Annotated in this window: 49 protein-coding genes and 3 pseudogenes (2 of these 52 running past the window's edge); 23 read left to right on the top strand and 29 right to left on the bottom strand. The window is 61.7% G+C overall.

Going from position 1 to position 57,671, the window contains the following annotated elements:
* A protein-coding gene (locus tag KOR34_RS26345) for a DUF1593 domain-containing protein (protein ID WP_197531016.1) crosses the window boundary here: on the bottom strand, positions 1–668 show its 5' end (the start). The gene continues 3,583 nt to the left of window position 1, outside the view; the window shows 668 of its 4,251 coding nt (coding positions 1–668); its start codon is at positions 666–668; the stop codon falls past the left edge of the window.
* 67 nt (positions 669–735) lie between these two features.
* Positions 736–2,403, bottom strand: coding sequence for a DUF1593 domain-containing protein (locus KOR34_RS00695; RefSeq protein WP_228714450.1), 1,668 nt, complete (start codon positions 2,401–2,403; stop codon positions 736–738).
* 707 nt (positions 2,404–3,110) lie between these two features.
* On the opposite strand from KOR34_RS00695, the pseudogene KOR34_RS00690 reads away from it, so the two are divergent.
* Together KOR34_RS00690 and tnpC are read left to right on the top strand one after the other, a co-directional pair.
* Positions 3,111–3,467: pseudogene (locus KOR34_RS00690) on the top strand (transposase); the annotation flags it as partial.
* Positions 3,468–3,560: 93 nt separating this feature from the next.
* Positions 3,561–4,409, top strand: a complete 849-nt coding sequence (gene tnpC, locus KOR34_RS00685; RefSeq protein WP_146561277.1) for an IS66 family transposase — start codon at positions 3,561–3,563, stop codon at positions 4,407–4,409.
* Between the two features lie 125 nt (positions 4,410–4,534).
* On the opposite strand, the gene KOR34_RS00680 is transcribed toward tnpC, so the two are convergent.
* From KOR34_RS00680 to KOR34_RS00625, 11 genes and pseudogenes are all read right to left on the bottom strand, one after another.
* Positions 4,535–5,518: an ABC transporter permease gene (locus KOR34_RS00680; RefSeq protein ID WP_146561275.1), complete on the bottom strand. Its 984-nt coding sequence runs from the start codon at positions 5,516–5,518 to the stop codon at positions 4,535–4,537.
* A 90-nt stretch (positions 5,519–5,608) separates the two neighbouring features.
* Positions 5,609–7,162 (bottom strand): sugar ABC transporter ATP-binding protein, encoded by a 1,554-nt coding sequence (locus KOR34_RS00675; protein ID WP_146561274.1) that lies wholly within the window; start codon positions 7,160–7,162, stop codon positions 5,609–5,611.
* Positions 7,159–7,767: a DUF2291 family protein gene (locus KOR34_RS00670; protein ID WP_146561272.1), complete on the bottom strand. Its 609-nt coding sequence runs from the start codon at positions 7,765–7,767 to the stop codon at positions 7,159–7,161. The genes KOR34_RS00675 and KOR34_RS00670 overlap by 4 nt, the downstream gene beginning before the upstream one ends.
* A 101-nt stretch (positions 7,768–7,868) precedes the next feature.
* Complete coding sequence (locus tag KOR34_RS00665; RefSeq protein ID WP_146561270.1) at positions 7,869–8,864, bottom strand: D-ribose ABC transporter substrate-binding protein; 996 nt, start codon at positions 8,862–8,864, stop codon at positions 7,869–7,871.
* Between the two features lie 20 nt (positions 8,865–8,884).
* A complete protein-coding gene (locus KOR34_RS00660) occupies positions 8,885–10,357 on the bottom strand; it encodes an FGGY-family carbohydrate kinase (protein WP_146561269.1) in 1,473 nt (490 codons plus the stop codon).
* Positions 10,358–10,383: 26 nt separating this feature from the next.
* On the bottom strand, positions 10,384–11,391 hold the full coding sequence (locus KOR34_RS00655; protein ID WP_146561267.1) for a transketolase family protein: 1,008 nt from the start codon (positions 11,389–11,391) through the stop codon (positions 10,384–10,386).
* On the bottom strand, positions 11,388–12,224 hold the full coding sequence (locus KOR34_RS00650) for a transketolase (protein ID WP_146561265.1): 837 nt from the start codon (positions 12,222–12,224) through the stop codon (positions 11,388–11,390). Before KOR34_RS00650 ends, KOR34_RS00655 begins: the two co-directional genes overlap by 4 nt.
* Positions 12,217–13,635 carry an L-fucose/L-arabinose isomerase family protein gene (locus KOR34_RS00645; protein ID WP_146561263.1) on the bottom strand — a complete coding sequence of 473 codons (1,419 nt, stop codon included), beginning with the start codon at positions 13,633–13,635 and terminating at the stop codon, positions 12,217–12,219. The genes KOR34_RS00650 and KOR34_RS00645 overlap by 8 nt, the downstream gene beginning before the upstream one ends.
* Positions 13,636–14,851: 1,216 nt before the next feature.
* Positions 14,852–17,671, bottom strand: a complete 2,820-nt coding sequence (locus tag KOR34_RS27015; protein ID WP_228714448.1) for a DUF1593 domain-containing protein — start codon at positions 17,669–17,671, stop codon at positions 14,852–14,854.
* Between the two features lie 321 nt (positions 17,672–17,992).
* Positions 17,993–18,232 carry an IS66 family transposase gene (locus KOR34_RS00630; RefSeq protein WP_146561260.1) on the bottom strand — a complete coding sequence of 80 codons (240 nt, stop codon included), beginning with the start codon at positions 18,230–18,232 and terminating at the stop codon, positions 17,993–17,995.
* Positions 18,233–18,389: 157 nt separating this feature from the next.
* Positions 18,390–19,527: pseudogene (locus KOR34_RS00625) on the bottom strand (ISAs1 family transposase).
* 120 nt (positions 19,528–19,647) lie between these two features.
* Between KOR34_RS00625 and KOR34_RS00620 the strand changes: the two are divergent.
* The 5 genes and pseudogenes from KOR34_RS00620 to KOR34_RS00605 all read left to right on the top strand — a co-directional run bounded on the left by KOR34_RS00620 (position 19,648) and on the right by KOR34_RS00605 (position 23,356).
* A complete protein-coding gene (locus KOR34_RS00620) occupies positions 19,648–20,139 on the top strand; it encodes a winged helix-turn-helix domain-containing protein (RefSeq protein WP_197531014.1) in 492 nt (163 codons plus the stop codon).
* A gap of 1 nt (position 20,140) precedes the next feature.
* Positions 20,141–20,401: pseudogene (locus KOR34_RS27405) on the top strand (transposase); the annotation flags it as partial.
* The gene (locus tag KOR34_RS27400) at positions 20,347–20,670 is read left to right on the top strand and encodes a transposase (protein WP_390620778.1); all 324 of its coding nucleotides are present in this window, start codon (positions 20,347–20,349) and stop codon (positions 20,668–20,670) included. The pseudogene KOR34_RS27405 and the gene KOR34_RS27400, both read left to right, overlap by 55 nt.
* 242 nt (positions 20,671–20,912) lie before the next feature.
* The gene (locus KOR34_RS00610) at positions 20,913–21,746 is read left to right on the top strand and encodes a fumarylacetoacetate hydrolase family protein (RefSeq protein WP_146561255.1); all 834 of its coding nucleotides are present in this window, start codon (positions 20,913–20,915) and stop codon (positions 21,744–21,746) included.
* A gap of 17 nt (positions 21,747–21,763) precedes the next feature.
* On the top strand, positions 21,764–23,356 hold the full coding sequence (locus tag KOR34_RS00605; protein WP_146561253.1) for an aldehyde dehydrogenase (NADP(+)): 1,593 nt from the start codon (positions 21,764–21,766) through the stop codon (positions 23,354–23,356).
* Between the two features lie 42 nt (positions 23,357–23,398).
* Here KOR34_RS00605 and KOR34_RS00600 read toward each other — a convergent pair whose 3' ends face one another.
* Together KOR34_RS00600 and KOR34_RS00595 are read right to left on the bottom strand one after the other, a co-directional pair.
* Positions 23,399–25,765 carry a glycoside hydrolase family 3 N-terminal domain-containing protein gene (locus KOR34_RS00600; RefSeq protein WP_197531013.1) on the bottom strand — a complete coding sequence of 789 codons (2,367 nt, stop codon included), beginning with the start codon at positions 25,763–25,765 and terminating at the stop codon, positions 23,399–23,401.
* A 114-nt stretch (positions 25,766–25,879) separates the two neighbouring features.
* Positions 25,880–26,620, bottom strand: a complete 741-nt coding sequence (locus tag KOR34_RS00595; protein WP_197531012.1) for an IS5 family transposase — start codon at positions 26,618–26,620, stop codon at positions 25,880–25,882.
* A 155-nt stretch (positions 26,621–26,775) separates the two neighbouring features.
* On the opposite strand from KOR34_RS00595, the gene KOR34_RS00590 reads away from it, so the two are divergent.
* Together KOR34_RS00590 and KOR34_RS00585 are read left to right on the top strand one after the other, a co-directional pair.
* A complete protein-coding gene (locus KOR34_RS00590; protein ID WP_146561249.1) occupies positions 26,776–27,834 on the top strand; it encodes a glycoside hydrolase family 43 protein in 1,059 nt (352 codons plus the stop codon).
* A 52-nt stretch (positions 27,835–27,886) separates the two neighbouring features.
* Entirely contained in the window at positions 27,887–30,292 is a 2,406-nt protein-coding gene (locus KOR34_RS00585; protein ID WP_146561247.1) for a family 43 glycosylhydrolase, read from the top strand.
* 642 nt (positions 30,293–30,934) lie between these two features.
* Here KOR34_RS00585 and KOR34_RS00580 read toward each other — a convergent pair.
* The 4 genes from KOR34_RS00580 to KOR34_RS00565 all read right to left on the bottom strand — a co-directional run bounded on the left by KOR34_RS00580 (position 30,935) and on the right by KOR34_RS00565 (position 33,598).
* Complete coding sequence (locus KOR34_RS00580) at positions 30,935–31,258, bottom strand: hypothetical protein (RefSeq protein ID WP_146561245.1); 324 nt, start codon at positions 31,256–31,258, stop codon at positions 30,935–30,937.
* An 11-nt stretch (positions 31,259–31,269) separates the two neighbouring features.
* A complete protein-coding gene (locus KOR34_RS00575; protein WP_228714444.1) occupies positions 31,270–31,926 on the bottom strand; it encodes a ParA family protein in 657 nt (218 codons plus the stop codon).
* A gap of 483 nt (positions 31,927–32,409) precedes the next feature.
* Positions 32,410–32,907, bottom strand: a complete 498-nt coding sequence (locus KOR34_RS00570; RefSeq protein ID WP_146561241.1) for a hypothetical protein — start codon at positions 32,905–32,907, stop codon at positions 32,410–32,412.
* Between the two features lie 223 nt (positions 32,908–33,130).
* Entirely contained in the window at positions 33,131–33,598 is a 468-nt protein-coding gene (locus KOR34_RS00565) for a DUF2726 domain-containing protein (protein ID WP_146561239.1), read from the bottom strand.
* A 586-nt stretch (positions 33,599–34,184) separates the two neighbouring features.
* Between KOR34_RS00565 and KOR34_RS00560 the strand changes: the two genes are divergently transcribed.
* On the top strand, positions 34,185–35,240 hold the full coding sequence (locus KOR34_RS00560) for a replication initiator protein A (RefSeq protein ID WP_146561237.1): 1,056 nt from the start codon (positions 34,185–34,187) through the stop codon (positions 35,238–35,240).
* 19 nt (positions 35,241–35,259) lie between these two features.
* Here KOR34_RS00560 and KOR34_RS00555 read toward each other — a convergent pair whose 3' ends face one another.
* From KOR34_RS00555 to KOR34_RS00525, 6 genes are all read right to left on the bottom strand, one after another.
* Positions 35,260–35,571: a hypothetical protein gene (locus KOR34_RS00555; protein WP_146561235.1), complete on the bottom strand. Its 312-nt coding sequence runs from the start codon at positions 35,569–35,571 to the stop codon at positions 35,260–35,262.
* A 281-nt stretch (positions 35,572–35,852) separates the two neighbouring features.
* Complete coding sequence (locus KOR34_RS00550) at positions 35,853–36,212, bottom strand: helix-turn-helix domain-containing protein (RefSeq protein WP_197531011.1); 360 nt, start codon at positions 36,210–36,212, stop codon at positions 35,853–35,855.
* A 101-nt stretch (positions 36,213–36,313) separates the two neighbouring features.
* A complete protein-coding gene (locus KOR34_RS00545; RefSeq protein WP_146561232.1) occupies positions 36,314–37,213 on the bottom strand; it encodes an ArdC family protein in 900 nt (299 codons plus the stop codon).
* A 272-nt stretch (positions 37,214–37,485) separates the two neighbouring features.
* The gene (locus tag KOR34_RS00540; protein ID WP_197531010.1) at positions 37,486–37,932 is read right to left on the bottom strand and encodes a type II toxin-antitoxin system VapC family toxin; all 447 of its coding nucleotides are present in this window, start codon (positions 37,930–37,932) and stop codon (positions 37,486–37,488) included.
* Positions 37,929–38,186 carry a hypothetical protein gene (locus tag KOR34_RS00535; RefSeq protein WP_146561228.1) on the bottom strand — a complete coding sequence of 86 codons (258 nt, stop codon included), beginning with the start codon at positions 38,184–38,186 and terminating at the stop codon, positions 37,929–37,931. The genes KOR34_RS00540 and KOR34_RS00535 overlap by 4 nt, the downstream gene beginning before the upstream one ends.
* A gap of 129 nt (positions 38,187–38,315) precedes the next feature.
* Positions 38,316–38,606 (bottom strand): hypothetical protein, encoded by a 291-nt coding sequence (locus KOR34_RS00525; RefSeq protein WP_197531009.1) that lies wholly within the window; start codon positions 38,604–38,606, stop codon positions 38,316–38,318.
* Between the two features lie 461 nt (positions 38,607–39,067).
* Here KOR34_RS00525 and mobF point away from each other — a divergent pair, with 461 nt between their 5' ends.
* From mobF to KOR34_RS00510, 3 genes are all read left to right on the top strand, one after another.
* Positions 39,068–41,725, top strand: a complete 2,658-nt coding sequence (mobF, locus tag KOR34_RS00520) for a MobF family relaxase (RefSeq protein WP_146561227.1) — start codon at positions 39,068–39,070, stop codon at positions 41,723–41,725.
* Positions 41,715–42,143, top strand: coding sequence for a hypothetical protein (locus KOR34_RS00515; RefSeq protein WP_146561225.1), 429 nt, complete (start codon positions 41,715–41,717; stop codon positions 42,141–42,143). Before mobF ends, KOR34_RS00515 begins: the two co-directional genes overlap by 11 nt.
* A gap of 123 nt (positions 42,144–42,266) precedes the next feature.
* On the top strand, positions 42,267–42,941 hold the full coding sequence (locus KOR34_RS00510; protein ID WP_146561223.1) for a hypothetical protein: 675 nt from the start codon (positions 42,267–42,269) through the stop codon (positions 42,939–42,941).
* A 48-nt stretch (positions 42,942–42,989) separates the two neighbouring features.
* Here the strand turns inward: KOR34_RS00510 and KOR34_RS00505 are convergent, their stop codons facing one another.
* Complete coding sequence (locus KOR34_RS00505; RefSeq protein WP_146561221.1) at positions 42,990–44,291, bottom strand: hypothetical protein; 1,302 nt, start codon at positions 44,289–44,291, stop codon at positions 42,990–42,992.
* Positions 44,292–44,829: 538 nt separating this feature from the next.
* Here KOR34_RS00505 and KOR34_RS00500 point away from each other — a divergent pair.
* The 9 genes from KOR34_RS00500 (at position 44,830) to KOR34_RS27395 (ending at position 52,164) form a co-directional block, all read left to right on the top strand.
* Positions 44,830–45,585 (top strand): hypothetical protein, encoded by a 756-nt coding sequence (locus KOR34_RS00500; protein ID WP_146561219.1) that lies wholly within the window; start codon positions 44,830–44,832, stop codon positions 45,583–45,585.
* A gap of 104 nt (positions 45,586–45,689) precedes the next feature.
* Positions 45,690–46,106, top strand: a complete 417-nt coding sequence (locus KOR34_RS00495) for a hypothetical protein (protein ID WP_146561217.1) — start codon at positions 45,690–45,692, stop codon at positions 46,104–46,106.
* 326 nt (positions 46,107–46,432) lie between these two features.
* On the top strand, positions 46,433–47,275 hold the full coding sequence (locus KOR34_RS00490) for a hypothetical protein (RefSeq protein ID WP_146561215.1): 843 nt from the start codon (positions 46,433–46,435) through the stop codon (positions 47,273–47,275).
* A 2-nt stretch (positions 47,276–47,277) separates the two neighbouring features.
* Positions 47,278–47,931 carry a hypothetical protein gene (locus KOR34_RS00485; protein ID WP_146561214.1) on the top strand — a complete coding sequence of 218 codons (654 nt, stop codon included), beginning with the start codon at positions 47,278–47,280 and terminating at the stop codon, positions 47,929–47,931.
* Between the two features lie 414 nt (positions 47,932–48,345).
* Positions 48,346–49,866, top strand: coding sequence for a type IV secretory system conjugative DNA transfer family protein (locus KOR34_RS00480; protein ID WP_197531008.1), 1,521 nt, complete (start codon positions 48,346–48,348; stop codon positions 49,864–49,866).
* Positions 49,867–49,977: 111 nt separating this feature from the next.
* Positions 49,978–50,784, top strand: a complete 807-nt coding sequence (locus tag KOR34_RS00475; RefSeq protein WP_146561210.1) for a ParB/RepB/Spo0J family partition protein — start codon at positions 49,978–49,980, stop codon at positions 50,782–50,784.
* Between the two features lie 45 nt (positions 50,785–50,829).
* Positions 50,830–51,129: a hypothetical protein gene (locus tag KOR34_RS00470; protein WP_146561208.1), complete on the top strand. Its 300-nt coding sequence runs from the start codon at positions 50,830–50,832 to the stop codon at positions 51,127–51,129.
* Between the two features lie 463 nt (positions 51,130–51,592).
* Complete coding sequence (locus KOR34_RS00465) at positions 51,593–51,778, top strand: hypothetical protein (RefSeq protein ID WP_146561206.1); 186 nt, start codon at positions 51,593–51,595, stop codon at positions 51,776–51,778.
* Between the two features lie 77 nt (positions 51,779–51,855).
* Positions 51,856–52,164, top strand: a complete 309-nt coding sequence (locus tag KOR34_RS27395) for a DUF1580 domain-containing protein (RefSeq protein ID WP_197531007.1) — start codon at positions 51,856–51,858, stop codon at positions 52,162–52,164.
* Here the strand turns inward: KOR34_RS27395 and KOR34_RS00455 are convergent.
* Positions 52,156–53,259, bottom strand: coding sequence for a tyrosine-type recombinase/integrase (locus KOR34_RS00455; protein ID WP_146561204.1), 1,104 nt, complete (start codon positions 53,257–53,259; stop codon positions 52,156–52,158). The two genes, KOR34_RS27395 and KOR34_RS00455, sit on opposite strands and share 9 nt — an antisense overlap.
* Before the next feature lie 438 nt (positions 53,260–53,697).
* Between KOR34_RS00455 and KOR34_RS00450 the strand changes: the two genes are divergently transcribed.
* Complete coding sequence (locus tag KOR34_RS00450) at positions 53,698–54,765, top strand: integrase core domain-containing protein (RefSeq protein ID WP_146561202.1); 1,068 nt, start codon at positions 53,698–53,700, stop codon at positions 54,763–54,765.
* Between the two features lie 506 nt (positions 54,766–55,271).
* Here the strand turns inward: KOR34_RS00450 and KOR34_RS00445 are convergent.
* Both KOR34_RS00445 and KOR34_RS00440 read right to left on the bottom strand, forming a co-directional pair.
* Positions 55,272–55,754, bottom strand: coding sequence for a hypothetical protein (locus tag KOR34_RS00445; protein ID WP_146561200.1), 483 nt, complete (start codon positions 55,752–55,754; stop codon positions 55,272–55,274).
* Between the two features lie 40 nt (positions 55,755–55,794).
* Positions 55,795–57,671: the final stretch of an RHS repeat domain-containing protein gene (locus KOR34_RS00440; protein WP_146561198.1), read on the bottom strand. Its footprint extends 3,562 nt past the window's final position; the window shows 1,877 of its 5,439 coding nt (coding positions 3,563–5,439); its start codon lies off the right edge, out of view — the gene reads right to left on this strand; the stop codon is at positions 55,795–55,797.

Here is a 57,671-nt window from a genome sequence, read left to right as displayed (position 1 = left end):
CCTTCTCCGCGATAGCTGCGATCCTGATCCGTGATAGCGTAGACGCGTAGCTTGTTCAGTAACTTCTCGTACTCCAGGGGAGTTCGATCCTTCTTTATTTGATAAATTGCCTGCGCGAGTGTATTCCCGCCGCCCCATATTCCGATCCACAAGGGACGATCGTCCGGTTCGTCAGCGAGCCTGGCGATCAACTCACTGCCCGGTGAGCCATTGTCGTCGCCGATAAATTTCTTGCCGCGATTCATGCTGCCAAACATGATGCGTTCTCGAAGGTATTCCGCACTTGGCCAGTACCCGATCTCTTGCTTGTCGTTATCGTGAGCGTGGCCGGTTTGGCCAGATCGTTTCATTAGGTTGGGCAGGTCGTTCTCGTAAGCATCGACGACCCCACGCGCGATGCCAATAAACCCTCTTTCAGGATTTTTGTTGAGCGTACTGATGCTATAACCGGTCGAAACAACGATGCCTTCGATTTCGAAGAGATCAGCATGAGCCATCAGGCGAATCAATGATTCGTGGTCATCCGTTTCCCAGGTGGACACGTCCGTAAGGACGAGCATTCGAGGCTTCAGCGTTTGGGCAAACAGGTGGTTGGATGTCGCAAACGCAATCAGGACAACAACAAGCCACCTGGTGTGGAGTTGCAACTGGAGTGAATTGCTCTTCATTCTTGGTCTCGTAGGTGGAAATGGTCTTTGGGTGGATTCAATTACACCCCACTTGCCCGATTGACACTTACTGCCCGGTTTCGACTACAACTCGTTGGTACCTGGTTAGCGGCGGGGACCCTGCGTCCGTCACCTCGCAAACAGCGTGTATGGTGCTTCCCTTCGCATCTTCTGGCACTACAAACGACGCATCGCGTTCTTTCGCGGCGAGAATCTCAACCACCCCGCCGTACGTGTCAGCTTCTTCGTACTGCCACCAGTGATACGCCAGCTTATCGCCGTCAGGATCACTAGTTCCTTGTGCGCTCAACTGAACCTTGGAGCCTGGGCTAGCCTTCAGATCGACGCTGTGCTTGAGTTTCACCACGGGAGGATGATTTGCTTCTGCGTATGGCTTAACACACCAATCGGCTCGGCCGGCCCAGTCGTTCTGCTGAGCTACCGACCATCGCCAAGCGGGCTTGAAGAACTTCAGCATGCGCGGGTCATTGTGCGAAGTGATCCCGCTGTTGATGCTCAGCCTGCCCCAGCACGTTTCGCGGAAGTATCGCCCCTTCGGATGCTCGTAGCCATCGTACGGCGCCGGATCCATCCAAGTGTTGTCACGAACCCGAACAAATCGACCTCCCCAGCCGCCCCAGTCGGGCGACTCCATGCCGCGTAGCCCTGTCATAACATTGTGCAAGAACGCAGGCGAGTCGCCTTCGGAGCGAAAGTCACCCTTGTCGAACCCGTCGTCGTCCGTTGCGTGCGACTTGTACAATGCACAGAGAGGCCCATGGCTGTTCAGGATGTTTTCCTTCATCCAGGGAGCGGCGAAGTACTTGTGGTGCTCCTTGGGTTGGATCTTCTTCCATCGATATGCAATCGCTTCGAACTGATCGGAAATAATTGCCGTGATGTTATGCTTGCCCCAGTGAGGCAGAATGTAATCCTGGAATGTCGAGTCCTGCTCGAAGATGCAGTAGAGCCTGATCTTGGCGGCGACTTCGGCCATCCGCTCCGGGTGCTCGTCTTCGATAGTCTTGAGAGACCGCGCAATCGTGTTGGTGCCGCCCCACGCCTGCAACCAGACAGGCCTATCATCAGAATCATCTAGCAAGATCTTGACGATCAGCTTTGACCCCTCCGTGACTTCCTCCATCTCGCCTTCGGCTTTGACGTTCCCCATCTTAGTGCGTTCCAGCAGGTAGGCTGGCGTGGGATACGCCGGGTCATGCTTCACAAGATTCGAATAGACCTCCGCGTACCCTTCTAAGTACGGATCCAGCCAGTTATCTCCTGCCCACTCGTGGCCTTGCCAATGGTACTGCGAACTCGACGTCACGATGGCTTCTATGTCCCACTCGTTGGCGTACAACAAGAAGCGGACCATGGAGCACTCATCATCGATCTCGCCATCTGTCGTAACGACAATGCGCGGCCGGCCGTTAGCTCTTCCTTTGCCGCTTGACCTTTGCGTGGCCGACACGGCGATTGCCGGCTGCACTCCTGTCACATCACTGTGGCTGACAGACGGACCCTGGCTCGCAGCCGTTGACCAGTACGCTCCGGTGTTCGCACCCTGCCTGACGTTGCGGTAAGCTTGTTGGGCTAGCTGATAGTTGCTGGAGTCACCATTCCTGACCAGTCCTGCGTCGCCACGATAGGTGGACGCGCCGGGCTCTGATGCGAGCGTTTGGGAAGCTCCCATGAGTATCAACACCATGGGTATCGTAAGTAGGAATCCGCTCATGCCTAGGCCTCCATTATTGCAGACTCTGGCTGTAAGCCGTGACGAAGGGCACGACAATCTGCGGTTGGCTGCGGTCATAAGATTTAGTGCCGGCTTCGGCACTTGTGCGTTAGGCTGACTGCGGGAAAGACAGAAGGCAGGCCAATGTTGGTGCTATGTCTAAGCTACCAGTCAGTTGACCGATGTTCTCCCGGCATTGCGAGCCCAACTCACGGTATGCTAACCTCGGCTTAGCTTTGCCGAGAAAGTCTTGCCTCGATGCGCAGGAGCCGCCTAAACAGACTTTTCTACTCTCGCGTCGGTGCGGCGGCCGCCGCCGAGTGTGCGGGTCGGCTACAGGGAACTGCGTCGATGACGCTCAGCGGATCGCGTCGGTCACTATAGCTTGGTCTCATTAGCACCGCACCGTGTTGCATACAGGTGTGTCAGCTCTAAAGCCCATTTCGTCGAAGAAGGAGATAAGTAACGCCTCACCCACGTGAACTCGACTTGCGCCCTTTGGCGCCATCGGCTATGCCATAGGGATGGCAGTTTCACAAAGCGAACCGAGCGAGTTGTCGACGGTCGTTGAGTCGATCCGTCGGGGTGAGTTCTCTGAGGCGGACGCGGAGCGGCTGCTCGACCGAAGCCGAGACGAGGTGAAGTTCGTGCTGCTGGCGTTGGCGGCCCGGGCGGCCTCGCCGCACGCGCCGTCGTCGTCGACGCCGGTGTACGAGAAGCTGCGGGCGATGAGGCTCGCCAAGGCGGCCCGCTGCGTCGAGGAGGGCGTCGGCGAGACGCTCAGCTACATGGCGTACCCCCGCGAGCACTGGACGCGTCTGCGGACCAACAACGGCCTGGAGCGGCTGATGCGGGAGATCCGCCGCCGGACCCGCGTCGTCGGGGCGTTCCCCGACGGCAACAGCGCCCTGATGCTGGTGGCCGCCCGGCTGCGGCACGTGGCCGGCGGCAAGTGGGGCGCCCGCAAGTACCTCGACATGAGCCGCCTGGTGGAGCACGACCGAGAATCATCTCAAAATCGCGCGCAAAATAGCGGAGACCCAACCCGTACCTCGAGTGAGTGAACCAACGGAGGCGTCCGCGCAACACCTGTGGGGGTGTTGCGGGACGCTCCCCCACTACCAAGCCAGGGGAACGCCAAAAACTATGTGCGCATCTTGACGGACACTACCAGGCTCTCCGAGGGCGGCCTGTGCGAGATGTGGAAGCGGCTCGCGTCACTACTGCTCGGGTGGTACGAGCAACTCCAGCAGGAAGCCCTGCTGTCGGCCGTGCTGCACGCGGACGAGACCGGCTGGCGGGTCAACGGCCAGACGCACTGGCTGTGGTGCTTCACGAACAACCAGTTGACCTTCTACCAGATCGACAAGTCCCGCGGCTCGCCGGCGCTGCAGAAGTTCTTTACCGAGGAGTTCACCGGCACGCTGATCACCGACTTCTTCTCGGCCTACCACGCGGTCGACGCGGGCGACAAGCAGAAGTGCTGGGCGCACCTGCTGCGCGAGCTCGACGCGCCGAAGGCGCCGACCAAGGACGACTGGCAGCGCTTCGGCCGCCGCGTGCGGCGGCTGTTCAAGGACGCCTGCACGCTGCGTGTCGAGCGGGACGCGCTCGACGAGCCCGCGTACGAGGACCGCATCTTCCGGCTGGAGGGCCGCGCGCTGCGTCTGGCCCAGGAAGACTGGGAGTCGCCCGACGCCCGGCGGCTCGCCAAGCGGATCGGCAAGCACGCCGGCGAGCTGTTCACCTTCCTCTGGCACGACGACGTCGACCCCACCAACAACCACGCCGAACGCGAGGTCCGGCCCGCCGTGCAGATACGCAAGAACTCCTACCAGAACGCCAGCCCCTCCGGTGCCCACACCCAGGCCGTCCTCATGACCGTCCTGCGGACCCTCAAGCGACGCGGAAGCAACCCGCTCCACGCCCTCACCGAAGCCGTCAAGAACTACGCCGCGATCGGACGATTGCCAGAAATCCCAGCCGCCGTCGCTTCAGGTGGGTGAGGGGTTACGGAGATAATGGCGCCACGTTGGTTCGTGTCTTGACCCGCGATAGTGGCCTGGTAGCGACTTGGGGAGCAAGCTCTTCACCTCGATGGGCCCATCAAGCACGTTCTGCAACATTCGCCTCAGTCACTTGTATCACGCAACCGATCAATTGCGACCGCGAGCAGGATTACTCCGCCTTTGACAACTTGCTGCCAGAAGGGGGACACGCCCAACAGGACCAGCCCGCTATTAAGTACGCCAATGATTAGACAGCCAATCACGGTGCCGATGATGGTGCCTCGCCCGCCGGAGAGAGACGTGCCGCCGATGACAACCGCGGCGATACTGTCCAGCTCGTATCCTTCGCCGGCCTTGGGTTGGGCCGAGTCCAAACGCGACGTCACGATCAGGCCTGCAATCGCGGAGAGGATTCCCGCTAGCGTGTAGACAATAACTTTAATACGATTGACGTTTAGGCCCGAGAGTTGTGCGGTTTTTTCATTCCCGCCGACAGCGTAGATATAGCGACCCAGGCGAGTTTTCTTCGTGATAATCGCGAACGCCGCTACAAGAATCCCGACGATCCACACGGGGGTCGGCACTCCCATCACGTACCCTGTGCCGATGCGTGACAGGCCATTGCCCAGGCTTGTAATGGGGAAGCCTTTGGTCCACAGCATGGTCAGCCCACGGGCAATACTAAGCATGCCCAGCGTTGCTACGAAGGGCGGGATCTTGAGCCGCGTGATCATCTGGCCATTGAAGCAGCCGAGCGCCAACCCAACGACCATCCCGGCCACGACGGCGCCGAAGGTTGTGAACTGAAGTTCGACGCCCAACGCCTGGAAAGGAACTGGGTACTTGATCAGCCCCGCGGTGATCGCGCCGGACAAGCCAAGGATTGACCCCACTGAGAGATCGATGCCGCCGGACAGTATCACTAACGTCATACCGATCGATAGGCAGACGTTCACCGAAATCTGCCGCATGATGTTCCATCCGTTTGCGGCGGTTAGGAACCGGTCGGACAAGAGGCTCATAGCCACAATCATTAAGACCAAGACGAGCAGCGATTGAAAGCGGCTGGCAATGGACCATAATTTCGATTCTTCGCGCATATTCATGGTCGGCAGTGCAGGTACTTGCCGTTTCCAGCATGTTACAACAATTTTAAAGGTTTACGAATCTAAAGGCCGTCGGCCGACTAGGGCCCATCACAGCAACGCAGCGGTTTGGGCCTCGCAAGGCACCGCCGCGCGCAGCAGATCCACTTCATTCGCTTCGTCACGGTCGAACTGACCTGTCTTTCGCCCTTCGCACAGCACCATGATGCGATCTGCAATGCCGAGCAATTCTGGCAACTCCGAGGAAACGACTAAGACCGCCATCCCCCCACGTTTGGCTTGATCTATCAGGGCGTAAATCTCACGCTTGGCGTTGACGTCGATGCCGCGGGTCGGCTCGTCGAGCATAAGCACTTGGGGGCGAGTCGACAGCACCTTCGATAGAACGACCTTCTGTTGATTGCCGCCGCTCAGGGAACCGACACGCTGCGCGATGGTTGGAGTGCGAATCGAAAACCGACTGACAAACCCTTGAGCGAGGTTGCTCTCGCGGCCTTTGCGGAGTAGCAGAGTCGTTTCCATTGTCGGCAAGACCGACAGGCTGATGTTATGCTCGACACTCATCCCTAGCACCAGACCTTGATGCTTGCGATCTTCGGGCACGAGTCCAAGCCCGTTGCGGATTGCGTGTGCCGGCGACTTGATCGCGCAACGGACGCCATCGATCGTAAGCGTTCCAGATGTGCGGGCGGGATGCAGCCCGAACAGCGCCTCCAGCATTTCGGTTCGGCCCGCGCCCATCAAGCCGAAGACGCCAAAGACCTCGCCGATGCGGACCGAGAACGACACGTCGTCCACAACGCGCCGTCGGGCCTTGCCGTCGAGCAATGTAAGTGATTCCACCTTCAGATATACGCCGGCGTCGGCGGCAATGGGCGAGTGGACGTACTGCGCGTCCAACTGGCGGCCCACCATCAGCCGCACGATGGTGTCGCGGTCCGCGGTCGCGGCGTCTAGCGTGTCGACGTACTTGCCGTCTCGCAGGACGGTGATCCGCTCGCAGATGTCGAGCAGTTCGTTGAGCTTGTGGGATACGTAAACGATCGAAACGCCTGACTGGCGGAGCGACCGAATCATCTTGAACAGGGTCTCGGCCTCGTGATCGCTGAGCGCTGAAGTTGGCTCGTCCATGAAGATCACGCGAGCGTCGGAGATGATCGCTTTGGCGATCTCCACGACCTGCTGCTGGCCAACGCGAAGACGTCCCACCTCAATACAGGGATCGATCGTCTCGTCTAGAGCGGCCAGCAACTCTTTGCATTGGCGGATTTGATCCGCCGACCGCACGAAGCCGCTGTGCGAGACGAGCTCTCGCCCGAGAAAGATGTTCTCGGCAACGGTCATATGGGGTACTAGATTCAACTCTTGATAGACCAGGGCGATGCCGTGGTCTAGTGCCTTCCGAGGGTTTGCGAAGGAAATCGGCTTCCCGTTGATCCGGATGACCCCGCCGTCCGGACTCTGAGCTCCCGCGAGGATCTGCATCAGCGTGGACTTGCCGGCACCGTTCTCGCCGATCAGGCCATGGACCTCGCCTCTTCGTACCGCGAAGTCGACTTGGTCCAGCGCGAGTACGCCGGGATACTTCTTGGTGATGGCCTCCCCTGCCAGCACGATAGGGGATTCTGCGTGTTCGTGCGTCATAGTGGCGCCAGCCCATCCACAGCGTCCGGCGCATTGACGCTGGTCCCCCCGCTATCGCGAATTCTCAGACGAATTGGAATGAGGCACAACGGGTCCAGATCCGATTTGCGACTGATCTTGGCACAGCCTACGAAGTCGAGCGTGACGCCCGGCTGCAGGGCTTCGCGATTTGGTGCGATAACCTCTTCTTCAACGCGCCGATTCAATGCCGCCGCAATCGCGTTGAAGTCCTGGGAGTTGGTGAAGTCACTCGCCTTCGCACCCACGGCGTCGCGAACCGTGCTACCGACGAGAGTCCCCAATTCGAGACACGCTCGCCGCGGGCTGTCTCTGACGCGAACCAACACCCGGTCGCCTTCGACGGACTCAACGGTACCCTGACCGCGTACGCAAAAATACCAGGGGCCGCCGATCCCTACCTGTCGGCCAAACTCCTTTTGTGCCGCCGCCGCGTTGGATTGGTAGCCTTCCCACAGCCCGATGATCTCGGCGCCCGCGCCCCCGCTGCGGAGGGGACTGTTCCAAATCGCGTCCACGTAGTCCGCGGCGTCGAGCGGCCCTGACTCGCCTGACGAGACCTTGGCGGCTTTGTCGATCTTGGCCATTACGCCGATGTGTTGTACGTGAAACAGCGGAAAGTACCAGCATCCGACGCAGCCCACCACCAGCGCAACAATGAATCCTATTAGTCGCCTGCGTGACACCACTAGTTTTTCTTCCCGTAGCCAGTGAAATCGGAAATATTCTCTTGAGTTACCAAGTCGACGTTTACTGGGATTTTTTGTTCAAAGTCACGCTTCCCGTTGGCTAAATACTCGATTGCGAATTCCGCCGCCGTCCGAGCAATGAGCTTGGGATATTGCATAACCGTGGCCGTGATCTTGCCGTCGCGGATCGACTTGACCACGTCCTCTGAACCGTCGTAGCCGAAGACTTTCACCTCTTCGGCCTTGCCGGCGGACAGCAGCGCCTGGTAGGCGCCCATGGCCATCGCATCGTTGCCACAGAAGACCGCGTCGATTTCATCTTCCGACTGGAGGATAGTCTCCATGACCTCTAGGGCCTTGGTGCGATCGAACTCGGCGGTCTGCTGAGCGACCATTACCAATCCGTCGTAGCGGTCTACAACGCTGTGGAATCCCTTGGATCGATTCCAGGTGTTATTGTCGCCCACCTGCCCTAACAGTTCGACGTATTTGCCGGTATCGCCAACCTGCTCGACAAAATACCTGCCGAGCTCGGTGCAGCCACTGTAATTATCCGAGATCAACTGGGCGGTGGCCGCGTCGGTGGCGTCGATCTCGCGGTCGATGCAAAATACGGGAATGCCAGCCTCCGTGGCCCGTCGAACGGCGGCGATCGATCCCTTGGCGTCCGTGGGATTCAACAGAATCGCGGCATAATCAGCGGCGATGACGTTGTCGATGTGGTCGGCTTCCTTGGCCGTATCGTTCTGCGAGTCCAAGACGGTGGTCTCGTAGCCCAACTCCTTCGCGCGCTCGCTGGCCGTGTTGCCGAGGACAACGAACCACGGATTGTTCTGGGTTGAGACAATGACCGCGATCTTCTTAGCCCTAGTGCCAGCGGTCGAGGACGGTTGCGCGGCCGGCTCCGCGGGTTTTTCCTTGGGCGTACCGCAGCCCAGGACTGCGACGACGATCAACGCGATGAACGCCCCGTAACTCTGCCTATTCGTTTGCATCTTATTTTGTCCAGTTCGAATCACAGTGCTCGGCGCACCGCGTCCTTCCAGCCCTTGTAGAGCGCGTCGGACGTGGCAGGTTCCATCTGTGGCTGAAAGGTGGTGGATGGTTTAACGCACGCGCTCACGGCGTCAATGTCGGCTAGCACGCCGCCTCCCAGTGCGCCGCATAACGCAGCTCCCAGGGGAGAGGACTCGTTGACCTCGCAGGTCTGCAATGGCACCTGCAGTATGTCCGCAGTGAACTGCATCAGGAATTCGTTGCTTACACCTCCGCCATCGGCCCGGATCAGCTTCGGCGCGACGCCAGCTTCCTGGCGCATCATGTCCAGTGCGTCACGAATCTGATAGGCAATCGCTTCTAATGCGGCCCGCACGACGTGAGCTTTGGTGGTATGGGCCGACATGCCCACCAGAGCGGCGCGGGCGTCCGGCTTCCAGTATGGTGCGCTCAACCCGGCAAACGCCGGCACTAGGTAGACGCCGCCGTTGTCGGGGACGGATTTAGCCAGCTCAGCCGACTCGCCCACCGTCTCGATAAGCCGCAGTTGGTTCTTAAGCCACTCCAGCGTCGCGGCCGAGTAGTTCACAATTCCTTCGAGGCAGTAGGTCGGCTGCCCCTTATGCGACCATGCCAGAGTAATCACTGTTCCCTGGGTCTCGGCTCGGCATTCGCTGCCAGTGTTCAACAGCAGGCTCGAGCCTGTGCCGAACGTCACTTTGGCGTCGCCGACCTGGTGGCACCCTAGTGCGAAAAGCGACGCCTGGGAGTCTCCCATGACCCCGCGGATGGGGATTCTACTGGGCCAAGCACCGGCTGCGTCTGTCTGCCCAAATTCCGCTGAGGAATCGAGTACCTTTGGCAAAGCCCGCATCGGCACGCAGAACAGCTCGCACAGGTTGGGATCCCATTGCATTTTGTGGATGTCGAACAGCAGCGTGCGAGACGCGTTTGTCACGTCGGTTGCGAAGACGTCTCCCTGGGTCAACCGATGAATAAGGTAGGTGTCGACGGTGCCAACCACTGCCGAACCGTCCTGCAATTGTTCGGCGATGCGGGGTAGATTCTCGATAGCCCAATTCCACTTCGAGGCAGAGAAATAAGGGTCGAGCTTTAGGCCAGTCGTGCGTTTGACGTAGTCGCCGTGTCCGGCGCTGGCCAAGCGTTCGCAAATCTCGGCACCGCGGCGGCATTGCCAGACGATTGCATTGAGAAGTGGTTGACCGGTAAGTCGATCGAAAACGACAGCGGTTTCTCGCTGATCGGAAATACTGAGAAACTGCACTTCGCCAACGAGATGGGGTTGTTCTTTAGCCAACTCGGCAATGACACGCAGTGTGTTTACCCAGATCTCGTTGGCGTTGTGTTCGACCCAGCCTGGCTGGGGGTAAATCTGTTCGTGTGCACGCGAAGCCTTGGCGAGCAGCTCGCCTCGCTGGCTGAAGATAATCGCCTTCGTGGCGGACGTGCTTTGGTCGATACTGAGCAACATTGGGGAGTCGTATCTCGAGGGAAGCTCTAGTGAACCCGCTCCAAAAGTTGCGTAGCCGTTTGCACAAGCCCTTCCATCGAGATGCCGTAGTGTCGAAAAATGTCCGACTGACTGCCGGTTACCGTGTACTCGTCAGGAATGCCAACCGCACGGAAAGGAGTATGTCGCCCAGACTCCAGCAGCATCCTAGCACACGCTTCACCCAGGCCCCCGTTGACCATGTGCTCTTCAACCGTCACGATCGCCTGGCAGCGGTCTGCTGCTTCGAACAACGCGTCTTTGTCAAGCGGTTTGACGGTGTGCATGCTGATGACTCGGCAGTTCAGCCCCTGATCCACCAACTTATCGGCGGCCAACAGGCAATGCACGACGGTCTCGCCAGTAGCGATGAACGCCACATCGCCGCCATCGCGAATGACCGACGCTTCGCCAATCTGAAACCCTGGTTGAACGCGGGGCAGCGTCACCATGGGCGCCTTGCCAAATCGAATGTAGATCGGCGATGTCCGCTCCGCCGCCTGACGAATGACTTGCTGCGTCTCAAAGTTGTCGGCAGGCACAACGATGTCGATGTTGTTGATGGCTCGCAATGCGGACAGGTCATGCAGCGAATGGTGCGTCGTGCCGAGGGCGCCATAGCTGACCCCGGCGCTGATGCCGATCAGTTTTACCGGGTTGTCCGAATAGCAAACGTCGTTCTTGATCTGTTCAAGGGCCCGCGCCGTTAGAAAGCAGCTTGGCGAAACCGCGTACACAACTTTGCCGCAAGACGCCAACCCGGCCGACACGCCGACTAAATTCTGCTCTGCGATGCCGACTTCGACAATCTGATTCGGAAGTTCGACGCCGAGGCCTGAGATCTTGCCAGAACCACGCGAATCGCTAGTCACTGCTAGAATGTTTGAGTTCGCGCGAGCCAACTCTAGCAGCGTTTCGGCAAACGCAACAAGGTTGGGTTGGCCTATGCTGTATCCGTGCTGTTCGATCAAATCTGTCGCGGCAGGGCTGAATAGTTCAGGAGCGGATGCGCTCATACCACGACCTCCAGCGAAGTAATTGCTGAATCGATTTCGGCAAGGGCCTTTGCATATTCATCGTCGTTGGGTACGCCATGGTGCCACTTGACCGCGTCTTCCATAAAACTCACGCCTTTGCCTTTCAGGGTTTTCGCAATCACAGCGGTTGGCTTTCCGAGCACGGGAGCTTCTGCCAAGGTCTCCCGCATCTCCCCAAAGGCGTGGCCGTCCATGACTTTGACATTCCACCCGAAGGCCGTAAACTTCTCGTCGATCGGTGAATTGTCGCAAACCTCCGACGTACGGCCAGTAATCTGCAATGTGTTATAGTCGACTATCGCCGTGAGGCTGTCGAGACGATAGTGCGCGGCCAGCATTGCCGCTTCCCAATTGGATCCTTCCGCGAGTTCGCCGTCTCCCAGCAGGGTAAAGACGCGGTAGTTGGCCCCGTCGAGCTGTGCGGCTTTCGCCATGCCGACGGCGATTGGCAGTCCGTGCCCCAATGCGCCGGTGTTTTGCTCGATTCCAGGGATCTTACGGGTTGGGTGTCCCACAAAGTGAGACTGATAGCGACAGAGCGTCTCGAGTTCATTGTTATCATAGAACCCCTGTTCGGCTAGCACGACGAACAACGCTTCTACCGAGTGACCTTTGCTCTGCAAGTAGCGGTCTCGGTTCGGATCGTTAATGTTAGCGGGGGAGACATTCAACACGCAGTTGTACAGTACGTTGAGAATGTCGACGCAGGAAAGGCTTCCGGCCGTGTGCCCCGCCCCGGCAGTCTTAATAATCTCAAGGATTCGCCGGCGATATTGCCACGATTTCAATTCTAAGGATAGTTCGCTAAGCATCGATCATTCTTCCGTGATGGTAGACTTCCCAGCCCATGTAGTTGGAGAACGCTTCTTCGAGCGCATCCGCCGAGTGAGATTGATTCATTACCACGTGATGTTCATAACCCTGGGAACAGACATGCCGAAGAAGCTCCTTCAGATTCGGCACTCGCGCAACGGCGCGATTGCCGAACGTCGTCAATTCATCGGCGGTCAATGCGCCGTTCCCGACGTAGGCACGAATCTTGCCCGCGGCGTCATCGGTCGTTAGCCGTCCGTAGGTCAGCGGCCCCGCTGGGGTGCGCCCGGCGAGGGCGCCGTAGGTGTTCTCGACGCCGACAATCGTGCCCAGGATAGGGGCCGTCGAGATCTCAATGTCGTGCAAAAAGGATTTGGCCCAGTTGCCACAGTGAAACAGCACGCACTTGTCAGGGTCGTCGGCATAATTGTTGTTCCAGTCCACCAGGGCGCTGGGCGAGTCACCTGCCAACTGCATGGCGTACATGGTCAGAACGCCTGTGACGTCAACTTCGCAGGCGCTGGGCATGAATTTCTGGCTCATCATGCTCATGACAGTGCATATGTTGCAGCCAAAATTCTGCTGCATCGAGGTCCAGCATTGGATTGCCGTGGCGTCTAGAGCGTTGTCGTCCATCCAGCGGCCGAGGACTAACGCCAGCTTGGCCATTTGGATCAATGGCTCTGGCGGTACGTTTCGAGCCGACGCGTAGGAGGTGATTTCACCAACCTTCCGTTGCACCTCGGCGTCGTCGGACTTCATCTTCTCCACCTGGGCGAGGAACTCCGACAGGTCGACGGTCGTTACGCTGACGCCATGTCGCTCCAGCAGTTTTTCGCTGTAGCGAACCGTGTTGAACGCCCCTGGGCGAGCCCCCACAGCACCAAGCCTCGCTCCACGTAAGCCATTGACAACCCGGCAAACTGCCAAGAACTTCGATAGGTCTTTGCGGAATGAATCGCTCGAGGGCCGCACCGTGTGCTGGTTGGTGAGAGAGTATCTGATGCCCGCTTGATACAGATTGTTGCAAACGGAAATCTTGCCGCAGAACGCGTCACGCCGCAAGTCCGGGCTGAGCTTGTCGAGCTCGTCAGGATACGCCTGAACCAAGACGGGCACGTTCAAGTTCGCCAATTTCAGCGTGTCGGCAACGCCCTTCTCGTCGCCGAAGTTCGGCAACACGATCAACACGCCGTCGATGGCCTCACGATACTTCCTGAAAAGGTCTGCGCACTTACGGGCGTCGGAATGAGTCTCAACTCCGCCAAGTTTAGAGTCGGACTCCTGTAACGCGACCATATTGATACTGAATCGCTGGAAGAGCTCCGTGCACTCTTGCCGCGCTGCAGTTATCAAATGATCGGGGAAAAAATCCCGATTCCCGTAAATGACGCCGAGCGTTGTTGCCATCTTTATCTTACCTTAGGTGATCTTTGAGTGCTCCGGTGCAAAGCCGCATGATCCGCATTGGGCAAATTGAGAGCCACAAGCACCAAGATCAGTTCGGCAGGGATCGCTGTCCCGCAGTAGGTCCAATGAAAATCTGCTTGCCTAGGCAATGTGAGCATCTCGAAGCACCGACGCCAATGCGCCAAGCGTTCGTACGATTAGTGTCGCTAAACGCTCGTACTGCTCTAGGGCTGTTCTTGGACCGCGTCGTCGCACAGAATCCCAGTGTTTGTGTGAGTTGCAAGTAATACCTCAAACCTTTATAGATGTGCGATAGCCCATCGCAATAGTTCGTACACAGTCTCGAAGTATGGGCATTGCGAAATGCGGTGTGCTGCACTAGACAAGGAGTGTCGTCGGCAGCTGGACTGCCGCCCAACTTGCGACATCATAGCTATCGCCGCTGTTTAAGCTCTCGTTGCCCTCGTGGTCATTTCTACCGTTATGGGGACTGATGCAATATGTTTCTTCCCAGCAAGGTACGTGTGGCTGCCCTCGCCTTCGATCTGCTCCATATCTAGCCAGCTGCGCATATGCAACTATACGTGTTCGACCAACTGAAGCCGTCTTCCTGCGAATGCGGGTCCGCTCTGTACAACGCGAACTTGTCTCCGCCGTGCCCTACGTAGTCGGTGCGACTTGCCATCGCGACTTGACCAGAGCCCTCATGTCAGCTCCTTGATAGCTTCGACTGGCTCCTGCACGGTTCCTCGATGAACAGTCAAAGAGAGTGATGTAGCTGCTACTCAAATAACGCTCGCCGTGATCGTGTCTGCGTAGGAAATCCCGGCATCGAGAGTGTGCAATGCCGACTGTTCAGTAGATGAAGGAGGTTAGCGTGTGAACCCCCAGGGTACCGACCGAGGAGGCCGACTAAGGTATATCCCCAGCCAACGCCGAGGGATCGGCCTTGGGACTCGTGATGCAAGAATGTTGCCAAGCCCAAGTACCGCAGAGTGATCGTACAATTCGTGCAACGAAACGATTTCCGCGCCGACTGGATCGGCGGCACTAGCAACGGCAACAAGACTTCAGTGATGGCGATCGCCACGCGCAAGTCAGCCAATGTGAACCCTGTCATTCATTGCTCATAGGATTGTCCGAATGAAGTTCCCAAGAGAAAGTTTACGCATACGCCTGGCGCATTCTGACCTACAGCTTGGTCAGTCTCGCGCAATTACGGACCGAGGCACCAATCAACTCGTACTGCAAACTCCCTTTGATACTGCTCTCGCCACTTCGCAATGCTGGAACCGCCCGGACCATCCACATAATGACTCGTATTGGGCTTGCGCCGATATTGCCCGCCCCAACTTGGCTGGGTGGGGTCTTCCGGGTCGTTGATCCCCCGATTGGCGCTGACCAGATACATGAACGTCGGCGAATCGCCTTCGCACACGCCGGTGCACCCCATGCCCTCGTGCGGATAGATCTCGGCAAGCGGCCCGTGGTCGTTACGGACGTGCTTGTTGACCCAGGCTAGGTCCGACAGGGCATCGCGACCGCCGAACATTCCCTGGTAGGTCTTTCGCGAGTCGATAATGAACAGGTCGGGAAATTCCTCCATTAGCCACCCGTGCGAGGCATCCTGATAGGCGATCAAGAAGACGCGAAGCTTGCTGATGAACGCCTTGAGCTCCGCTTCGCTTCGTGTGTTTTTCACATCCCAGATTGCCTGAGCGACCTCGCGCGGACCGCCCCAGACGCCAATCCAGATCGGTCGGGGATCCGGCTTGTCCGCCGCGGCGATGATGGCCCGCGATGCCTCGCTGTCGAGACCTTCGCCGACGATATCCGTGTAGGGCTGCTTGCCGCGGCCCCACTTAATCTTCAGTCCGTGATTGTTGCCCTTGCCCTCGAACGTGACCGCACGCAGGGCGTCCGGCGTCGGATAGTTGGCGTCGTGTTTCTTCAGGTTGTCATAGACCATTTCGTATCGATCGATCACGTCCAGAATATTCTTCTTGTGAGCTTCCATGGCGAAAGTTCCCGCGGAAGCGATGAGTCCTTCGACATCGAACTCGTTGCTATAGAGGAGAAACCGGACCATCGACTGCATATCGTCCGGATCGCTCTTCTGATTGTTGGGCACATTGCCCGACTTCACGACGCCAATGGGTGGGAAATCAGACGTCATAATCACCCGCAACCGCTCGGGTGCGGCGGTCGCGGTAGATACCAGGAGAGTCGCATCCGCCCGATAAACGGATGATTGCCTTGACGCGCTGAACGCCTTGGCGACTTCGGATGCAAACTGCTTCGGGTCGCCGTCAAATTGCACGACCGTGCTGCCTTCGACGTTCCAATCCGCCATCGACTCGGCCTGGTAGCTAGAAATGTAGTAGCCCGCTCCTTCCCAGTAGGTGACGGAATTGCTCTCGGGCCAGTCTGAGTTCTTGGCCTTGGATACGAACAGTGCTTCACCTTCTTCGATGTCGTGGACGCCCTTCAGGGTCATGCCGGACTCGTTCCAGGGCGCCCAACTTGCTATCAAGTTCGAAAGATGCGCCTGAGTCCATCCGCCGTGATCATCAATTTTGGCATCGGCGTATTTAGTCGGAATGTAGCTCTTCAACCAGGTGTTGAAGGACTGCCCAACGCTTTCCTCGCCTTCCACCGCACGCGGTACGCCTGCCTTATCGGCCTTATTCGCCTGCAGTGCGCCGACGCTGACCACCACGCGACGGTAAGCGTAGAGATTCGGTAAACCGTCGTCGTGCAACTCCAAGATCACGTGGATGTCTTGGTCGGCTGCATTGGCAGGAATCGACACCTCTGCTTCAGCGGAAGAGTCGCCTTTGATCGAAACATTGCCGTCGTAGGAACTGGGCTCCTTGTAGAATTTCCAGGAATAGCTCAGTGAATCGTCGTCGGGATCGCTCGAGCCAGCCGCGCTAAGCTTGACCGTGGAACCGGCGGAAGCCCGAACCTCCAGGACATCCCGGGTCTTGTCGCCATTGACAACGGCAATCGGGTGGTGATTCGCTTTGGAGTATTCGTCAGTGATGCTCCAGTCCATGCGGGCCTGAAAGTTGTTGTTGTATCCGGTTTTCCAACGCTTGATCGCGCCGGCGCCTTCAGACGTGTTGCCATACATGTCGTAGGGGTCGAATTTCCGTTCCTCGCCCTTGACCCCTGACATGCTCTTGATGCCGGTCTTCTTCGTTAGTCCAAAACGACCGCCCCAGCCACCTTGGTCAATCTTGTCGGGATCGTTCAACCCATTGGGATACACGTGCATAAAAGCTGGGGTGTCGCCTTCGGTCGCCCATTTGCGATCCGGGTATACGGCGCCCAATGGGCCATGGCTTTGGATGTGTTCGTCTAGATACTCATCGGACGGCGCCCATCCGTAAACCCCGGTGGCGCGAATGTACAGCACGTCAGGGAAGTTCTTGGCAATCCAAGCGCCAGCGTCGTCCTGCCCTAGAATGTCGAACACACGCAGCTTGGCCAGGAACTTCTTGAGTTCGGCTTCCGAGCGAGTTTTCTGGACCTTCCAAATCGCTTGCGCGACGTTGTTGGCGCCGCCCCAGCAGCCCACCCACACCGGCCGCGTGTCGTCCTTGTCTACCGAGGCGATGATCAGGTCGGATCCCTTGGTGTCTTTGCCGTCGCCAACGTCATCCATGCCGTAGCCGGTTTGGCCCACGACCGAAATCGACTTCAAATACTCCAGCGAGGGAAAGCCCTTGGCGTGAACCTGCAAGTTCGGTAGCACCTTACCATAGGCGGCCACGATCTTGTCGAGCATCCTGGTGTTGCTTTGCGACTTCTTCCAGCAGCCAGTCGAGACCACCAATCCCTCGATGTCGAACTCGTTAGCAGAAACCAACAGCCGCACCAGTGATTGCTCGTCATCGGGGTCGGCGCCGAGGTCCGTCGTAACGACGATGCGCGGTTTCGAGGCCTCGGGCTTAAGTCCAACCGCCTGTGTTGCAGCGACTTCAGCCGCCAGGCAGCTAAGAAGAACGGGGAAAACAATTGCTCTAGACATGGCTGTTCCCTTGTATGTTGGCTCATTCGGTAGGTTTACGAAAGGACGCCTCGGCACGCACAGCGACGTAGCTCTTGTCGAAATGATCAAGCGGGGCGAGTCGTGTCAAACGCCAGCCCGACTCTCTGCAAATCCCAGCTGCGATTTCTCTTCTTGGCAGCTCTGCGAATGTAGTGCGAACACTGCAGGTGCTCTGTCCTGATTCCTACCTCACTTTACACGTAGAATCCTGCTGTTCTTCCGGTTTTTTGGCGATAACTCACAGCATCCTAAGGTGAGTGGATTTGCTTAAGAAGCTCTGGCGAAACGCAAGTTAAGAAATCACCCAATGGTCTGTGCCTCGCTTGCGATGGGGTAGCAGATGATGGCCATGGCAAGGTTCTCCAGGCGTCCTGGATGACGGCCATCCGCGTCCTTCGCTTCACGCCCGACGGCGCACAGCTCCGCGATCATGGAGAGCATCTTCGCAGTACGCTGCTCGTCGGAATCCTGCGCGTCGTAGAACTTCCGCCGCGCATGGGCCCAGCAGGCGACTTCCGTCACGTTCTGCGAATGGAAGATGCGGCACGCCGACGGGCCTGCAGAAGGAAGGGGCCTTTGCCGCGGCCGCGCAGACCGCCTGGCTTGCCATCAGGCGCCTTGTCGCGCTCCTGGCGATCATGTCGCGCAGCGGGCCGGCCATACAAAACAATCATCACACACCCAGGGCCAGCGCACACTAACTCGTTTGTAGCTCAAGGACTTGGGTTAGGAATTGGTCGTTCCATCCAGCGATCTGCTGTTTTCCTTTGAGGCTGTGCTTGGAGGGGTGTCGCTTAAGCAGTCCGATGGCGAAGCGTCGAAGGCGGCCAGGTTGTCTGCCAGTCGGCGGTCGCGAGCGCGACTTTGGTCCTCGCCCCAGGTGACGTCGAGCACCCAGTGGAGCGAGTTCTCGATGCCCCTGTGGCCACGCACCGCCCTGGCGAACCGCTTCACGCCCAGTTTCAGGCTGGTGAGGTAGTACCGCACGTCGGTGGTTTCCTTGCCGTCCCGCTCGGTGATCGAGACGACCTGGCCGATCGTGGTGAGCCCCTTCCAGTCCTTCGCCAGCGGCTTGATGCCCTCGGGCAGCGGGGCGTGGTAGTAGTAACGCTTTTCGACTCGGCCGTGGCCGTTCCCCTTAGTCTGACGGCGGCGGCAGTCCCCGTGCTCGAAGTCGTCCTTGTGGAGCTGCTCGAAGTGCTCGGCGACCGCCGCGCGCAGCTTCTCGTGGTTCCCCTTAAGGGCCAGCACGTAGTCGCCGCCAGAGTCGACGATCTTCTTTGCGATCTCCTTCTGCAGCCCATCGCGTCGATCGTCACCACGGCGTTCTTGACGTCAATATTCTCGAGCAATTCGGGGATCGCCGTGATCTCGTTGCTCTTCTCGTCGGTCGCCACCTGCCCCAGCGAGAGCCCCTCTTCGCTGGCCCACGCGCTCACCACGTGCAGCGCCCCGAGCGCCTTCTTCTTGTCGTGGCTGCGTCGCAGCGTCTTGCCGTCGATCGCGATCAGACGGCCCGCCGCGTCGCTCGACAGGTGCTCGGCGACCCACTCACCGAAGCAGCGGGTGAACGCCTCGGGCTTCAGCAGCGACAGCACACGCTGGATGCAGTCCTTCGACGGCAGCCCCTTGGGGAGCGTGAGGAAGCCGCCAAGCCAATCCCGCTTCGCGCCGGCCCACCGGCGGATCGCTGTCGGTCCGTCGGCGCCCACAATCACCCCGCGGACTGCAATCACGACCACTTCCCCCAAGAGGTGAAGGCGGTTCACCTCACTGCGGGGATCGGGCAAAGAATCCAGACGCTCGGCAAGTGAGCACAGCGAAGCGGCGGCCATTCGGTCCTCCTCCAAGAAAAACCGACATCCTGCAAGCACGAATCAACTCGCGCTACCTCGCTCTATTGAGTCATGCGCGAGGAAATTGACATGAGTTCGAGTTTGGTTTCAACTGGGCGCATGCGACCTCAAGGAACCTCCGCCGACCTGGAAGCCCGTCGGCGGCGAGCGGTGAAGCTGCTCGGGGAGGGCTGGTTGGTGAAAGACGTGGCCGAGGCGGTCGGCGCAAGCCGACAGTCGGTGAGCAAGTGGAAGCAGCTTGCTGGCTCCCGTGGCGAGAGCGCCAAGACGCTTGCCGCCAAGCCGCAGCACGTGCCCGAGTGTCGGCTGTCGAAGCCACAGCAGGCCAAGCTGAAGCGTCAGCTGCGCGCAGGTCCCCGCAGGGCGGGCTTCCAGACCGACCTGTGGACGCTGCCCCGGGTGGCGGAACTGGTCGAGCGAGAGTTTGGCGTGTCGTACCACCCCAGCCACCTCGGCCGGCTGCTGCACGACTTGGGGTTTTCCTGCCAGAAGCCCAAACGGCGGAGCAAGGAGCAGGACCCCGCCGCGGTGAAGGCGTGGCGGGAAGAGGAGTGGCCGGCGATAAAAAAGGGGCGAACACGAGCAAGCTAGCGTGGTGTTTCTCGACGAATCGGGCTTCATGCTCCAGCCGCTGCTGCGCCGTACCTGGGCGCCGATTGGCGAGACACCCCTGCTGGAACAGTGGGACCGCCGCGACCGCCTCAGCGTTGTTGGGGCGTTGGCGCTCTCGCCGAGGCGTCGCCGCGTGCGGATGTTCTTCAAGCTGCTGGACCACAACGCCAAGGCGGAAGACTTCCTGTGGTTCCTCATCGACCTGCGGTTCGAACTGGGACGCGAGCTGCACGTGGTGTGGGACAACCTGGGCGCCACCGCCACGCGGAGAACTGCCTCGCCGCGTTGGGGTGTTCCTGGGTCCGGTTCCACCGCCTGCCCCCCTACGCCCCCGAGCTCAACCCGGTCGAGCACGTCTGGTCGACCAGCAAGTGGGGCCCGCTGGCCGGCGCGCCGCCGGACGACCTCGATCAGCTCCACGGCGACGTCGAGGGCGAACTCACGCGACAGGCTCACAGCCAACGACTCCCGCGAAGCCACTTCCGCTGGGCGGGACTCGAGCTGCGATAAGGGAACTTGCTCGCGCATGAACCAATAATTGGCTAGAGTGCGCGCTGGCCCTGCCACCACACCTTCTTAACTGTTACTCAGCGGAGGATGGACGGGTGAATTAGTTGGCCTGATCTGCTAGAACCATTGACACCGGTCTAGCTTGCCTGCCACGCATCTGGCCGCTGTACTATCCGGGCCCGCGCCGACATCAAATTCATCGCGACTGCCACACTTCTCTATAGGAATCAGGATTACGACTCATGTTGCTCTATCGAACGATCGCAGGCCCCGTGCTGAGCGTCGACGACCAGCTTTACCAGCTCGACTACGAGTGGGAAACGCTGGTCAACGACAGCTCACTGGCGCAACTACTACAGCAGCTCGCGTCTTCCGGTCACCCTGATCCGACGCTGGCAAACGCCATTGCCCCCGCGCTCCCACCACTAGGCGATCGCCAGGAGATTTGGGCTTCAGGAGTTACATACTTCCGGAGCCGGACCGCCCGCATGGAAGAATCGGAGAGTGCTGGAGGTGGCGATTTTTACGACCGCGTGTACGCCGCCGAACGCCCCGAGATTTTCTTCAAGGCAACTCCCCACCGCACCGTGGGACCGGGCGATGCAATGCGGCTGCGGAGCGACTCAAAATGGATGGTCCCTGAACCTGAGCTGGTGCTCGTAGTCACCCGCGAAGGCAACATTGTCGGCTACACTGTGGGGAACGACCTGAGCTGTCGCGACCTCGAAGGCGAGAATCCCCTCTACCTACCCCAGGCCAAGACATTCGATCGCTGCGCCGCCGTCGGGCCGGGCGTGTTTGTGCCGGGCGAACCGATTTCGCCCGAATCGAAAGTACACGTGCTGATTCGTCGTGCAGGCGGCATAGCTTTCGAGGGCGAGACCACGCTCAATCAAATGAAGCGGAGACACGAGGAACTAGTCGAGTTCCTGTTCCGTGAAAATGCCCATCCCTACGGCGTGCTATTGATGACCGGAACCGGCATCGTGCCGCCCGACGACTTTACTTTGGAGCCCGACGACGTGGTGGACATCACCATCGACGGCATCGGTACTCTTAGCAACCCAATGCAGTAACTCCCCGTTTTTGAAACATGACTCTAATAACCGGAAAGCAACTGATCGCAGGTAACGCGGTCGCCGCTGGCACAAACCGATTCGCCGCCACTAATCCCGCGACCGGCGAGTCGCTGCCGTGCGAGTTCTTCGAGGCAACGCTTGAAGAAGTCGGTCAGTGCCTCGAGCAGGCGGATGCCGCGTTTTATGCGTTGCAAACCGCCTCGATCGAGCAGATCGCCGGCCTGCTCGAATCGATTGCCAGCGGGCTCGAAACGCTGAGCGACGAGTTGCTTGATCGCACGCATGCCGAGACAGCGCTACCCATTGCCCGCTTGCAGGGTGAGCGGGCGCGGACCACCGGCCAGACTCGCAAATTTGCCGACCTGGTTCGGGATGGATCATGGCGACAGGCCCGCATCGATCAAGGCGATGCGGCCCGCGAGCCGATGCCCAAGCCCGACGTGCGTACGTTGCTCGCCGCCGTGGGACCCGTCGTGGTGTTTGGGGCAAGCAACTTTCCGTACGCCATCTCGGTAGCCGGCACCGACACGATCTCGGCCCTGGCGGCACGGTGCCCCGTGGTGGTAAAGGCCCATCCTGGCCACCCCGGCACGTGCGAGCTGATCGCACAGGTTATTTCTGCGGCGCTGGCCGAGCACAACTTGCCCGCCGGGGCATTCTCGATGGTGCAATCCGCCGGTCACGAGGTTGGGCTCGCGCTGGTCGAGCACACACTGACCGCCGCAGTGGCCTTTACCGGCTCGCTTCGCGGCGGCCGGTCCCTGGCCGATGCCGTGGCGGCACGCGCCGAGCCGATTCCCATATACGCCGAGATGGGCAGTACGAATCCCGTATTCTTGCTGCCCGACGCGATGGCCACACGGTCGAAACAAATCGCCGAGGGCTACTTGCAATCGGTCAACATGGGCGTCGGGCAGTTTTGTACCAGCCCCGGCATGGTCTTCGGCATCGAAGGCGAGCAACTGCAAAGCTTTCTGAGCACGGCCGGTGAGAAATCGGCGGTCACCCCGCCGGCAACCATGCTCCACCCCGGCATCCACGCCGCCTACGTCAAAGGAGTTGAACGAGTGGCAAGCTCCATCAGAGTCGAACCGCTCAATTCCATCCAGCAACCGGCGGAGGGCTGCCAGGCCGCCTGCGCGATCTTCACCGCGCCGGTCACAGCCATCGCCAGCACGCCCGGCCTGACCGACGAAGTCTTCGGTCCGGTATCGGTGGTGTATCGCTGCCAAAGCAGCGACGACATGCTGCAATACGCCCGCGGCATGGAAGGCAGCTTGACCGCTACGATCCATGGCACCGAGCAAGACCTGCAAGAACATGCCGAGCTGGTGCAGGTGCTACAGCGGAAAGTAGGCCGGCTGGTGTTCAACGGCTTTCCGACCGGCATCGAGGTATGCGCGGCGATGCACCATGGCGGCCCTTACCCGGCCAGCACGCACAGCGGCTACACGTCGATTGGCCAGGCTTCGATCTTTCGTTTCGCTAAGCCGAGCTGCTTCCAGGATTTCCCCAACCCGGCGTTGCCGCCCGAATTGCAAGACGCCAACCCCACAGGTATCGCGAGGTTGGTTGATGGCCGGCTCACCACCGACTCGCTCGCATAGCGGTAGCAACGCGGCTCGCTACAGGCGTGATCGCTGTCCAACCTACTCGACCACGGTTAGCACGGCGGCTTCGAGATCGACTGAGTTCGCGCCCACCAGCAGGTCGAACTCCCCGGGCTCGACGGTCCACTTCATACTGCGATCGTAAAAGGCTAGCTGGTCGGTTCCCAGCGTGAACTGCACGGTCTTCGACTCGCCCGGCGCGAGCGTTACGCGACGGAATGCCTTGAGCTCCTTGACTGGTCGAGTCACGCTGCTAACCTTGTCGCGGATGTAGATCTGCACCACTTCGTCACCCGCACGCTTGCCCGTGTTGGTTACCTCGACGCTGAGCGTAACCTGTCCCGAGGCCTTGATCTCGTCGGCACTCAAACTTGGTGTCGAGATGTCGAAGCTCGTGTAGCTCAGCCCCCAACCAAATGGATACAATGGCTTCGTGTCGCTGAACAGGTACCTCCGTCGCGCGGTCGGTTTGTAATTATAGAATATCGGTAGCTGGCCAACCGAGCGGGCTACGCTCACCGGCAGCTTTCCCCCGGGGTTGATATCGCCGAGCAGCGCTGCGGCGATAGCGGTGCCCGTCTCTTGCCCCAGGTACCAACAGTCGAGAATTGCCGAGGCTTCGGCAGCAAGCTGGTTGATTGCAAGCGGTCTGCCGTGGATCAGCGTCACCACGGTCGGTACGCCGGTAGCGAGAATCGCCTCGCACAACTCCGGTTGCTGGCCAAACAACTCGAGGCTCGATCGATCACCCAGGTGCTCTTCGGAGTAACCTTCGCGACTCGTGTGCTCATTGCCACCAACGGCAAGAATCACGACGTCAGCCCCCTTGGCCAGCGCAACTGCCTCGGCAATTCGCTGGCGATTCTCCGTCGCATCGGCAGGCGTCACCGCGTGCGAGTACAGATTGCGCCCCTCGGTAATCCGACACCCCTCGGCGTAGTCGACCTGCACCGACGAGCCGAGCCGGCGTCGAATGCCCTCGAGCAGGCTCACCGTGTAGGGAGGCTCGTCGCTGTACCCACCCAGAAGCGTTTCGGCCGCGTTCGGCCCGATCACCGCGACTCGGGTGAGTTGTGTCGCATCGAGCGGCAGAATGCCATCGTTCTTGAGCAAGGTGATGGCCTGGTTGGCCGATTCAATCGCCAGACCGCGGGCTTCCTCGTTACAGGTTATCGCCTCGGCCAATTCGGAGTCGGCGTAGGGTTCGTCGAACAGCCCGGCCAGGAACTTGGCCCGTAGCAGTCTCCGCACAGCTCGATCGACCAGTTCTTCGCTCACTTGGCCCCGTTTCACCAGCCCGACCAGTTCCGGAAACGTCTCGGGATTTGGAAGTTCGATGTCGACTCCTGCCTCGATGGCTAGACTCGCCGCCGCCTGCGGAGATTCGGCAACGGCGTGACGCGTTTGCAGTTCGCTCACCGCTGAGTAGTCGCCCACGACGTATCCGGCAAAGCGCCACTCGTCCCGCAATACATCGCCCAGCAGCCAGGCGTTGGCGTGCGACGGCACGCCGTCGATCTCGTTGTACGACGCCATCACCGCCATCACGTCGGCTTCGCGGACTGCGAGTCGAAACGGAGGAAAGAACACCTCGCGGAGCACACGCTCCGAGATGTTCGCCGGCCCAATGTTGGTGCCATTCTCGGGTTGCCCGTGTCCGGTCATGTGCTTAAGCGTGGCGAACACGTGGCCAACAGGTAGGGGTTCCCCATCGCGTGAGTTCCATTTGCCCTGCAGGCCCCGAACGGCAGCCAGTCCCATCTCCGACACCAGGTGAGTATCTTCGCCAAAGGTCTCTTCGATGCGTCCCCAGCGGGGATCGCGGACCACGTCGACTACCGGCGAAAGCACTTGCCGCACGCCACGCGCAGCAATCTCGCGCCCGATCACGCGATTGACGCGTTCGACCAATTCCGGGTTCCAGGTGCTTGCCAGAGCGATGGCCTGGGGAAAGTGAGTCGCTCCGCGGGCCTTGTAACCGTGCAGCCCTTCTTCGTGAAACATCACCGGAATGCCCAAACGCGTTTCCTCGAGCGCGAAGCGTTGAATCTGGTTGACCAGCTCCACCGTCTCGCGGGGATCGCGACCGGGATCGAAACCTAATGCCCCTTCGCCCTTGCGGTCACTCGGCCGGGTGATCTGACCGATGCCGTGTGGCATCGCCTCGCGGGCCGCGAAAGCATCGAAGCTGCCGTCCTTGTTCTGGAGGCTACCTTTCGCATCCCATATCGAGAGCATCTGAGCGACCTTTTCTTCCAAGTTCATGCGTCTCAGAAGGTCGTCAACCCGCCGCGCGACCGGTTGCGACGAGTCTTTGTAGAGCGGGTCCGACTGGCCGTTGGCAATACCTGCGAGACTCCATGCGATGCATCCAAGCAATCCCATAACAGTGCGGATAGTAATCACAATGCGATACCTCTAAATAGTCTTGAGGAAGAGAATGGATGATATCCACGAGCCGCCGCACGCCGGCGGAGCGAACAGTATAATCGATTTGCTAGTTGCATGCGGCCTTGTCGACTAACTCCACACGAACTGAGGCATGCCGAGTTGGGTGAAGCGGTTGAGTATCGCACAGCGTAGCCGGGCTTCGGTTTTCTGGTTGGGCGGTTTTCGGCTCCGGAGCTTGTCGCCGAAGGTTGTCTTGACGCGGTGCATGGTGGTCTCGACCAGGCTCCGCACGTGGTAGCCGACGTCGATCTTCCAAGCCTTGCGGCTTGTGCGTCGGATCTGGCGGAGCGCCTCGTCGCGTGGCAGACGGTAGTCGTTCGAGTTCGCGTGCCGCCAGATCTTGGCGTTCTTGCGGGGCGGGATGATCGGCTGAGCCGCCTCGCATTCCAAGGCGTCATACACTTTCCGCTGGTCGTAGGCGCCGTCGCCGTAGAACTTCTCGATCGGCGGCTCGACCTGATCGATCAAGGGCTCCACCAGATCGGCGTCGTGCTTGTCGTTGTCGGTCGACTCCTCGGCCACGATCTCGCCCGTCTCCGGGGCGATCGCGAGGTGCAGCTTCCGCCACGTGCGACGCTTGCTCACGCCGTGCTTGCGGGCCTTCCACTCGCCCTCGCCAAAGACCTTCAGGCCCGTGCTGTCGACCACCACGTCAATCGGACCGTGTTTCGGCGTGGCGTTCAAGGCGATCTCCATCTTGGCCGCCCGCTTCTGCAGCGACGTGTAATCGGGGATCTCCACCCTGGCGTCCATCAGCCGCACCAGCGAGCGGCCGAAGCCCTCCGTCTGCCGGTAGGTTAGGCTGAACACCTCACGCGGCCGACTGTCCGTGCCACCCGCGTGCAGGAGGTTCAGCGTGAAGACGGAGCCCTGGCACTCACAGGATCCGCAGGCGATACTGGTGGCTGCCTATTGATGTCGAAGGTGCCGATCTCTTACGTCTCCCGCAAGACTTTTCCCATCCCATGCACATCGGACTCTCGACCGTTGGGCGGGCCATGTTGCTCGCCGGTCTTGCCGCAAATCTCTCCAGCGCTACAGCGCCGGCCGAAAGCGATCTGGCAGCATATCTGCTAGTCTACTTCAAGGATGAGACGCACAGTATCCACTTCGCCCTTAGTCCGGATGGCTATCGTTTTAGTGACGTGAACGAGGGGCGACCGGTCATCGACGGGGCCGAAATTGCTGAGCAGAAGGGGGTGCGAGACCCGCACCTCATGCGCGGGCCAGATGGCACCTTCTACATGGCGGCCACTGACCTCCACATCTACGGGCAGGCCGCGGGCCATCGATCGTCCCGTTGGCAGCGCGACGCCAACCAGTTTGGTTGGGGCAATAACCGGGCGGTGGTGTTGATGAAGTCTACCGACTTGATTACCTGGACGCACAAGGTGGTCCGAATCGATCAAGCCTTCCCCGGTTTCGAAGGGATCGGCAGCGCCTGGGCGCCCGAGCTGATCTACGACCATGGCAAGAAGAAGGTCATGCTCTACTTCTCGATGCGGTTTGGGAAAGCGCAAGACCGCCTCTACTATTCCTACCTAAACGACGAATTCACAGAGATGTCGGAACCGCCAAAGCTGCTGTTCGACTACCCGATCGATTGCAGTTATATCGACGGCGACATCACCCAAGTCGGCAACGAATTCCACCTGTTCTACGTGCCCCACGATGGCACGCCAGGCGTCAAGCAAGCGGTCTCAGACCGCTTGACCGAAGGGTACGCATACGACCCGGCGTGGTACGATTCGGAGCAGCTCAAATGCGAGGCTCCGAACGTCTGGAAACGGATCGGCGAAGACAGATGGGTGCTCATGTACGACATCTATGGCCTCAAGCCGCCCAACTTCGGCTTCCGTGAGACGACCGACTTCAAGACCTTTACCGACCTGGGGCGTTTCAATGAGGGTCCGATGAAGGCCAGCAACTTTGAGCGTCCCAAGCACGGATCGGTCGTCCGCCTCACTCGTCGCGAGGCCGAGACGCTATCGAGACACTGGGGATTCACGCTGAGCTTTGACTGATCCTCAATGGCAGCCCCCTCTTACAACTCTTCTCGTGAGACGAACTACAGAAATGAAACCGATGCTAATATTCGTGCTCCTGTTGCTCGCCTCCTCGTCGTTGGTCGCGGCGGATTACCCCAGGGCGATCCTCCCCGGTGATTTTCCGGACCCCACCATCATCCGGGATGGCGAGGAGTTCTATATGACTCACTCGCCCTTCGTCTATTCTCCTGGTTTTCTCATCTGGCGTTCTACCGATCTCGTCAACTGGGAGCCTCTCGCCCGCACCCACACCGAGATCCGGGGCTCGGCTTACGCGCCGGACTTGGTAAAGCACGATGGCCGCTACTACATCTATTACCCCGCCTCCGGCACCAACTGGGTCATCTGGGCCGACGACATCCGTGGCCCCTGGAGCCCGCCCATCGACCTCAAGACGCAGCGTATCGACCCCGGCCACGTGGTTGACCAGGACGGCAAACGCTACCTCCACCTCAGCGCTGGGACGATGATCCCACTCGCAGACGACGGGCTCTCTACCACCGGCAAACTGACGACCGTGTACAAGGGGTGGCGTTACCCACGCGAGTGGAAGACCGAGGGCTTCTACCTCGAATCGCCCAAGCTCAACTACAAGGACGGTTACTACTACCTGACCAGCGCCCAGGGCGGAACGGCCGGACCACCGACTAGCCATATGGTCGTCTCGGCCCGCTCAAAAAACATAGACGGCCCGTGGGAGAATTCGCCTTACAACCCGATTGTCCGCACGCACTCAGCGGACGAGCCATGGTGGTCGAAAGGCCACGGGACCCTTGTGTGCGATTCTCAGAACGATTGGTGGATCGTCTATCACGGCTACAAGCGGGCCGCTCACACGCTCGGCCGCCACACCCTCATCGACCCGATCAAGTGGACTGACGACGGCTGGTTTACGCTTGACGAGGACCGAGCGCCGTTGCCGTCGAGCTCCAACGTCTTGCCGGTCGACCCGTCTGATGATTTCTCAGATGACAAGCTCGGCCTGCTGTGGTCGTTCTGGGGCCGCTACCCTCACAACGCCATCGACCTCAAGGAGGGAAGCCTTTTTCTACGCGGCAGGGGAGAGTCCCCCGCCAACGGCCGCAAGATGCTCGTCACCATTCCCGACCACCACTACGAGGTTCAGGTAGAGGTCGACTTGAGGGAAGCGGGAGCGGGCGGTCTGATTCTCTTCTACCGAAAGAGCGTGTTTGCGGGAATTACCGCAGACGAGTCGAGCTTTACCGTTCACAGGGACGCCTTCGAAAGTGAGACGTTCGAGAACAAGCTCGGTAAGAACTTCATCCTCAAGATCATCAACCAAAAAGATCTCTGCACCCTGCAGGTCAGCAAGGACGGCAGCGAGTGGGTGACCCTCGTCGATCACCTCGACGTCTCTGGCATGCACCACAACAACCATCGCAGCTTCTACGCCTTACGTGCTGGGCTAGTGGCCACGGGGACCGGGACAACCCGCTTCGATAATTTCCACTACCAATCCGGCGTCCTCGCGGCTAAGCCCCTCTTCCGCGACCCGGTTTACGATGGAGCGGCCGACCCCTGCATCGTGTGGAATCCGATCGTAAAGAAGTGGTGGATGTTCTACACCAATCGCCGCTCCACCGAGACCGAGCTGCCGGGCGTCAGCTGGGTCTTTAAGACCAAGATAGGTATCGCGGAGTCAGAGGACGGCGCCCATTGGTCCTACGTCGGTACAGCGAACATTCCCCGCTTGCCGGAAGAACTCGGCGGCGGCAACGCCACGTTGTGGGCGCCAGACATCGTCCGCGGTGACGACGGCGCCTGGCGCCTGTTCCTAAGCATCCAGGCTGGCGTGGCCGAGAGCTGGGGCAAGGTTCCTGGCTACATCGTTCAGCTATCTAGCGATGACCTCCGCAATTGGCAAGTCGACCACACCTTCGACTTGCCTGTTGGCAGCTACGACGCGGAAGCTATTCGTACGCCACAGGGCGCGTGGCGGCTCTACTACAAGGACCCATCCAACCACGCCTCGACCTTCTACTTCCTCGGTAGCGAGGACCTGAAGCGGTGGTCTGAGCCTCAAAGAGTGCTGTCGACCCAAGGCGAGGGCCCCGCCATATTTCACTGGAAGGGCGCGGATTGGATGATTCTCTGTGACGGTCGGGGTTTCAAGACCTTTCGATCCAACGACGGCATCGATTGGATCCAGCAGTCGGGCGGCCCACTGATGCCCCACGGCAGCGGCGTTGGGACCGACGACACCACGACCGCCCGCCATGGCGATGTGATCGTCTCTAAGAATAGGGCCTATCTTTTCTACTTCACGCATCCCGGCCGAGTCGGCGAAGGCCTGAAGAAGGATGGTTACGAGCAACGACGGTCATCGATCCAGGTCGTCGAACTGAAGCTAAGAGACGACCGGATCGTTGCCGAACGCAACGATCCAACCTACGTGGACCTTGAACCACGGTAGAGGAATGGCTCGCCACTATCGAAGCGGACATGCCTCATAATGCTGGGCGAATTGCTTGCCACAGGTAGCTTACCATCCGCTGGCGCCAAGGGCTGAACTGCAAGGAGCCTGTCGAAGCCTCCTCACCACCGGCCTTTTGCCATTCGTGAAACCTCCAGCGGTTGCCTCAGCCGACGCGCCGAAGGGCAAGCTCGAATCCGCCGAGGTCGTCTACACCGCCCGCAGTTCAGCTCAGATGCACCGGCCTGCCTGGCAAGGCGTCTTGCCGATCCGCGGCGTGTCGGTACCGACGCAGGTTTCTACTAGTTGCACTCGGATACGCACCGGCCGGCGGGCCTCTTGGGTCTCGGCGTCGAATTGGTAGACGCGAGGCTCGCCGAAGACGCACCCCGCGCAGACCGCCGGTCGGTCGGGCCGCCGCGGCGGGGCGCCGCCCGCGTCGACTTGCGATATCGAATAGGCCGAAGCACTCGCAGCGTTGACTGGCGGTAAAGCGATTGCAGACTCATCTGACCTAATCCACTAAACGCTATCGATCGCTACTGCGAGTACTCGCGTTTGCTTGGGCTGCTCATGAGAAGATGCATACTCGGAACGTTCGCAGGAAGTTGGGTGGGCAGCGCAGCTAGCCCTTGCCTAGTTCTAGAGGTAACCATGGCTCTTCAGCCAAGCCATTAAGGCTTCTTCAAGAATCTCCTGCACGTAGAACGGCTGCTCGCCGCTGAGCTGCCGCTGGAGCGACGCCCGCTTGAGCGCCGAGGCAATCTCCGGCCGGGCCCGCGTGGTGATCGGCACGCGGCTCGCCATCTGCGGCAGGATTCTTGATGGTGGTTGATCATTTACCGTAGCGGCACGGTTCGCCTCCGTGCTCTTGGCAGCCTGCTGCTGACCTCCATACACGAATTCCTTCTCCTCCTCCGGCTTCGCCCCCGAAATCCCCTCCACCAATGGACGTCGCTCTACCATATCTCCTCCCTCTACGCTGATTTCATTTTACGGCGCTGGGCCTCGGGCAGGAGCTCGGCGAACAGGCGGTGCACCTCGTCGGCCGCCGTTCGGGCGCGGGCGCCCATCTGCCAGACGACCGCTCCCTGACCGGGGGCGTCGGCGTAAATCTGGCGCAGTGTCATCGCCGTATCCGCCAGCGGAAGCTGCAATGCCGCCGCGGCGTCCTGCATGTCTTTGGTTAAGCGGTAACGCTTGCCGACCATGCAGAGCACAATCACTGCCTCAGGAACGCCGCCGCGGATGTCCTGGGCCTGCCTGAGCACCTCGGTCGCCTTCGCCAGCGCCCGGACCTCCAGCATCGACGCCTTGCACGGCACGATGGCGAGGTCTGCTCGCAGCAAGAGCGCCCGGCTGGTCTCGGTCTGACTGCCGGGGCCGTCGGCGATCGCGTAGTCGGTCTCGGCCGCGAGCGCCGGCAGCTCGTTCAGAATATGGTCGGGGTTGTTGAGACGGACGGCCCGGACCTCGGGCGCGGCCTCACGGATCCATTCCGAGGAGCTCTGCTGCGTGTCGCAGTCGGCGAGTGTGACCCGGTGGCCTTGCTCGTGGAGCCAGGCGGCGAGGTGGACCGCGACGGTCGACTTTCCGACGCCCCCTTTGGAGTTTGCGATGGTGATTACTGTCATGCGGCGACCGTAGCGCAAAGCCATCCAGCTGGCAAGCAAAAACTTCCCCCATCGTGCCAGCCAGCAAAGAGGCCAACCAGCCATCCGAAAAGCTGTCGAGATTATAACCGTGTAAGCATGCTTTCATGCTGGCCAGCCATCATGCAAACACGCCCGCAGGCCGTCGGCCCAACCGGCCGCCCGGCATGTTTTACGGTAAAACTCTCCTTAAGCAGGCTTAAGGGAAGACGTCTGTAAGAATTCATTGGTGGGGGATTTCGTTTCTTAACAAAACTTCACCTTCATGGCTTGCTTCGTTCTCGATCAACTTTCGTTAACCTCAACCATTTGATTGAGGCAGCTGAGGCATACCGGGAACCGGTTGTCGTTGGGCTTGTCAGAACGATGCCCTTACGAGCAAGACGATGGTCCCAGTTGGCGCCACATGGCCAGTCGGACGCCGCTTGCCGCGGGGCTTACGGCTGATGAAGAATATTGGGAGTACTACGCTGGCGAGCGAGCCTCGGCATTGGCGATGGCCGCTGGAATTAAGTCGTCCAGGAACGCCGAATTGAGGACGGCGGCGATGTTTCGGGCGACCGTGCAGGCCGTCAACGCGGAGTATCGCTGCGTAGTGTGGATCACCGTTTCGCCGGACGTGCGGCAGTTCACGCAGAACTGGATCCCCATGTAATCGCAGTACTCAACCTTGACGAAGTAGGGGCCCGGCAATTGATCCCGGAAATGGGCGAGCGTTTGGGGATTGAGGGCCGCCAAGAAGTCCTCGTCTTCGCCGCCCAGGGAGTCGTTTAGCACCGCCGCCACGACCGCGATCCGGGTTTCCGCCCACTCACGCTCGTCCCAGAAGTGGGTCGCGATCACAAAGTCGTCCGTGGTCAAACAGGTCAACTCGAAGGTTTCGTCAACGCCGTCGTGGCTCGGGAAGTAGTCAAACGGCCCGGGGAAGCTGCGGTGAAAAAGGGTCGATACGAGGTGGGCCATGGTGAGTCTCCTGTTGGGTTAGAGGGCCACGCTTGCTGGGGCCCGGTGGCAGGCTCGAGAAACCGCGGCAGCCGGAGCGGAGCGCTCGGGGCCAGTCGAAAACGGGAGGGACCCCGGCGGAGCGGGAGCGAACGCGGGGAGGAACCGGTTTTCTGCTGGCGGCGACCGGCGGCGGTTTCAGCTTGCCATCGATCGGGCCTCACGCGTGGCGCCCCCCTGCAGGTCAGACTCCCCCCGCCCTGTCACGCATTCGTTGCTCGCGGAGCCGACGGTTAACGATCGCCCGGATCCGCTTCGCGTCGTACTTCCGGTACACCGGGATCCGGATCAGGAGCACGCCGGCCTCCTGCAACGCCCGCCCGACGAACCGATCTCGTCGTCGTCGCTCGGAGTCGCGATGGCTGAGGTCATCCAACTCGACCACCGCGGCCACGCGGAACGTCTTGGCGTAGGCGAGCACGAAGTCGAGCCGCTTCTGCCGGATCCGGCGTCCGGCGGCCCGGTCCCACTGCTCGTCGTTGACGCGCAGCACGGCGGTCATCGGGACCTGAACGCCGATGTAGAAACGATTGCCGAAGCTGGGCTCGAGCACGGTGTGATAGAACCGCAACTCGCCGGCGGAGATCAACCGTGGTTGAGCCGTGTACGGGGACTTCTCCTGGGAGTCCTGCGGAGGTGAGCGGCGGGGCATCGGGCGAGCATAGCCAGCAATCAGGCGTTGTCACGCGATTTTTTCGCCGTAGAGGCCCCACCGCCCGCCAGAGGCAGAGGGGGTACCGGTCCTCGAGGTGGCCCTCTCGGCACGGCGAGAAGCCGATTGAGGGGTATTCCCTGGCAGCCACCACCGATCTCACTCTGCTAAGCAATCGGACCTCTCCCAGCGCTCGGTCCGCTGTCAGGCTCCGCGGCCTGGCCGCATCCGCCAACAGGCCATGCGGAGCATGGGGCGAGGCGCGGAGCGCCGAAGGGTAGGCGAGCAGGTTGTGGGCGTCAGCCCACGCATTTTCGACTCTCCCTTGGGTTCGATTGGCGACTTATCCACAGGCTCGATCGCTCAAGGGAGAGTTAAGAATAGAGTTAAATAAGAGTTACGCTGTGGATAGCCATCGCCAAGCCCTTGAATCGAAAAGCGTTCTCAGACCGTGCGGTGGGTAGAATATCGAAAGCGGGTGGGCAGACCATCGATACTCGGTGGGTAAACTATCGAAGACTCGTGCGGTGGGTGAACCATCGAAAGTGCTTGACAAGGTGGGCGGAATATCGAAGTATCGGCGTCGATGACCGACACGCTGCTCGACCCCCCTTTAGGCGACCGCTCGCCGCTGCTGCCCGACCGGCACCCGACCGCCGACTTCTTTGTCTGCGACGTGCTCGACGCCGCCCCCAAGGGGGACCTGGCGTCCATGGAGCACCCGGTGTTCTCGCTCTCGTCAAAGCCCGACTACCGCGTCCGCCGGTACGAGCACGGCGACTGCTTCATCGAAGTCAAACCCTCATCCGATGGGCTGGCGACGGTGCACGACCGCGACGTGCTGATCTACTGCATCAGCCAGCTGATGGCCGCCCGTAATGCAGGCCACGCGGTCTCGCCCGTCGTGCGGTTCAAGGCGTACGACCTGCTGACCGCCACCAACCGGATGACCAACGGCCAGGGCTACGAGGCCTTGAAGGCGGCGCTGGAGCGGCTCTCGGGCACGCGGATCAGCACCAACATCGTCACCGGCGGCCAGGAGATTTTTGAGACGTTCGGGCTGATCGAGCGGGCCAAGATCGTCCGCCAGACCCGGGACGGCCGGATGCAGGAGATCGAGGTCAAGCTGGCCGACTGGGTGTTCGCCGCGATCCGGCACAACGAGGTGCTGACCCTCAACAAGGACTACTTCCGGCTCCGCAAGCCGCTGGAGCGGCGTCTCTACGAGATCGGCCGCAAGTTCTGCGGCCGCCAGGCGTCGTGGAAGATCTCGCTCGAACTGCTGCGGAAGAAGTGCGGCTCGACGTCCACCCTGAAGGAGTTCCGGCGGCTGGTGACGCGGATCACCCGCGAGCACGCCGTGCACCGGCACATCCCCGACTACGACATCCGGCTCGGTCAGAACGACCTGGTAATCTTCACCAATCGCCTGCAGCGTAGCGAGCAGGCGACCGAGCGGGACGGCAGCATCCTGCTGGCGGCAGAGATCTACGACGAGGCGAGGATGCTGGCGCCGGGGTGGGACGTCTACGTGATCGAACAAGAGTGGCGGGCCTGGCTTACCGAACGCCCGCGGCGTCCCGACGCGGCGTTCCTCGGGTTTTGCCGTAAGTGGGTGGAACGGCGAGGATCGCCCTATTGAGAGGGGCCAGAGCCATCGATCATGTGATGCTCCCCCACGCCTCATCAAGGGCGGCTCGCCCGCTGCGATATGCCATGCCCTCTTCGCCGTCACTCTCACTATAGTCGGCCAATAGCCGAACACACTCGGCAAGGGCAGAACACAAGACAGGCGTGGCGGCGGCAAGTCTCGCGTTCATTTCCTGCAATTCTGCGGGGGTGTTTTCGTTGGTATCAAAGATCTTGTCGCCGTTTACGTCGAAGACCTCGAACGCAGGGATCTCTTGTCCGTCCATGGCTCGATAAGGGCTGTAGTCGTAGCTCCAGGGGGCCGGGGAAGGGTGTTTGCACATGAGTAGTCTCCTTTGGGTTAGTGTGAACAGGGTGTCCTAACGCCAGACGGATAGGGCGGGCTGTCAACGGTTTGCTGCCTGCAGCTCGACCAAAAAATCTCCAGCAAAGCGGGAGGAGATTTTTTTGCGACCGTTGACAGTCAGCACGCGGCTGGCAGGATCACCCCGGTCACCAACTCCAAAGCGAGCAGCTCCGACATCGACTGAAACGGTTCGGACAACACCGGCGTGGCGGCTGCGTCACGGCAGGAGATGGATGCCAGGCCCACGCGAGGCAGAAGCTACGCGCTCTCGATCGCGTCCCCATCGGCGACGTGGCACACAAGCCGCCGCAGGCGACTGCGTGCCGGCCCGTCGAGCCGCTGCCAGGCTTCCGCTAGCTCGGACTCATCCAGGCGGGCGTCGAGCAGGACCCGACCCAGCAGCAACGCCAGCGGCAGGTCCAGCCGCTGGACGATCTGCACCAGGTGCACGGCGGAGAGACTCGCATCGCCGCGTTCGATCTGTTCTAGCTGCCGCGCCGTCAGCGGAAGCTGCAGCCCGGCGGCCAGTCCACTCTTCGTGATGCCGCGTTTTTTGCGGGCAAGCCGAAGCTGCTCGCCGAGGCGGGCATCAAAGGCCTGGTGGTCGAACGTGGTCATCATGCGAGCGAGCGTAGCGCAGGCGCCAAGCGATGTAAATCAGATTCTGCACGTCCTCCCGCCGGGCGGCCGCTGTCGGCCGCCCGGCACCGCAGCCAGGATCAGTCCTCGCCCGGCTGCAGCCCGTGCAGGTAGTCCACCGCCTTGGACGCCAGCGAGGCGGCCGTAAAGATGGCCCGCTTGTCGTCCTTCAGCACCTCGAGCCAGCTGGCCAGGTAGCTAGCGTGGTCCTCGCGGACCTCCGGCGTGATTTCCAGATCGGCACACAGAAAAGCCGACCCCAGCTCGGCGACCAGTTCTTCCATGGCGTAGCCAGCGTCACCCCACCGCTTCCGACCCAAATCACGGTCCAACCGCGATGGGTGCCGCGTCCAGTGCGTCGCCTCGTGCGCCAGCGTGGACGCGTGCGACTCCGAGTCGACAAAGCACTCGATCGGCGGCAGCTGGATATAGTCGCCCTCAATCGTGTAGTAGGCCCGGTTCCCGCCGGTGCGGATCTCGGCACCGGTAGCCACAAAAAACCGGTCCGCCTGCTCGATCCGCTCTACGGTCTCACGCGGCGCCGCCGCCAACTCGTAGTAGCGGTCCGGCAGCCCGTCGACCTGGCAGGCATTGAATACTGTGTACTGCTTCAGGAACGGCACCTGCTCCGCCACCTCGGCCCCGTCGTCGGTTGTCTCGCTCCGGGTGAACGTGCTCGCGTACACCACCGGCGAACCCTTCTCGCCCTTGCGGACCGAGCCGCCTAACTCTTTAGCTTGCTTGAACGTCAGCCAGTGCGGGCAGTGGAAGCCGGCTTCCTCTGCCGAGGCCCATAGCATCAGGATATTGATCCCGTGGTAGGGGGTGCCGTTGTGCCTGAGCGGCCGGCAGATCCTGCCCGCCGCGTGCTCGGCGTTCCAGGGTTTGTGCCAGGGCCGGACGCCCCGCTCTAGTTCGGCAATGATCTGGTTCGTAACCTTGGCGTAGATGTCGGTGCGGTTCTTGGACTTGGTAGCCATCGTCAATACTCCTTGTGATTAAGACACTGCAAGAAAAACCCCTTGCAAAAAAGCAACTGCTTTTGGGCAAGGGGGACGAAGGCCGAAAGTGCGGGGGGAGAGCAGTCAAGGACGACCGGCGGCGGAGGGGCCCCGCTGCACAAGCGCAGCGCGGAAGGGGGGAGGAAGCCGCCGGTCGCGTGGCCCCGATCCTTGACGGCTTGGGGGGACAGCCCCCCTCATGTAAGTGACGCCGCAGGCGACCACGTTTGTTGTCATCCGCCGCTAGGCGATTAGCCCGCCGCCAGCTCCGCTGGCGACAGCACCCGCACCTCGTCGTAGCGGGCAAAATCGTCCGCGTTGAGCGTCAGCAGGTGCGTCAGGCGATGCCGCTGCATCGCCGCCACGAGTCGTGCGTCGTGGGCGTTCTTGCCCGCGACGCCGTACCTGGTCACCAAGGCCTGCCACTGCTCAAACACGCCCCGGTCGTCCGGGAGCAGGGGCAGCAGCGTCGCCAGCCGGGCGACCTCGAGCGTCGTCTGCTCGACCGAGAAGGCCAGGCCGTTCACGTCGGCCGGCCGCGTGGCCACGACCCAGTACTCGTAGACCACCTGCGGGACCAAGAAGCCGGTGTAGCCGGCGGCGGGCAACGCCTCGACGGCCCGGACGCAGGTCTCAAACAGCGGCGAGTCGGGCTGCGACGCCCGGAGCAAAATGTTGGTGTCGACCAGCAGCCTCACACGCCGCGGTCGTCGTAGATCGATTGCCGATCGGCGTCGACGTGGTGGTCGCCGCTGGGGTGTCCTTCGGCCCAGCGGCGGAAGCTGGCCGCCCAGGCGTCGGGGCGGTGGTTACCGACAGGGGTCGGTCGGCCCTGCTCGGCGGCCAGCAGCTCGAGGGCATGCCGCAGCGCCTCGTCGGGCGAGGCGAAGCCGCCCCGGGCGACTGAGTCGCTCAGCACGTGTTCGTACTCGGGCGGGATGCAGTAGGTCATGCCTGTCTCCATAGATTCTAGGTCAAGACTGCCACTGCCGTCCCCCAAAGTCAATTCAATTCGTGCTCCACGCCAGTACATAAAAAAGCCGGCCGGGCGATGCCCGGCCGGCCGGTTCGTCGGCGATCCTTACTCGGCGTCGCCGTACTCTTCCTCGCTCCGCGTCGCCGCGTACTCCGCATCCAGTAGTCGGCGGATGCGGGTGTCGACCAGGTTGGCCAGCTTGGCGACGACCAGGGCGTCCCCGAGCGAGAAGCTGGCGGCCGACTGGTAGTTGCCGGTGTCGTCCTTGTAGCTCCGCTCGATGGTGAAGTTGTAGAACGTCTTGCCGTCGCCAGCGGTCTGTTTCCAGATGGCGGCCGAGATGCGTCCGAGGCGGATGCGATCGACGGGGGCGTTCTTGGGGTTCTGGTTGGTCATGGTAGTTACTCCTTCTAGTGGGTTGTCGGCTGCGACCCTCGCGGCCTGATGCCCGCGCCCAAGACCCGCACACAGCCGGGCAAGGCCAGCCAAAAAATTGGGGGAGACCTTCAGGGGGCGCCGATTTTTTCGGCTTGCCGGGCACGGCGACGGGGCTAAGCAACAGCATCAACTGGCCCGCTAGGGGCGTCCGCACGGCCCAATGCAAGAAGGGGGCCATGCCCCAGGCAGCAAGCCCTCACGTCCCACGTGATCCCGACGCGGCAGCACGTCCGTCATCCACAGACCCCAGCGAGCAAGCACTTCGACAAACCATCGCAGTCGCAAGGACCGTCCGTTTTTCGTTGACAGTCGCCCCGATTCGCGCTACCCGGAAATCAATGTCGCCCGGCGCCACACCCGCCGGCCCCCGCGCGTGAGTAGACAGCGGGGATTAGCGACGGAGTCGGGAGCGAGAAGCGATGCTGAGGATCGTGCAGAACCGGTCGGCGGCCAGTGCCAAGTCGTACTACAGCCACGCCGAGTACTACGGCGAGAGCCAAGAGATGCCCGGCCGCTGGGGCGGCAAGGCCGCCAAGCTGCTCGGGCTGGAGGGGACCGTCGACCAGCCGAGCTTTGACATGCTGTGCGACAACCTGGACCCGCGGACGGGAGACCCGCTCACGGCCCGCACCAACCACGACCGCACGGTCGGCTACGACTTTAATTTTCATGTGCCCAAGGGTCTGAGCCTGGCGTACGCCTTCGGCGACGAGCGGATCGGCCGCGTCTTCGAGGAGTCGGTCGAAGCGACCATGCGGGAGATCGAGCAAGAATCCAAGACCCGCGTCCGGACCAGCGGCAAGCAGGAGGACCGCGTCACCGGCAACCTCGTCTGGGGGACCTTTGTTCACAAGACGGCCCGCCCGATCGAGGGGGAGCCCGACCCGCACCTGCACGCCCACTGTTTCGTGTTCAACGCGACATTGGACCCAGTCGAGAACCGGTTCAAGGCGGCCCAGTTCCGCGACCTGAAGCGGGACGCCGGCTACTTCGAGGCCCGATTCCACGCCCGGCTCGCCCGGCGGGTCAAGGATGAGCTCGGCTACGACCTCCGCCGTACGGGCCGGCAGTGGGACATCGCCGCCATCCCCGCCGAGCTCGCCAAGAAATTCTCCCGCCGCACGGCACAGATCGAGGACCTGGCCCAGGAGCGGGGGATCACCTCCGCCGACCAGAAGTCGGAGCTGGCCGCGGTGACGCGCGAGAGCAAGACCAAGCACCAGACAGTCGACGAGCTCCGGCAGTCGTGGCGGGCCCGGCTCACCGACGAGGAGGCGCAGCTCATCGACGCCCTGCCGTCGACGCTGCAGCCAGACGGCGGCAGCGCCGTCGACGCGGGCCCTGCGAACACGGCCGCCGCGGTGCGGCAGGCGATCCATCATTGCTTCGAACGCGACGCGGTCGTGCCGGAGCGGAAATTACTCGCGGAGGCGTTGCGCGTCGGCGTGGGGCAGATCGACGCCGACGACGTCGAGCAGGAGGCGTTCCGGCAGCACGTGCTGGCCCGCGAGATCGACGGCCGCCGGATGGCGACCACCGCCGAGGTGCTGGCCGAGGAGCAGGCGGTCATCGACTACGCCCGCCGCTGCCGCGGCGCGGTAAGGCCGCTGAACGACGCCTGGCAGGTTTCCGAAGAGAACGCGTGGCTTAGCGACGAGCAGCGGTCGGCGATCCGCCAGTTGGCCCACAGCCCCGACCGCGTGCAGCTGCTGTTGGGGGGCGCCGGCGTCGGCAAGACCACGCTCATGACCGAGGCAGTGCGGGCGATCAACGACGGCGGGCGCCAGGTGTTCACGTTCGCGCCGTCGGCCGAGGCGAGCCGGGGCGTGCTCCGCAGCGAGGGTTTCGAGACAGCGACGACCGTCGCCGAGCTGCTCCTCAATGAGAAACTCCACGACCAAGTCCGCGGCCAGGTGCTGTGGGTCGACGAGGCAGGACTGCTCGGCAGCCGGCAGCTCAAGCGGCTGTTCGACCTGGCGGACGGGCTCGACTGCCGCGTGATCCTGTCGGGCGACTGGAAGCGGCAGCACGGCAGCGTCGAGCGGGGCGGCGTGCTGCCGCTGTTGGACCGCTACGCGGGCGTCACACCGATCGAGGTCCGCACCATCCGCCGGCAAGAGGGCGCCTACAAGGCGGCGATCGCCGCCATGTCAGCTGGGGATCTGGCCAGTGGGTTCGATCAACTCGACAAGCTTGGCTGGGTTCGCGAGCTGGACCCAAAGTCGATGGACCAGCAGATCGCCGCTGACTACGCCGAACTCACGAAAGCGGGCAAGTCGGCGCTCGTTGTCTCGCCTACCCACCGCCAAGCGGCCCACGTCACCGCTGCAATCCGAGCTAGATTGCGGGAGCAGGGAGCCTTGAAGAGCGACGACCGGGAGCTGCTGAAACTGGAGCCGCTGCACCTGACCGAGGCCGAGAAGTCGGATCCTGCGTTCCTGGAGGAGGGGGCGGTCCTCGTTTTCCACCAGAACGCCCGCGGCTATCAGAAAGGCGACCGGGTCGTGGTACACGGTTCCGTGGACCCTGAGATCACCTCGCAGTCGAGCCGGTACTCGGTCTACCGGGCGAGTTCGCTGCCGGTCGCGTCCGGCGACCAGATCCGGCTCACCGCCGGCGGCCGCACCAAGGACGGCGAGCACCGGCTCAACAACGGCGCGACCTTCGAGGTCGCCGGCGTGCTGCCGAGCGGTGACCTGAAGCTCGCCAACGGCTGGATCATCGACCGCTCGTTCGGTCACTTGGCGCACGGCTACGTCACCACCAGTCACGCCAGCCAGGGCCGGACGGTCGATCACGTGCTGATCGCCGAGTCGGCCGAGTCGTTCCCTGCCGCCAGCAGCGAGCAGTTCTACGTCAGCGCCTCCCGCGGACGCCGCTCGGTCCGCATCTACACCGACGACAAGGCCGAGCTCCGCGATGTGGTGCAGGCCTCCTCCGCCAACACGACCGCTAGCGAGGTGATGTTCGGCCCCGACCCTCACTACGACCGCCACCGCAAGCAGCGCGAGGCCTCGCACACGCCGTCACTGGCGCCAGTCGTCACGCCAACCCATGAGCCGACCTATGCCCGATAGCCGCACTAGCATCGAGTCGCTCCTGGCGTCCAATGGCGAACCCCGGCAAGAAGCGGCCGCCACCGCACCAACCGGAGACCATTCCGACGTCGACTACCGCGCATTTAGCTACGGCCGAATTGGCCGCCGGGCGCAGATGATGGTCGCATTCGTGAAGGGCAGCGGCCAGACCGAGGCCTATCCGTACTCGATGCTGTCACGGCTCGCGGCCGAGAACCCCGAGCGGGGCTGTCGGCTGTGGTTCGGGCCGGTCGTCGTCACCGTGGAGGGAGAGGGCCTTGAGAAGCTCTGCCAGTACCTCCGCGAGCACCGCGTGCTGGAGGTGAACGAGGCGAGCCACGAGCAGCGGTTCGCGGCCGCAGGCGAGGGCCTGGTCACGCGGATCGACATCGCGACGGCGACAGCCACCCTCCGATGAACGCTCAGTGGGGCTCCGTGCAGAGGCGCCGTGCAGAGGCGGCGTGTCACGCCGCCAGCGGATCTCTCCTGACACAATAATGACGCCACCAAGGCGTTTGAGAACCTCAATCGGGAGAGAGCCATGCATGCAGCGACACGAGAAACAACAGAAGAAGGGGTTGTGGTTGGCCGCGACGCCAGCAGCCTCACGCTGTGCGACGCGGGCTTCGTCGGCCAGCGTGAGGGCGACCACGTGCGGTACGTGTTAGTGCTGAAAGACGGCGGCTGCCAAGACGTCTCCGCTCGGCTGACCTGCCTCGACGGTTGCCGACTGCCGTTGACGGGAACGCCGCTAACGAGCGAGCCGTTGCCCGCCATCGCTCGTAGTTCGATTGACGACACGCCAGAGCTCCGCGCCGTCGAGCACGGACTTAGGGGCGGCGACACGCGGTACTTCTCGTGGCGGATCGGCGCGCCCCCCCGCCGACGGGGCGTCCGCTACTTCGGCCTTGGGGTCGACCTCCACGAGGGCACGAGCGCGGCCGATGAGAACCCGCGTGCAGCCGGCCGGCCCTACTACTACGCCGAGCGGGTCGCCAGCAAGCTGTGCCTCGGGGCCGCACCCGCCCCGATCACCAGCGGGTTCTTCCTCACAGCGCGTCAGGCCGAGCGGCGGCTGGCAGAGCTCGCGCGGATCGGCACGGAGCACGGCGTCTTCAGCCGCACGCCGGACGAGGTCTCCTGCGACACGCTCTCGACGCTACTGCTGCGGATGTACGCCGGCTCCGATCTCCTGTTGTTGTCAGCGCGTCTCTGACCCGCGACGGTGGTGGGTGCAGCGGCACCCGCCGCCGCGAAACCAGCGTTAGTCTTGCGCCGTCGTGTCGTCGGGCAGCGGCTGGGTCTGGTAGGGGAGCGAGTTCTGCCACGCGTACTCGAATTCGCCCACCAGGTTCGCGAACGACTCCGGGGCGGTGCGGTTCGAGAGGCGGAAGTAGGACCAGTGCTCCTTGTCGCGGTAGAGGTGCAGCCCAACGTGCCCAAACGCGGCGGGCCCCTTGCTGTCGATCAGCCACAGCGAGTAGAGCGGCAGGCGCGAGTTCCAGCGGACCTCCAGGGACCCCGGGAATTCGGGGTTCGACCGGTTGGCGACCTTGTCGGCGCGGAGTCGCTGGAGCAGTTCGTCAAAGCCCTCGTGCACCGTCCTGGAGACGCTGCGGGGCTCGTCCAGGCGTTTGTGGTTGGTGTGGTCGTGGAACATTGTGTACCCCTGGTTGCCCTCACGGTAGTCGGCGATCAACAAGCGGTAATGCACGCCCCGGCGGAGACCGTCGAGCAGTAGCTCCCCCCAGCGGTGCCGGACGTTGCCGGCGTTGGTAGCGATCATGTCGAACGTCTGGGTGGCGTGCCCCATGTCGACCTTGAAGCTCGTCGTGTCGTACAGCGCATTGGTGTTGGGGATGACGCGGGCGTGCTCGTAGCTCGAGTTCTCGCCGTAAGGGTAGAACACGTGCGAATCGAGTTGCTCGGCGGCCACGGTGATGTCGCTCGACGGCGTCGGTGGCAGCGGCGCCGTCCACCGCGCGAAGGTCTGCACCGCCGTCACCACGATCAGCAGCGCGCACGCACCGAGAGCGATGTTCCGTTGAAAGCCAATGCTCCTCCAGCTAGCCGGCGGCAAGACCGGCTGGCCAGGTACTTCGATCCCAGGCGACGCGGCCGGGAGCGTCAGCGCCGTCGGGGCGACGTGGCTGCTGTCGATCCGCCGTTCGGCGGGTCGGTAGATCGGCATCTGACGCACCAGCTCGCTGAGGGCCGAGGGGTCTTCGGCCAGGTCGCCGTAGGTCTTGCCCTGCAGGGGGTTTCTGTCGCTCGGGTAGCAGGCGTGCAGCCAGGCGGCCACGACATCGACAAACTCCTTGAAATTGCTCGTCTGCTGCCCGGCTTTCGAGAGGGTGCAGAGCTCCTTGTACCGCGACTCGAAGCTGATCTCAGAGACTTCGCCTCTCTCGACGGCCTTCTTGTACCAGCCCCCAAGCACCTGCTTGTCAATCAGTTTGATGTACTCCTGCCGGAGCCGCGTCGTCCGCGTTTCTCGCCTGGCGTTCCTCGCCGCCCCGCCAACCACGCCCTTCGACGCGGTTCGCGCATCCTCACGTCCGGCCATCGCACTCGCCCAGGGGTCGTCTGAAAATCGCCTCCCATCAACCTGGTGGGGGACCGAGATGATAGCAATATCTACCGCCGCGCCAACGGCCCTCCGCAACTCCGCGTCTAAGCGGGTTTAACCGCTTCTATCAGCCGCTCCGCGCCCGCCGGCTACCGGCGGCGACTCACCCGCGAGAGCTCATCGCCGAGAGAGCTCCGGTCGCCTTCTCTGTCGCCGAACACGCGGGCGAGTCGCCAACGGCAGCAGCAGCGGATCCGCCCCTTCGCTTTGCATTGGCAGGCAGTTCGGTTGGCCGGCAACGGAGGCATTCCCATTTCCTAGCTGTCCAGTAGCGGGAGCCGTCGGGATCGCTGGGGGAACCCCTTGAAAGCGGCTGGCAAGGGCTGGGGAACGGCGAGGGAGCGGCGGGGATCCGAGGGGGAAGACCAGAAATCGTCGAAAAAAACAGCCTCCGACCCCACTGCCAGGGGGTGCCTCGCGTCGGCGTAGCATGTTGCGGATTTTTTCACCGACACGCCCCGGAGGAGGCTCATTTATGGACATCAACGCCCCCAGCCGCCAAGTCTATTTCGCTCAAACCCTGAGGCAACAACTCGCGTTGGCTGCCGCCGCTCAGCCCCCTGAGGAGACCTGCCAGAAGGCGGTCTCGGTCGGTTACTACCAGGTGTTTCATCACCGCTGCAAACCCACCGCGGGCTTGTCCGAGTGCAACTACACGCTCGCCGACGACCTGGGGGTTAGCGTGTCTCGGGCCCGGAAGTGGCGCGACGACCGCAACGCGGTCGAGCTGCTGAGCGGCCCCCCGTTCCTGAAGGTGCTGCTGCGGCGGGGCGACTGCCCGCTGCCACCTCCCCCAGGCGACGCGTTGTGCTGGGCGTCCAGCCTCCGCCGCCCGGCAGAAGTGCTCGCCAAGACGGCTCTGGGGAACGCCAGTGGCCCGGCGGGACGTTCCGCCAAGGGGATCCCGCTGCAGGCCGCCCTGATGCTCGAGGCCGTCTTCAACTCAGCCGCCTACTTCGAATGGTTCGGGCGTCGGATCGAGGAGCTGCCGGCCAACCAGCTGCTGGACGACGCCGACGCGACGATCCTGACGGCGATCGCCCGCTCGGCGAACGCCGGCATCGACGGGCTCGACCGCGAGGTCTTCGACCCGGCCCCCGAGCACGCCCCCACCGCGGCCCGACTGCTGCTCGACACTTGGACCCACTTCCCCACGCTGCTGGCCATCCGCGAGTCGCTCGGTCCGGATCATGCGCCCGCGGGTTTCCGCAGCGTCCGCGAGTGGCTGTAGCGCGATGGGCTTCCTGTCACGGCGTCTGCAACACGCCGGCGTGCCTCAGAACTGTCTTGCCGGGCCTCGCCCTGCCTTTTTCTAACCCCACGGAGATCCCAACCATGTCATTACCAATCATCAAGACGCTCGCGGCCGCCAAGAAGCACCAGCAGCTCCGCCGTCAGCGCGAGCAGCGGAGCCGCTTCGGACTCCGCCGCCAGGGGAAGCGGGGCGTCCTCGCCGAGGTTCCGATCGACCTGCCGGCCCGCGGCGTCGATCCGGCAGACGCCGTGGCTCAGGCCGAAAGTACGGAGCGTCGACGCAGCTTGTTCGAGGCGCTGCTCAACGAGCACACGACCTGCCCCGATCGCCAGCGCCGCCTGACCCGCCGCCTCCGCCACGGCGAGACCAGCCGAGCGATCGCGGCCGACGAAGGAACCCGCGAGTCGACCCTCCGCTCGCAGGTACGCCGCGCAAGGATTGCTCTCGGGATCCACGACTCGTGCCAAGAACAACCTTGCCGGGCGCGCGACAAGTAGCCGAGGACTCGAAGCCTGTCCGCTGGAAGCGATCGACCAGCGGTTCCACGAAACAGGGAGCCTGCAGGATGCAGGCCCCCGACGTGGCCCCCGGCCCGCGTCCCCATGGGACCGCACTACCCTTGGCCTCTGGGTGGTTGGACCTCGTGTCTCCGCGGCTGGGCAACGACCACCCCGCTCCGCCATCTACCGGCAGGGCGTCGCCTCCTCTCCGCCGCCGGCCGGAACTCGCCGCTGCGTTTGCAACACCCGCGCGTCGCTGGGACGTGCGGACGGTAACAGGACGCCGGCTCTTCGGCGTCCGCCAACTCCACGGGAGCAAGATCATGAATCGGTTCGGTAACAACTGGAAGCTCGTCGCGGCGGTGATGCTCACCGCCGCGACCGCGGGGGCGACGGCCCACGCGCAGCAGACGGCGGCGACGCTGCCTGCCAAGGTCGCCGCGGCGAACAAGGCGAGCGGCGCGCGACTCGAAGAGCGTTCGGCCGCGTGGCGCCGCCGCCTGGCGAGCCACGGGTCGACCGCCAACCTCACGGCGTTCGGCTCGGCGATCGCGTCGGAGCAAGAAAAACTCACGCAGGGCATGGAGCTGCTGGCCGGTCCCTCCGGCGGCCGGTCGCGGCTGGACCAACTGCTGGCCCAGCTCGTGGTCGACGACCAGGTGCTTCAGCGCGACATGCTCGCGGAGTTCCACGCGTTCCAAGAAGAGCTGATTGCGGAATCGGTGCGCCTGTACGTCGCCGCAGGCCTCGACCGCAAGTCAACCGTGAACCTATTCGCCTACTACCGCTTCAAGTACGCGCCCCCGTCAGGGGCGTTTGGACCGCTGCTCCGGAAGGCGGGCACTCTCAGCCAAGTCGACTGCCTCCGCACGGGCGTGATCTGGTACGGCAGCCACCAGCTCGCCAAGCAGCTCCTCCCGCCCGAGGACGACCACACTTGGACCGGCTTCCTGGGCCGCCTAGTCGCCGACTTCGCGATGTCCGACGCGGCGACCGAGCTGACCGACCCCGGCCGCCTCTTCGCGGAGCAGCTCGAGCCTGAGTTCAAACGCGCCGAGCGCGAACTGCTGACTGGCGACGACGGGATCCTCACCGCCCTGCGGCGCGTCACGGACTGGCACATCGCCACCCGCAACAAACAGCTGCTTCACCACCAGGGAGAGTAACCATGACCAACGCGACACTACCCATTGTAGCCTTGGCGATCGTGGCCGTTGTGGCGCCGCGACCCGCCCAGGCAAGCTGGCTGAGCGCGCTCGGCAAGGGGGTCGCCACCGCGGCCCACAAGACCGGCTCGGCCGCCGGCCGGGGGATCGCCCGGGGCGGCGCGGCCGCGGCCAAGGGCGCCGCGATCGCGTCGCGGAAGGTGCTCGACAAGCTCGGCGTGCAGGGCGCCCAGGCGATGACGAAGCTGTCGTCACGCGGCGCGCAGCAGCTGTCGGACATCGCCGGTCGGCTCGCCAAGAGCCCCCACAAGCAGGCGTGGCTGAAAACGATCGCCCAGCGGGGTGACGACGCGGTTGCGTGGCTGTGGAAGCGGAAGAGCTCCATCGCCGTTGGCGCTGGAGCCACCGCGGTGGTGCTTGCACCGGAAGAATTCATCGCGGCCACCGAGCGGCTCTCGGCGAAAGCGATGGAGGTCGCCGGCGAGCACATTGCCCGGCCGATGGCCACGGCGATCGCGGCGCCGATGGGGTCGCACGTCGCGCAGCACGCCCAGGGCTTCGCCGGCCTGCTGCTGCGTCTCGGCCTGATCGGCGGCGGCTTGGGCTACGTCTACTACCGCGTGCGGCTGCGGCCGGCGCGGAAGTCGGAGGCCTAGGCCCACGCGCCCGCTGTCTGAAATGAAGTCGCTCTCCCAGCCCCGTCTGGCGTTGCCAGGCGGGGCTGTCTCGTATCACCACATCCTACTGGAGGCATCACGATGCTTGCTCGATTCTTGGCGTTTGTGGAGGCCGTGCTGCAGCGGCTTGCTTACCTGTCCTGCTACCTTTGGTTCTTTGCGTGTGTGGCCGCTACGTGGGTTGTGTCTCCATTGCTGGGCATTTTTGCGGTCGGGCTCGCGGTTTGGAGTCTGTCGCGGGGTGGCTCCTACGGCGGTTGGACCCACGGTTCTGCCCGGTGGGCAGGATTCTCTGACCTAAGGGCCGAGGGGTGTCTATTCTCACGCCACGGCCTACCGCTCGGCAGGACGCAGGGATTGGCGCCGGGGGGCTGGCTGGCCAGCCTCCGACCGTTGCTTACTTACTCGCTGCTGCGTTCCTCCGAAGCGATGGCCGCCGCGTCACGCCGTGAAGCCGACGGCCGAGCCCTGAGGGTGAACCTGCCCGACCGGATTCCGCATGCGGCGATTTTCGGCTCCACAGGCTCCATGAAGACCACGGCTTACGCGGTCCCGGTGCTGCAGTCGTGCGCCGAAAGCATGGTCGTGCTCGATCCGAAAGGAGAGCTCGCACGCCTGACAGCTCGACTACGGATGCGTCGCTATGGTCATGACGTGCAGATTATTGACCCGTTTGGCGTCGCCAACGTCCGCGGGATTCCTACCGCACGGCTCAACCCGATTAGTCTGGTGCGAGAAGAGCCTTCGCGTTTGGTGGACGAGGCCCGCCGCCTGGCCACCGCTATTGTGGTCCGAACTGGAGAAGAAAAAGATCCATTCTGGGCGCAGATTAGCAACACGTTGGTCACCGCGACCGTAGCGTTCCTGGCCTCCGAGGCAACGCCCGAGGAGGCGACGCTGTCCCGGGCCCGCGACATCCTGTGTTCGCCCAAGCTGACCGAGCAGATGCTGGCTCACATGAGGGAAAGCGACGCGTGCAGCGGGCTGCTGCAGCGGCTGGCTGGTCAGGTGGCTCAGCTCGAGGGACAGACCAAGGCGAGCGCGTACTCCGTCGCCAATAGCCACATCGACTTCCTGGACAGCCTGCCGGTTGCCGAGACCTTGTCGGAGTCAACCTTCGATCCGAAGCAGCTCGTAAACGCCAAACAGACGATTTACTTGTGCCTGCCGGTGGATCGAGTCGCAGAGCTCAATGGCCTGCAGCGGGTGCTGCTATCGACGTTGATCAATGCCGTGTTCGCCGCCGGCGAGGACCGCCGGCGAAAAGTCCGCTTTCTATTGGACGAGGCTGCCACGCTTGGACCGCTGGACGCGTTGTATAACGCGGTGTTCTACGGGCGCTCGTTTGGGCTGCGCCTGCTGTTCCTGTTCCAAAGCAGCTCACAGGTCTCGCGGAGTTTCCCAGACTCCCAAAAAGACGACTTCTTCGCCACCGTGGGGAGCGTCTTCTGCGGCGTCAACGACCACCGCACGGCGAAGGAGGTCTCCGACTGGATCGGTCAGACCACTGTGGTTGGAACGACTCGGCAGGACAGCTTCTCGCAGGGCAAGACGGCCGGCACGGGGCTGCAGGACCAGACCCACAGCACCAACTGGGGCGACAACCGCTCGACGTCGTATAGCGAAGTGGGTCGAGCGCTGATTCAACCCGAAGAGGTGCTGCAACTGCCCAAGAACGCCGCGATCGTGCTGCTGCCGAACGTCCGCCCGATCCTGGCCGAGAAGACGCCGTACTTCGCTCGTCGCGGTCGCAGGCTCATCCGCCGAACGGGATGGGCGGTAGTCAATGCCGTCGTCGCACTGGCGACGGCCGCCGCGGTCGGCGGCGCCGTGTGGGCCGCGACGATCGGGCAGGACCACCCGATGGTGGTCGAGCTTTCCGGCAAGCTCTCCGACCTGCTGTCTCGTCGTTGATCTTGTCGGCGGGGCAAGGACGCCCCGCCGGTTCCGTGTGCCACAGTGTGATCGCGCCGCGCGTGTTGCCGGTAGGCCCATTCCATCAAGTCCCGAACGAGGATCCATTCCATGAAAGTCGCCAATATTCCCGTCGACCTGGTCGACGAGGACCCCAACCAGCCCCGCAAGCACTTCGACGAGGAAGCCATTGAGCAGCTTGGGCAGAGCCAGATCGACGACGGCGAGCAGCAGCCGATTATCGTCTTCCGCCGGGAGAGTCGATTCCGGCTCATCGACGGGTGTCGCCGGCTGCGGGCGCGCAGGTTGAAGAAGCAGGAGACGGTGCTCGCGATCGTCCACGATGAGGAGCCCGACTCAGAAACGCTCGCGGTTACGCAGCTGGTCGTCAATTCGCTGAGGAAAGACCTGACCCCGATGGAGAAGGCGGTCGCCTACAAGAACCTGAAGGACCAGTATGGCTGGTCAAACACCGAGATCGCAAAGCGGCTGCATGTCAGCAAAGGTTCGGTGACACAGGCTCTGTCGTACCTCGAACTGCCCGAGGAGGCACAAACGCGACTCAATGCTGGGGAGCTGGCAGAGAGCACCGCCTATGCGATCAGCCGCGTGGAGGATGCTGACAAACGGAGTGAACTGCTGAAGCAGGCCGCTGCTGGGCGATTGAAGCGGGACGACGCCAATGCCGTGGCCCAGGCAGCCCGGCCCAAGGGCAAGTCGCACCACCGCGCGGTGCTCCGTTTGAAGTCGGCGGACGTTGCCGTCACGTCCGACGAGCCGATCGACCAGGAATCGCTAGTCCGGATCGGCCGTGAGCTCGCCCAGGCAGGCCAGAGAGCCTCCCGCGATGGGATCGACGTCAAGACGCTGAAGCGGGTGCTGCGCGACAAGCATCGGAACGTTGCAGCGGCATCGTAGGTCCAGATCGAAACCAACAGCACATTCAAAGAACGAGGTGAGATGATGAAGCAAGTCTTGGACTTTATGAAGGGCGTCGTTGGCAGCGTTATCGGCTTCGCGGGGAACGCCATCGGCAGCGTGTTTAGCCCGGGCGGCGATTCACCCAAGATCGGCGGCACCCACGCCGAAGCAATGTTCCGCGCCGGCTTCAAGGAGCTTACCCAGATTCTGCCCGCCACAGCGGAGAGCGTTCAACCGGTCGAGGAAATCGGTCTCGCTGGCAACGCGCTGCCGCAGGAAGTCTACCAGGATCGGCACGAGGTCGAGCCGAATATCAACCAGAACCTCGAGATGCAGATGTAGGTTCCGCTGCGTCACATTGCTCACGTGCAGCCGGTCGGCGAGGGCTTCGCCGGCCGGCTGCTTCCGTTCTAGGGATTGTGCAACAGCCGAGGTGTGCCAAGCGTGGGTAGGAAGAGGACCCATCCCCCCACACAGGACCATCTTGATCATGAGTTGCCAATCCCTCTCCGGCCATCCACTCGAGCTGCTTTCACTCGCTGAAACTGCGCGATTACTGAAGCAGCCAGTTGCGGAGGTCGAGCACCTCGTGGCGAGCTGCAAGCTTCGCTCATTCAGGTTCGGAACGCACGGCGAGATTGTCCGGGTTCTGCGTCTCGACGCAGAGCGGCGGACTGGGCTCCAGCTATCTAGACCCGCTCAGAATCCTACGTCCTATCAATCTGGCTATTGCCGTCCGGGTGCAATACGCAACTTGCCGGCGATGTTACCTCGGAGACCGGTCATGTCTTTCGGAATGGGCTGTTTGCTCTGTCTGCTTTTCTACAAGTGGGGATGCTACGAGACACGCTTCCCAGGCAAGACCCGCAAGTTCGCGAAGCAGGTGTGGGCGCGAGCCAGGAGCGTGGCAACTAAATCCGATCCGCAGTCCGAGTCGGGCGCGGCGGGCAGCGTCGCGGAGGCGACCGCTAGCCGCGACGCGGCGTCGTAGCACTTCACTAGTCGCACGCTCCTTCGCGAGCGGTACGGGTTATAGCGTCGAACGAATCACTGAAGGAGAGCACCCTCGTGATCGATCTCTCGAAGGAAGAACTGCTGACGGTGAAGCAGGCGAGGCTGGAGTTTCCTAGCCGGCCGAGCGTCCCGACAATCTGGCGCTGGATGCTGAAGGGGGTTCGGGGGGTTGTGCTAGACAGCGCGTGCATCGGCGGCCGACGGTTTACCAGTCGGGAGGCGTGCAGGCGGTTCCTGAGTTCGCAATCTTCTGCTTCCGCCGCTGTCGCGACCCGAGGTAGCGAGCGGCAGCGCGCTCTGTCCGCTGCGCAGGCCACCCTCGACCAGCTCGGCGTCGCGACGAGGGAGTCGGCATCAACCTAGTTCTCTCGCGACCCTGGCGGCCAGTTGCTGGTCCCTCTCTGCGTAGACTTGGGTGACGTCAGCCGACGCGTGCCCCAGAACAGTCTGAGCGGCCTCTAGCCCGAATTCCTTGCGTATCACGGTCGCGGCCGAATGCCGGAGTCGATTTGGCGACCAAGTCTCGACCTCGGCCTTCTTTGCGGCACGACGCACGGCGCGCCCATACGAGTCCTTCGTGTAGCGATCGCCTGCAGTGCGGCGAGGATTCGGCAACTCACTCGGATTGAAGCAAAACGCTTCCGGGTCTCGCAGCAAGTACTTGGAGAGGATTGCCTGGGCCTTGGGTCCGAACCAGATCACGCGAGACTTGCCGTAGTGCTCGGTCTTGTGTCCAACTACCTGATACCGCCAAACGTCTGCTGAGCGGTCGATGTCGACTGGCCTAAGGCTGCAGATCTCGCTTGGGCGGCAGCCGACGAGTCGTTGCAGTTGAACCATGTCGGCGACGATCGACGACAAGTGCGGCAGTGTCTTCTCGACGACCTCATCGCTCACCGGTTTCACCGGGGCGTACTCAGGCGCGTCCGTGCGACCCCGTTTGAGGCCGCCGACCGCCTGCAGGGCTTGCCAGATGGTGGGTCGGACCAGCTGCTCGGCGACTCCCCATTTGAACATCCGGACGACGCGGCCGATCTGCTTGTTGACGTATTTCCGCGACCACCCCGCTTCGATCATCGACTCGCGGACGGTCTTGAGGGCCTTCGGACCAAACCGATCGATTCGTTCCAGATCGTAGTGTTGGCGGACGTGTTTGAGGGCGTCGGTGATGCACCCGTACTCTCGGGTGACAACGCCGTCCTTGCGGTAGTACTCCATGCAGTGACGGAGGTACGCAACGGCCAGCTCGCAGACCCGCACGTCGGTCTGCTCGTGCAGCGAGTCGGCCTGCTGTTGGTCGAGCCACTCGCCGACGATCTGACGGTACCGCTCTTTGCTCTCCGAGGAGCCGTAGGGCCCCAGGTAGTGGTCCTTGCCGTCGATCGTCACTCGGGCCAGACCGCGGGCCTTGTGGCGGCAGTACTTGGGGACACGCCGGCGACGTTGAGAACTCGACATACGGTGGGCTCCTTAGCTCGGCCCGGCACGTCGTCGGTTGTACCGACTTTGTACCGTTTTCTACCGAGTAATGAGCCGCACTGCCGACCGTCGACAGGTAACCTAAGTCTAGGTTCCGGCGGTAGTTAGAAAAAGTGGCGGGGGCCGGATTCGAACCGACGACCTCGAGGTTATGAGGCGACCACTTAAGAAACCAGGATTCCCGTATTCCCCGATGATTTCGCGAGTTGGGGTGAGTTAAGGGCCTATCAAACTCTATCAAGTTCTATCGTTCTTTGTCGAACCTTAGTAGTACAAGGCGCGTTTCGATAGTACACGGTAGTACGAGTTTGGACCCGCTTGCAGGTGGCAGCGAGGCGGCGAGAATGGAGGCTAATCAGGGGTTCGGAAAGTTTGTCACCCCTGTTTCCCGGAGAAACTCGCCAGGACGGTTGCTTGATGAAGGGTTGGTTCACGCCGCTGTTGTTTCTGTTGGCGCGTTCGGGCGAGGACCAGCTCAGGCGGCAGATCCTGTTTCTCAATGCCGAGCTAGAGATGACCCGGGCTCGGGTGCCACAAACCCGTGTCTTTCTCAGCAATGAAGAGCGGGAGCGTTTGTTGGAGCTGGGCGACGGCATCGGTTCAGATGTGTTGAAGCTGGTTTCGATCGTGCATCCACGAACGTACCAGCGCTGGCGTGAGCGGAGAAGCCAAGGGAAGCCTCCCGCCAAGAAGATGGGTCGCAAGGGCACTCCAGAGGACTTGCGTCAGATCGTTGTTCGACTTGCCACCCAAGCTGGCTGGGGCTACGGTCGAATTGTCGGCGAGCTGAAGAAGCTTCGCATCCAGTGCGTTGGTCGCACTACGGTCCGGACGATCCTCAAAGAAGAGGGCGTCTCGCCCAGCCCGAAGCGGGGCAGGGGGACGTGGGACGAGTTCATCAAGATCCACGCCGAGACGCTTTGGCAGGTAGATTTCTTCTCGAAGATGGTGGTCACGCCAACAGGGCTGCGGCAGGCGTATGTGCTGGTATTCTTGAACGTCCAATCAAGGCGGGTCATCTGTTCTCCCGCAACCTTCAAAGCGGATGACCGATGGATGGTCGAGCAGGCCGAATTGATGCTTGACCAAGCCAAGAAACTGGATCTGCCAGTACGCTACCTCGTTCGCGATCAGGACTTCAAATACAGCAAGCGGTTTGATCGGGTCTTCTCAGGCGCGGGCGTTGCCGTTGAGCCAACGGCCCCTCGTGCTCCGAATCAGAACGCGTTTGTGGAGCGTTGGATCCAGAGCGTCAAGTATGAATGCCTGAATCGCTTCATTGCCTTCGGCTTGAATCATCTTGATTACTTGGTTGCCGAATTCGTCGACTATTATCACGAGTTACGGCCGCATCAGCGGAAGGACAACAAGCCGCTTGTTGGGGTCTGGTCGGATACCGACGATCCTCCGAGCAGCGGAGAAGAAGTGGTCTGCCGAGAGAAGCTCGGCGGAGTCTTGAAGTGCTACGAGCGGAAAGCGGCCTGAGAAGCTGCTGAGGCAACTTGAACAGCCGGGGCGCGAGGAATGGCGACCCGACTCCATGCGCCGTTGATAGATCGGCGGCGATTCGCGACAATTAGCGTCGCGTCAAGAGCCGTTCAATGCCGTCCCCGACCGTGAATCAACGGACTGGTTCGTTGGACAACCTTGTTGAACACGACGGCTTGTGGTACTGAAGAACCCAACAGTTTCCCCCGGTGCCAAGGTTCGATTCCAACGTCTAAACGTTGCCGAGCCTTGGCGTTGCCCGCGGTGCCTTGGTTCGTTTCCAACGTCTAAACGTTGCTGCGTCTACTCGTTGCCACGGTGCCGAGTATTCGCTTAGACGTTGCCCCCGGTGCCAAGGTTCGGCTGCAACGTCTAACCGTTGCCAAGGTTCGATTGGGACTTTGGTGGGGTGGTACCGAGCCATAAGAGAGCGAACGTTCTTGTGGCTTGACGGCTTGCCAAAAACACCCTGAACAAGCCTAAACTATGTTTGAACAAGACGATCACATCTTGGAACGGCGTCGCAAGAAAAACAATTCCGTTTCATCAAGCTTGCCTGACACATTCTCGTAGGGTACTTGCACTGCCGTCTCAATATTTTCGATCTTTTTTTCCCAGTAGTCAACCACGTCTTCGGCTGACATTGATTCTTTGGGACTTGGCAACGAACAACTAAGGGTTGGCGAGCCATCTTTCCCGACGAAAATAACCTTTGCCAAAATCAAGGCTGAATAGCTTGGTGCTTGACGTGCAGCAGTCTCCTCCAGTAACAGCTCTACTAACTTTTTTGATCCACGAGAATCCAACTGAATGCATGTAGGTTGGGGTTTGTAGAAAACTACATACGCTTCGCTGGCGTTTTCGCCATAGTGCTGCAAACGAAGATCATCGCGAATGTAAAGCCACGTTATTGCGAGAATCACAGCAGCACATGCTGAGAAAAGCAAAGCATTGCGGCTCTTCCGAGAAAATAATCTGCCAGCCATGACCACCCTAGTTGTCCGCTGCTGCCCTTGGAGATATCGACTAAGGCATTGCAGGGCAGCATCCTTCTTTACCCGGTTTGGGGGGTCTACCAAAGCCGCCATTCGGCCACTCGTAGCGGCCTCCGCACGGACGCTCTTCATGGCAGTAGCCTGGAAACCCCTCCATGAATCCGTCGTCTACAAAAAGTGCATCGTCTCCACATCTGACTTCGCACCAAGAGTGAATTGGTATATCACTTGCTCCAGTATCTTGCCAAGCGGCCCAATCTACCTTGCAGTCGAAGTGCTCGGGATTGCAATCATCGCATGCGTTCTTGTACCCATATGCCCACTCGTAGCAGTATACACCTCTATTCCTCTCGTCTCCCCCACCAGGTATGGCACGCCATACAGGCCCTAAATTGGGACGTCCGCCATCGCGACAAGTCTTATCTATTCCCATCGCAATGCACTTTGCTTCTTCTCGGCATTTGTCGCGATCCTTCTGAGAAATCACCCCGTTTGCGAACTTCTTTTCGCACATCTTGAAAAGGCCGAGCATGAGTTTCTTCCTCATGTCAGCACATTTGTCATGGTTTTCGTCACACGCACGATAACAGTTCAGGAGCGACTTATTTACAGTCCATCCCTGGTGATCTTCCAAGCATTGTGCTTTGCAGTCCCGCAAGGCTTGCGGTGTTGTTCCATTGGGGTCCAATTTGTCTAGAGGCGTGCTGTTGTTGTATTCGTACAGATTCCACCCACTACCTTTGTACGCAATAGGATCACGATTCACCCACCTCCCCAATTTAGCGTGATAATACCGATGCCGATTCAACTGCAGCCCGGTTAGGAGGTCGAGTTCCCTGCCGGTGAAGCGGACCTCCCACTCGTAGTCGGCGCCGGAGTAGCTCGAGAAGTCGGGGTCGAGCCCGGCGCTCTCGCCGTAGGGCTGGTAGACGAACCGCTCCTTCACAGCGCCCGCGTTGTCGGCGATGGCGATGACGTTGAAGTTGGCGTCCTGCAGCGAGTAGAGCCGCTCGCTCGGCGTGTCGCGCAGCACGAGGTCGTCAACGTAGCGTGTTCCCCAGACGAGCTGCTTGCTAGCGGACGTCGATGAGTTCTCGCGTTGCTCGAGGCACTGCCACTGGTTGCTGTAGTAGAAGTGGGTGGTGGTGGCCCCTTCGGCGCGGGTGATGCGTCGCCCGAGGCCGTCGTAGGCGTTGGCCTGCACGACGCCGCTGTCGTCGAGCGACACGAGCCGGTTCCATGCGTCCCAGGTGGCGCCGTAGCTGGCGCCCAGGCTCTTGGGCTGCGGCATCGACGTCATGTTGCCGTTGTTGTCGTAGCCCGGCGTGGGCCACGCCGTCCCGGTGGACTCGGTGATGTTGGTGATCTCGTTGACCGTGCTGTGGGTGCGGTCCTGGTTGAGCGTGCCCACGACGCCCTGCTGGAAGTTGTCCCAGTTGCCGGTCTGGTCGAGCGTCCAGTCCTGCGTGAGCGTGGCGCTGCTGATGGCGTCGTTGCCCGCGTTGAGCGTCCCCTGCTCCATCGACGTGAGCCGGTTGAGCCCGTCGTAGCCGTAGAGCTGGTCGTAGCCCGCGGAGTTGGCGCGGGCCGCCTCGTCCCGGCGATAGAGCCGGTTGCCGGCTAGGTCGTAGCCGTGCTTGATGTGGACGCGTTCGCTGGCGCCCTGCAGCCACTGCAGGTCGACGACCCGCCCGAAGCGGTCCAGCCCCGCGTAGGCGTTCGCCGTGCCGTGGTCGAGCGTGTACTCGACGTCGGTCGATGGCTCGGGGTATTTTTGGATTACCACCTGATTCATCCCCAGGTAGTCGTAGCTGACCACGTCGGTGGAGTCCCACGTGAGCTTCTCCACGCGGCTCAGTTCATTGTTCACGCCGCTGCCGTAGCCGATCGCCAGCACCGTGCCGTCCG

Origin of the sequence: Posidoniimonas corsicana (assembly GCF_007859765.1) — a bacterium.
GTDB lineage: Bacteria > Planctomycetota > Planctomycetia > Pirellulales > Lacipirellulaceae > Posidoniimonas > Posidoniimonas corsicana.
The sequence above is the reverse complement of the archived record's forward strand: the minus strand, read 5'-3'. Positions and strand labels throughout refer to the sequence as shown.

Coding starts and splice junctions, on each gene's coding strand:
- KOR34_RS00695 (WP_228714450.1), bottom strand. CDS start 2,403: ATGAGCGGATTCCTACTTACGATACCCATGGTGTTGATACTCATGGGA.
- KOR34_RS00680 (WP_146561275.1), bottom strand. CDS start 5,518: ATGAATATGCGCGAAGAATCGAAATTATGGTCCATTGCCAGCCGCTTT.
- KOR34_RS00675 (WP_146561274.1), bottom strand. CDS start 7,162: ATGACGCACGAACACGCAGAATCCCCTATCGTGCTGGCAGGGGAGGCC.
- KOR34_RS00670 (WP_146561272.1), bottom strand. CDS start 7,767: ATGGCCAAGATCGACAAAGCCGCCAAGGTCTCGTCAGGCGAGTCAGGG.
- KOR34_RS00665 (WP_146561270.1), bottom strand. CDS start 8,864: ATGCAAACGAATAGGCAGAGTTACGGGGCGTTCATCGCGTTGATCGTC.
- KOR34_RS00660 (WP_146561269.1), bottom strand. CDS start 10,357: ATGTTGCTCAGTATCGACCAAAGCACGTCCGCCACGAAGGCGATTATC.
- KOR34_RS00655 (WP_146561267.1), bottom strand. CDS start 11,391: ATGAGCGCATCCGCTCCTGAACTATTCAGCCCTGCCGCGACAGATTTG.
- KOR34_RS00650 (WP_146561265.1), bottom strand. CDS start 12,224: ATGCTTAGCGAACTATCCTTAGAATTGAAATCGTGGCAATATCGCCGG.
- KOR34_RS00645 (WP_146561263.1), bottom strand. CDS start 13,635: ATGGCAACAACGCTCGGCGTCATTTACGGGAATCGGGATTTTTTCCCC.
- KOR34_RS27015 (WP_228714448.1), bottom strand. CDS start 17,671: ATGTCTAGAGCAATTGTTTTCCCCGTTCTTCTTAGCTGCCTGGCGGCT.
- KOR34_RS00620 (WP_197531014.1), top strand. CDS start 19,648: ATGCGACCTCAAGGAACCTCCGCCGACCTGGAAGCCCGTCGGCGGCGA.
- KOR34_RS00610 (WP_146561255.1), top strand. CDS start 20,913: ATGTTGCTCTATCGAACGATCGCAGGCCCCGTGCTGAGCGTCGACGAC.
- KOR34_RS00605 (WP_146561253.1), top strand. CDS start 21,764: ATGACTCTAATAACCGGAAAGCAACTGATCGCAGGTAACGCGGTCGCC.
- KOR34_RS00590 (WP_146561249.1), top strand. CDS start 26,776: ATGCACATCGGACTCTCGACCGTTGGGCGGGCCATGTTGCTCGCCGGT.
- KOR34_RS00585 (WP_146561247.1), top strand. CDS start 27,887: ATGAAACCGATGCTAATATTCGTGCTCCTGTTGCTCGCCTCCTCGTCG.
- KOR34_RS00580 (WP_146561245.1), bottom strand. CDS start 31,258: ATGGTAGAGCGACGTCCATTGGTGGAGGGGATTTCGGGGGCGAAGCCG.
- KOR34_RS00575 (WP_228714444.1), bottom strand. CDS start 31,926: ATGACAGTAATCACCATCGCAAACTCCAAAGGGGGCGTCGGAAAGTCG.
- KOR34_RS00570 (WP_146561241.1), bottom strand. CDS start 32,907: ATGGCCCACCTCGTATCGACCCTTTTTCACCGCAGCTTCCCCGGGCCG.
- KOR34_RS00565 (WP_146561239.1), bottom strand. CDS start 33,598: ATGCCCCGCCGCTCACCTCCGCAGGACTCCCAGGAGAAGTCCCCGTAC.
- KOR34_RS00560 (WP_146561237.1), top strand. CDS start 34,185: ATGACCGACACGCTGCTCGACCCCCCTTTAGGCGACCGCTCGCCGCTG.
- KOR34_RS00555 (WP_146561235.1), bottom strand. CDS start 35,571: ATGTGCAAACACCCTTCCCCGGCCCCCTGGAGCTACGACTACAGCCCT.
- KOR34_RS00550 (WP_197531011.1), bottom strand. CDS start 36,212: ATGACCACGTTCGACCACCAGGCCTTTGATGCCCGCCTCGGCGAGCAG.
- KOR34_RS00545 (WP_146561232.1), bottom strand. CDS start 37,213: ATGGCTACCAAGTCCAAGAACCGCACCGACATCTACGCCAAGGTTACG.
- KOR34_RS00535 (WP_146561228.1), bottom strand. CDS start 38,186: ATGACCTACTGCATCCCGCCCGAGTACGAACACGTGCTGAGCGACTCA.
- KOR34_RS00525 (WP_197531009.1), bottom strand. CDS start 38,606: ATGACCAACCAGAACCCCAAGAACGCCCCCGTCGATCGCATCCGCCTC.
- mobF (WP_146561227.1), top strand. CDS start 39,068: ATGCTGAGGATCGTGCAGAACCGGTCGGCGGCCAGTGCCAAGTCGTAC.
- KOR34_RS00515 (WP_146561225.1), top strand. CDS start 41,715: ATGCCCGATAGCCGCACTAGCATCGAGTCGCTCCTGGCGTCCAATGGC.
- KOR34_RS00510 (WP_146561223.1), top strand. CDS start 42,267: ATGCATGCAGCGACACGAGAAACAACAGAAGAAGGGGTTGTGGTTGGC.
- KOR34_RS00505 (WP_146561221.1), bottom strand. CDS start 44,291: ATGGCCGGACGTGAGGATGCGCGAACCGCGTCGAAGGGCGTGGTTGGC.
- KOR34_RS00500 (WP_146561219.1), top strand. CDS start 44,830: ATGGACATCAACGCCCCCAGCCGCCAAGTCTATTTCGCTCAAACCCTG.
- KOR34_RS00495 (WP_146561217.1), top strand. CDS start 45,690: ATGTCATTACCAATCATCAAGACGCTCGCGGCCGCCAAGAAGCACCAG.
- KOR34_RS00490 (WP_146561215.1), top strand. CDS start 46,433: ATGAATCGGTTCGGTAACAACTGGAAGCTCGTCGCGGCGGTGATGCTC.
- KOR34_RS00485 (WP_146561214.1), top strand. CDS start 47,278: ATGACCAACGCGACACTACCCATTGTAGCCTTGGCGATCGTGGCCGTT.
- KOR34_RS00475 (WP_146561210.1), top strand. CDS start 49,978: ATGAAAGTCGCCAATATTCCCGTCGACCTGGTCGACGAGGACCCCAAC.
- KOR34_RS00470 (WP_146561208.1), top strand. CDS start 50,830: ATGAAGCAAGTCTTGGACTTTATGAAGGGCGTCGTTGGCAGCGTTATC.
- KOR34_RS00455 (WP_146561204.1), bottom strand. CDS start 53,259: ATGTCGAGTTCTCAACGTCGCCGGCGTGTCCCCAAGTACTGCCGCCAC.
- KOR34_RS00450 (WP_146561202.1), top strand. CDS start 53,698: ATGAAGGGTTGGTTCACGCCGCTGTTGTTTCTGTTGGCGCGTTCGGGC.
- KOR34_RS00445 (WP_146561200.1), bottom strand. CDS start 55,754: ATGGCTGGCAGATTATTTTCTCGGAAGAGCCGCAATGCTTTGCTTTTC.